56 protein-coding genes, 2 tRNA genes, 1 other RNA gene and 1 pseudogene are annotated in these 57,671 nt (G+C 50.5%); 34 read left to right on the top strand and 26 right to left on the bottom strand.

The features are described 5' to 3' along the window. The first annotated feature begins 242 nt into the window (after window positions 1–242). Complete coding sequence (gene greA / locus P2W74_RS02490; protein ID WP_276293761.1) at window positions 243–719, top strand: transcription elongation factor GreA; 477 nt, start codon at window positions 243–245, stop codon at window positions 717–719. 155 nt (window positions 720–874) lie between these two features. Here the strand turns inward: greA and yhbY are convergent, their stop codons facing one another. After that, complete coding sequence (gene yhbY, locus P2W74_RS02495; RefSeq protein ID WP_004139797.1) at window positions 875–1,168, bottom strand: ribosome assembly RNA-binding protein YhbY; 294 nt, start codon at window positions 1,166–1,168, stop codon at window positions 875–877. 125 nt (window positions 1,169–1,293) lie between these two features. Between yhbY and rlmE the strand changes: the two genes are divergently transcribed. From rlmE to P2W74_RS02525, 6 genes are all read left to right on the top strand, one after another. After that, window positions 1,294–1,923, top strand: coding sequence for a 23S rRNA (uridine(2552)-2'-O)-methyltransferase RlmE (rlmE, locus tag P2W74_RS02500; protein ID WP_276293762.1), 630 nt, complete (start codon window positions 1,294–1,296; stop codon window positions 1,921–1,923). Between the two features lie 99 nt (window positions 1,924–2,022). Beyond that, complete coding sequence (gene ftsH / locus P2W74_RS02505; RefSeq protein ID WP_192613616.1) at window positions 2,023–3,954, top strand: ATP-dependent zinc metalloprotease FtsH; 1,932 nt, start codon at window positions 2,023–2,025, stop codon at window positions 3,952–3,954. Between the two features lie 98 nt (window positions 3,955–4,052). Next, window positions 4,053–4,901, top strand: coding sequence for a dihydropteroate synthase (folP, locus tag P2W74_RS02510; RefSeq protein ID WP_276293763.1), 849 nt, complete (start codon window positions 4,053–4,055; stop codon window positions 4,899–4,901). Further along, entirely contained in the window at window positions 4,894–6,231 is a 1,338-nt protein-coding gene (gene glmM, locus P2W74_RS02515) for a phosphoglucosamine mutase (RefSeq protein WP_203359848.1), read from the top strand. Before folP ends, glmM begins: the two co-directional genes overlap by 8 nt. 227 nt (window positions 6,232–6,458) lie before the next feature. After that, window positions 6,459–6,791 carry a preprotein translocase subunit SecG gene (gene secG, locus P2W74_RS02520; protein WP_162379368.1) on the top strand — a complete coding sequence of 111 codons (333 nt, stop codon included), beginning with the start codon at window positions 6,459–6,461 and terminating at the stop codon, window positions 6,789–6,791. A gap of 13 nt (window positions 6,792–6,804) precedes the next feature. After that, window positions 6,805–6,891 (top strand) — tRNA-Leu (locus P2W74_RS02525). Between the two features lie 225 nt (window positions 6,892–7,116). On the opposite strand, the gene argG is transcribed toward P2W74_RS02525, so the two are convergent. After that, complete coding sequence (gene argG / locus P2W74_RS02530) at window positions 7,117–8,460, bottom strand: argininosuccinate synthase (protein WP_276293764.1); 1,344 nt, start codon at window positions 8,458–8,460, stop codon at window positions 7,117–7,119. A 347-nt stretch (window positions 8,461–8,807) separates the two neighbouring features. Between argG and P2W74_RS02535 the strand changes: the two genes are divergently transcribed. From P2W74_RS02535 to mtr, 12 genes are all read left to right on the top strand, one after another. Further along, window positions 8,808–8,884 (top strand) — tRNA-Met (locus tag P2W74_RS02535). Between the two features lie 207 nt (window positions 8,885–9,091). Continuing rightward, window positions 9,092–9,544 carry a ribosome maturation factor RimP gene (gene rimP / locus P2W74_RS02540; protein ID WP_203359850.1) on the top strand — a complete coding sequence of 151 codons (453 nt, stop codon included), beginning with the start codon at window positions 9,092–9,094 and terminating at the stop codon, window positions 9,542–9,544. A gap of 28 nt (window positions 9,545–9,572) precedes the next feature. Beyond that, entirely contained in the window at window positions 9,573–11,060 is a 1,488-nt protein-coding gene (gene nusA / locus P2W74_RS02545) for a transcription termination factor NusA (protein WP_276293765.1), read from the top strand. A 24-nt stretch (window positions 11,061–11,084) separates the two neighbouring features. After that, window positions 11,085–13,781, top strand: a complete 2,697-nt coding sequence (gene infB, locus P2W74_RS02550) for a translation initiation factor IF-2 (RefSeq protein WP_276293766.1) — start codon at window positions 11,085–11,087, stop codon at window positions 13,779–13,781. A 170-nt stretch (window positions 13,782–13,951) separates the two neighbouring features. After that, on the top strand, window positions 13,952–14,353 hold the full coding sequence (gene rbfA, locus P2W74_RS02555) for a 30S ribosome-binding factor RbfA (RefSeq protein WP_049848849.1): 402 nt from the start codon (window positions 13,952–13,954) through the stop codon (window positions 14,351–14,353). After that, a complete protein-coding gene (truB, locus tag P2W74_RS02560) occupies window positions 14,353–15,297 on the top strand; it encodes a tRNA pseudouridine(55) synthase TruB (RefSeq protein ID WP_271443534.1) in 945 nt (314 codons plus the stop codon). Before rbfA ends, truB begins: the two co-directional genes overlap by 1 nt. A 151-nt stretch (window positions 15,298–15,448) precedes the next feature. Further along, entirely contained in the window at window positions 15,449–15,718 is a 270-nt protein-coding gene (gene rpsO, locus P2W74_RS02565; RefSeq protein WP_003861789.1) for a 30S ribosomal protein S15, read from the top strand. A gap of 243 nt (window positions 15,719–15,961) precedes the next feature. After that, entirely contained in the window at window positions 15,962–18,097 is a 2,136-nt protein-coding gene (pnp, locus tag P2W74_RS02570) for a polyribonucleotide nucleotidyltransferase (RefSeq protein WP_407649642.1), read from the top strand. 109 nt (window positions 18,098–18,206) lie between these two features. Next, window positions 18,207–19,091, top strand: a complete 885-nt coding sequence (nlpI, locus tag P2W74_RS02575; RefSeq protein WP_003024982.1) for a lipoprotein NlpI — start codon at window positions 18,207–18,209, stop codon at window positions 19,089–19,091. Window positions 19,092–19,197: 106 nt separating this feature from the next. After that, window positions 19,198–19,278, top strand: coding sequence for a protein YrbN (yrbN, locus tag P2W74_RS02580; protein WP_010723222.1), 81 nt, complete (start codon window positions 19,198–19,200; stop codon window positions 19,276–19,278). After that, complete coding sequence (gene deaD / locus P2W74_RS02585) at window positions 19,271–21,190, top strand: ATP-dependent RNA helicase DeaD (protein WP_276293767.1); 1,920 nt, start codon at window positions 19,271–19,273, stop codon at window positions 21,188–21,190. Before yrbN ends, deaD begins: the two co-directional genes overlap by 8 nt. A gap of 153 nt (window positions 21,191–21,343) precedes the next feature. Beyond that, entirely contained in the window at window positions 21,344–22,588 is a 1,245-nt protein-coding gene (gene mtr, locus P2W74_RS02590) for a tryptophan permease (protein WP_276293768.1), read from the top strand. Between the two features lie 84 nt (window positions 22,589–22,672). Here mtr and P2W74_RS02595 read toward each other — a convergent pair whose 3' ends face one another. The 3 genes from P2W74_RS02595 to ubiU form a co-directional block, all read right to left on the bottom strand. Next, the gene (locus P2W74_RS02595; protein WP_276293769.1) at window positions 22,673–23,680 is read right to left on the bottom strand and encodes a luciferase-like monooxygenase; all 1,008 of its coding nucleotides are present in this window, start codon (window positions 23,678–23,680) and stop codon (window positions 22,673–22,675) included. A gap of 78 nt (window positions 23,681–23,758) precedes the next feature. Next, entirely contained in the window at window positions 23,759–24,637 is an 879-nt protein-coding gene (locus P2W74_RS02600; RefSeq protein ID WP_276293770.1) for a U32 family peptidase, read from the bottom strand. Window positions 24,638–24,645: 8 nt separating this feature from the next. Continuing rightward, window positions 24,646–25,641 (bottom strand): ubiquinone anaerobic biosynthesis protein UbiU, encoded by a 996-nt coding sequence (gene ubiU, locus P2W74_RS02605; protein WP_203359859.1) that lies wholly within the window; start codon window positions 25,639–25,641, stop codon window positions 24,646–24,648. Window positions 25,642–25,861: 220 nt separating this feature from the next. Between ubiU and ubiT the strand changes: the two genes are divergently transcribed. Both ubiT and P2W74_RS02615 read left to right on the top strand, forming a co-directional pair. Beyond that, complete coding sequence (gene ubiT, locus P2W74_RS02610; protein WP_276293771.1) at window positions 25,862–26,386, top strand: ubiquinone anaerobic biosynthesis accessory factor UbiT; 525 nt, start codon at window positions 25,862–25,864, stop codon at window positions 26,384–26,386. Beyond that, on the top strand, window positions 26,380–26,883 hold the full coding sequence (locus P2W74_RS02615) for a GNAT family N-acetyltransferase (protein ID WP_203359861.1): 504 nt from the start codon (window positions 26,380–26,382) through the stop codon (window positions 26,881–26,883). Before ubiT ends, P2W74_RS02615 begins: the two co-directional genes overlap by 7 nt. Here the strand turns inward: P2W74_RS02615 and P2W74_RS02620 are convergent. Then, on the bottom strand, window positions 26,870–27,172 hold the full coding sequence (locus P2W74_RS02620) for a GIY-YIG nuclease family protein (protein WP_203359862.1): 303 nt from the start codon (window positions 27,170–27,172) through the stop codon (window positions 26,870–26,872). The genes P2W74_RS02615 and P2W74_RS02620 overlap by 14 nt on opposite strands. Before the next feature lie 50 nt (window positions 27,173–27,222). Here P2W74_RS02620 and P2W74_RS02625 point away from each other — a divergent pair, with 50 nt between their 5' ends. Beyond that, a complete protein-coding gene (locus P2W74_RS02625; RefSeq protein WP_276293772.1) occupies window positions 27,223–27,663 on the top strand; it encodes a YhbP family protein in 441 nt (146 codons plus the stop codon). Window positions 27,664–27,700: 37 nt separating this feature from the next. Then, on the top strand, window positions 27,701–28,348 hold the full coding sequence (locus P2W74_RS02630; RefSeq protein WP_276293773.1) for an NAD(P)H-binding protein: 648 nt from the start codon (window positions 27,701–27,703) through the stop codon (window positions 28,346–28,348). Between the two features lie 38 nt (window positions 28,349–28,386). On the opposite strand, the gene dolP is transcribed toward P2W74_RS02630, so the two are convergent. Genes dolP through P2W74_RS02650 form a run of 4 tightly spaced genes read right to left on the bottom strand, consistent with a single transcriptional unit; the run spans window position 28,387 to window position 31,990 of the window. Next, on the bottom strand, window positions 28,387–28,962 hold the full coding sequence (gene dolP, locus P2W74_RS02635) for a division/outer membrane stress-associated lipid-binding lipoprotein (RefSeq protein ID WP_276293774.1): 576 nt from the start codon (window positions 28,960–28,962) through the stop codon (window positions 28,387–28,389). A gap of 9 nt (window positions 28,963–28,971) precedes the next feature. Then, entirely contained in the window at window positions 28,972–29,562 is a 591-nt protein-coding gene (gene diaA, locus P2W74_RS02640; protein WP_203359866.1) for a DnaA initiator-associating protein DiaA, read from the bottom strand. Between the two features lie 20 nt (window positions 29,563–29,582). Further along, entirely contained in the window at window positions 29,583–29,978 is a 396-nt protein-coding gene (locus tag P2W74_RS02645) for a YraN family protein (RefSeq protein WP_276293775.1), read from the bottom strand. Next, window positions 29,936–31,990, bottom strand: coding sequence for a penicillin-binding protein activator (locus tag P2W74_RS02650; RefSeq protein WP_276293777.1), 2,055 nt, complete (start codon window positions 31,988–31,990; stop codon window positions 29,936–29,938). Before P2W74_RS02650 ends, P2W74_RS02645 begins: the two co-directional genes overlap by 43 nt. A gap of 62 nt (window positions 31,991–32,052) precedes the next feature. On the opposite strand from P2W74_RS02650, the gene rsmI reads away from it, so the two are divergent. Then, entirely contained in the window at window positions 32,053–32,916 is an 864-nt protein-coding gene (gene rsmI, locus P2W74_RS02655) for a 16S rRNA (cytidine(1402)-2'-O)-methyltransferase (protein WP_276293778.1), read from the top strand. Window positions 32,917–33,017: 101 nt separating this feature from the next. Here rsmI and P2W74_RS02660 read toward each other — a convergent pair whose 3' ends face one another. The 10 genes from P2W74_RS02660 to kbaZ all read right to left on the bottom strand — a co-directional run bounded on the left by P2W74_RS02660 (window position 33,018) and on the right by kbaZ (window position 41,938). After that, window positions 33,018–33,722, bottom strand: a complete 705-nt coding sequence (locus P2W74_RS02660) for a copper homeostasis protein CutC (RefSeq protein WP_276293779.1) — start codon at window positions 33,720–33,722, stop codon at window positions 33,018–33,020. Between the two features lie 96 nt (window positions 33,723–33,818). Then, the gene (locus tag P2W74_RS02665) at window positions 33,819–34,559 is read right to left on the bottom strand and encodes an SIS domain-containing protein (protein WP_276293780.1); all 741 of its coding nucleotides are present in this window, start codon (window positions 34,557–34,559) and stop codon (window positions 33,819–33,821) included. A gap of 24 nt (window positions 34,560–34,583) precedes the next feature. Beyond that, window positions 34,584–35,465 carry a PTS system mannose/fructose/sorbose family transporter subunit IID gene (locus P2W74_RS02670; RefSeq protein WP_276293781.1) on the bottom strand — a complete coding sequence of 294 codons (882 nt, stop codon included), beginning with the start codon at window positions 35,463–35,465 and terminating at the stop codon, window positions 34,584–34,586. Between the two features lies 1 nt (window position 35,466). Beyond that, window positions 35,467–36,249, bottom strand: coding sequence for a PTS mannose/fructose/sorbose/N-acetylgalactosamine transporter subunit IIC (locus P2W74_RS02675; RefSeq protein WP_276293782.1), 783 nt, complete (start codon window positions 36,247–36,249; stop codon window positions 35,467–35,469). Between the two features lie 20 nt (window positions 36,250–36,269). Then, window positions 36,270–36,761 (bottom strand): PTS system mannose/fructose/N-acetylgalactosamine-transporter subunit IIB, encoded by a 492-nt coding sequence (locus P2W74_RS02680; protein WP_276293783.1) that lies wholly within the window; start codon window positions 36,759–36,761, stop codon window positions 36,270–36,272. 59 nt (window positions 36,762–36,820) lie between these two features. After that, complete coding sequence (gene agaF, locus P2W74_RS02685) at window positions 36,821–37,243, bottom strand: PTS galactosamine/N-acetylgalactosamine transporter subunit IIA (RefSeq protein ID WP_276293784.1); 423 nt, start codon at window positions 37,241–37,243, stop codon at window positions 36,821–36,823. Window positions 37,244–37,425: 182 nt separating this feature from the next. Beyond that, window positions 37,426–38,286: a tagatose-bisphosphate aldolase subunit KbaY gene (gene kbaY / locus P2W74_RS02690; RefSeq protein WP_276293785.1), complete on the bottom strand. Its 861-nt coding sequence runs from the start codon at window positions 38,284–38,286 to the stop codon at window positions 37,426–37,428. Between the two features lies 1 nt (window position 38,287). Further along, window positions 38,288–39,451 (bottom strand): SIS domain-containing protein, encoded by a 1,164-nt coding sequence (locus P2W74_RS02695; RefSeq protein ID WP_276293786.1) that lies wholly within the window; start codon window positions 39,449–39,451, stop codon window positions 38,288–38,290. Window positions 39,452–39,493: 42 nt separating this feature from the next. Beyond that, window positions 39,494–40,627: an N-acetylglucosamine-6-phosphate deacetylase gene (gene nagA / locus P2W74_RS02700; RefSeq protein WP_276293787.1), complete on the bottom strand. Its 1,134-nt coding sequence runs from the start codon at window positions 40,625–40,627 to the stop codon at window positions 39,494–39,496. Window positions 40,628–40,660: 33 nt separating this feature from the next. Next, window positions 40,661–41,938 carry a tagatose-bisphosphate aldolase subunit KbaZ gene (gene kbaZ, locus P2W74_RS02705; RefSeq protein ID WP_276293788.1) on the bottom strand — a complete coding sequence of 426 codons (1,278 nt, stop codon included), beginning with the start codon at window positions 41,936–41,938 and terminating at the stop codon, window positions 40,661–40,663. A gap of 249 nt (window positions 41,939–42,187) precedes the next feature. On the opposite strand from kbaZ, the gene P2W74_RS02710 reads away from it, so the two are divergent. The 3 genes and pseudogenes from P2W74_RS02710 to rnpB all read left to right on the top strand — a co-directional run bounded on the left by P2W74_RS02710 (window position 42,188) and on the right by rnpB (window position 43,520). Beyond that, the gene (locus P2W74_RS02710) at window positions 42,188–42,997 is read left to right on the top strand and encodes a DeoR family transcriptional regulator (protein ID WP_276293789.1); all 810 of its coding nucleotides are present in this window, start codon (window positions 42,188–42,190) and stop codon (window positions 42,995–42,997) included. A 14-nt stretch (window positions 42,998–43,011) separates the two neighbouring features. Further along, a pseudogene (locus P2W74_RS02715) lies at window positions 43,012–43,107 on the top strand (hypothetical protein); the annotation flags it as partial. 32 nt (window positions 43,108–43,139) lie between these two features. Continuing rightward, window positions 43,140–43,520, top strand: an RNA gene (rnpB, locus tag P2W74_RS02720) — RNase P RNA component class A. 205 nt (window positions 43,521–43,725) lie between these two features. Here rnpB and P2W74_RS02725 read toward each other — a convergent pair. From P2W74_RS02725 to P2W74_RS02750, 6 genes are read right to left on the bottom strand one after another with little or no spacing between them, the layout of a single operon-like run. Continuing rightward, window positions 43,726–44,421, bottom strand: a complete 696-nt coding sequence (locus P2W74_RS02725) for a 6-phosphogluconolactonase (RefSeq protein ID WP_276293790.1) — start codon at window positions 44,419–44,421, stop codon at window positions 43,726–43,728. A gap of 3 nt (window positions 44,422–44,424) precedes the next feature. Further along, window positions 44,425–45,138 carry a GntR family transcriptional regulator gene (locus tag P2W74_RS02730; RefSeq protein WP_192613581.1) on the bottom strand — a complete coding sequence of 238 codons (714 nt, stop codon included), beginning with the start codon at window positions 45,136–45,138 and terminating at the stop codon, window positions 44,425–44,427. Beyond that, complete coding sequence (locus tag P2W74_RS02735) at window positions 45,128–45,565, bottom strand: PTS sugar transporter subunit IIA (protein WP_276293791.1); 438 nt, start codon at window positions 45,563–45,565, stop codon at window positions 45,128–45,130. Before P2W74_RS02735 ends, P2W74_RS02730 begins: the two co-directional genes overlap by 11 nt. Continuing rightward, on the bottom strand, window positions 45,565–46,377 hold the full coding sequence (locus tag P2W74_RS02740) for a PTS system mannose/fructose/sorbose family transporter subunit IID (protein WP_276293792.1): 813 nt from the start codon (window positions 46,375–46,377) through the stop codon (window positions 45,565–45,567). The genes P2W74_RS02735 and P2W74_RS02740 overlap by 1 nt, the downstream gene beginning before the upstream one ends. 1 nt (window position 46,378) lies before the next feature. Then, complete coding sequence (locus tag P2W74_RS02745) at window positions 46,379–47,158, bottom strand: PTS mannose/fructose/sorbose/N-acetylgalactosamine transporter subunit IIC (protein WP_192613578.1); 780 nt, start codon at window positions 47,156–47,158, stop codon at window positions 46,379–46,381. A 5-nt stretch (window positions 47,159–47,163) separates the two neighbouring features. Further along, window positions 47,164–47,634: a PTS system mannose/fructose/N-acetylgalactosamine-transporter subunit IIB gene (locus P2W74_RS02750; RefSeq protein WP_276293793.1), complete on the bottom strand. Its 471-nt coding sequence runs from the start codon at window positions 47,632–47,634 to the stop codon at window positions 47,164–47,166. A gap of 1,077 nt (window positions 47,635–48,711) precedes the next feature. Between P2W74_RS02750 and tdcA the strand changes: the two genes are divergently transcribed. From tdcA to tdcG, 7 genes are all read left to right on the top strand, one after another. Beyond that, entirely contained in the window at window positions 48,712–49,650 is a 939-nt protein-coding gene (tdcA, locus tag P2W74_RS02755) for a transcriptional regulator TdcA (protein WP_276293794.1), read from the top strand. Between the two features lie 95 nt (window positions 49,651–49,745). Beyond that, window positions 49,746–50,735, top strand: a complete 990-nt coding sequence (tdcB, locus tag P2W74_RS02760) for a bifunctional threonine ammonia-lyase/L-serine ammonia-lyase TdcB (protein ID WP_276293795.1) — start codon at window positions 49,746–49,748, stop codon at window positions 50,733–50,735. A gap of 20 nt (window positions 50,736–50,755) precedes the next feature. After that, window positions 50,756–52,087, top strand: coding sequence for a threonine/serine transporter TdcC (gene tdcC / locus P2W74_RS02765; protein WP_276293796.1), 1,332 nt, complete (start codon window positions 50,756–50,758; stop codon window positions 52,085–52,087). 26 nt (window positions 52,088–52,113) lie between these two features. Further along, a complete protein-coding gene (gene tdcD / locus P2W74_RS02770) occupies window positions 52,114–53,322 on the top strand; it encodes a propionate kinase (RefSeq protein WP_276293797.1) in 1,209 nt (402 codons plus the stop codon). Between the two features lie 33 nt (window positions 53,323–53,355). Then, window positions 53,356–55,650 carry a formate C-acetyltransferase gene (pflB, locus tag P2W74_RS02775; RefSeq protein WP_276293798.1) on the top strand — a complete coding sequence of 765 codons (2,295 nt, stop codon included), beginning with the start codon at window positions 53,356–53,358 and terminating at the stop codon, window positions 55,648–55,650. Between the two features lie 13 nt (window positions 55,651–55,663). Then, on the top strand, window positions 55,664–56,053 hold the full coding sequence (locus P2W74_RS02780) for an enamine/imine deaminase (protein WP_276293799.1): 390 nt from the start codon (window positions 55,664–55,666) through the stop codon (window positions 56,051–56,053). Window positions 56,054–56,147: 94 nt separating this feature from the next. Then, window positions 56,148–57,512, top strand: a complete 1,365-nt coding sequence (gene tdcG, locus P2W74_RS02785; protein ID WP_276293800.1) for an L-serine ammonia-lyase — start codon at window positions 56,148–56,150, stop codon at window positions 57,510–57,512. Window positions 57,513–57,671: the final 159 nt, after the last annotated feature.

Below are 57,671 nucleotides of genomic sequence, written 5' to 3' on the forward strand. Positions count from 1 at the left end.
CTAACAACCTGGAAACAAGCCGTCATACTACGGCGCATTGCCCTGAAAAGTAAACGATGACCCATAGGGAACTCCAGGGTAAAATGACTATCAAATAGAGAATTGTAGCTGACCTGGGACCTTGCGCCCCGGGTCGGTATTTTTTTGCTTCTGGTCCTGGTGTGGTGTCATGCCAGGGCGGGCTTAGCAGCCGGGGCAGGGTTCATCGCCCCCCCTACAGGAATGTTCAAGAGGTATAACAAATGCAAGCTATTCCGATGACCTTACGTGGTGCTGAAAAACTGCGCGAAGAGCTGGATTTTCTGAAATCTGTGCGCCGTCCTGAAATTATTGCCGCTATCGCTGATGCACGTGAACACGGCGACCTGAAAGAGAATGCTGAGTATCACGCCGCGCGTGAGCAGCAGGGTTTTTGCGAAGGGCGCATTAAAGATATCGAAGCAAAGCTGTCCAACGCGCAGGTCATCGACATCACTAAAATGCCAAACAATGGTCGCGTGATTTTTGGTTCCACCGTCACCGTTCTGAACCTCGACACTGACGAAGAGCAGACTTACCGCATCGTTGGCGATGATGAGGCGGATTTTAAACAGAACCTGATTTCCGTGAACTCACCTATCGCTCGTGGCCTGGTGGGCAAAGAGCCGGATGATGTTGTGGTGATCAAAACGCCGGGTGGCGAAGTGGAATATGAAGTGATTAAGGTAGAATACCTGTAAGAATTACCCAATACTCAGGATGTTGATGTATTGTAAAGAAAGGAAAAAGGCCGCATCGCGGCCTTTTATCAACGAACAGAGCGTGGCATTTTGCTCTCCTGCTTGCAGAAAACCCCTCGTTTTACACAGAATTCGTGTTCAACTTTAGGATATTCTTAGCGTGGCAGCGAGATTTTACGTTCTTTAGTCGGACGATACAGTACCAGCGTTTTACCGATGACCTGTACGTTACAGGCGCCGGTTTCGCGTACGATAGCTTCCACGATCAAGGTTTTGGTTTCGCGATCTTCCGAGGCGATTTTCACCTTGATAAGTTCATGGTGCTCTAACGCTTGTTCAATCTCGGCCAGTACCCCTTCGGTCAAACCATTATTGCCAAGCATAACTACAGGCTTGAGCGGATGTGCCAGACCTTTCAGGTGCTGTTTTTGTTTAGTACTCAGATTCATCGTATATTTTTGCTTAGGTTGGGATTGAAAACGGGTCATTCTACCGCCATCTCCCTTATATCACCAAATGGCCGTGTAGAAATTTACACCGTTGGTTGCGATGAACTGCCCGATGGGAAAGTGAAATGACAGGTAAGAAGCGTTCTGCCAGCTCCAGTCGCTGGCTTCAGGAACACTTTAGCGATAAATATGTTCAGCAGGCACAGAAAAAAGGGTTACGTTCTCGTGCCTGGTTTAAACTTGATGAAATACAGCAAAGTGACAAGATTTTTAAACCGGGGATGACCGTCGTCGATCTCGGTGCTGCACCCGGTGGTTGGTCTCAATATGCGGTTACGCAGATAGGGAACAGTGGTCGCATTATCGCTTGTGATCTTTTACCGATGGATCCAATCGTTGGTGTAGACTTCCTTCAGGGCGATTTTCGTGATGAATTAGTCCTGAAAGCGTTACTTGAACGTGTCGGTGACAGTAAAGTACAAGTTGTCATGTCTGATATGGCGCCAAATATGTGTGGTACACCGGCGGTCGATATTCCCCGGGCGATGTATCTGGTAGAACTGGCGCTTGGAATGGCTCGTGATGTATTAGCGCCAGGTGGTAGTTTTGTAGTGAAAGTGTTCCAGGGCGAAGGATTCGATGAGTATCTAAGAGAAATTCGCTCCCTGTTTACGAAGGTGAAAGTTCGTAAGCCGGACTCTTCTCGTGCGCGTTCACGTGAAGTGTACATTGTAGCGACCGGGCGAAAACCATAACCGGTAGATTTCAAACGAAAGTTTGAAAGACACTGGATATAGAGTATCCTGACGCTGTTTTTAACACAGTTGTAATAAGAGGTTAATCCCTTGAGTGACATGGCGAAAAACCTAATACTCTGGCTGGTCATTGCCGTCGTGCTGATGTCAGTATTCCAGAGCTTTGGGCCCAGCGAGTCTAATGGCCGTAAGGTGGATTATTCTACCTTCCTGCAAGAGGTCAACCAGGACCAGGTTCGTGAAGCGCGTATCAACGGACGTGAGATCAACGTTACCAAGAAAGATAGTAACCGTTACACGACTTACATACCGGTTAACGATCCGAAGCTGCTTGATAACCTGCTGACTAAAAACGTTAAAGTTGTTGGCGAACCACCAGAAGAGCCAAGCCTGCTGGCTTCAATCTTCATTTCCTGGTTCCCGATGCTGTTGCTAATCGGCGTCTGGATCTTTTTCATGCGTCAGATGCAGGGCGGCGGTGGCAAAGGCGCCATGTCGTTCGGTAAGAGCAAAGCGCGCATGCTGACAGAAGATCAGATCAAAACCACGTTTGCTGACGTTGCCGGTTGCGACGAAGCGAAAGAAGAAGTGGCTGAGCTGGTTGAATATCTGCGTGAACCGAGCCGTTTCCAGAAGCTGGGCGGTAAAATCCCGAAAGGCGTCCTGATGGTCGGTCCTCCGGGTACCGGTAAAACCCTGTTGGCGAAAGCCATCGCGGGTGAAGCGAAGGTTCCCTTCTTTACGATTTCCGGTTCTGATTTCGTTGAAATGTTCGTGGGTGTCGGTGCATCTCGTGTGCGTGACATGTTCGAACAGGCCAAGAAAGCAGCCCCGTGCATCATCTTCATCGATGAAATCGATGCCGTAGGCCGCCAGCGTGGCGCGGGCCTGGGCGGCGGTCACGATGAACGTGAGCAGACCCTGAACCAGATGCTGGTTGAGATGGACGGCTTCGAAGGTAACGAAGGTATCATCGTTATCGCGGCAACTAACCGTCCGGACGTTCTGGACCCGGCGCTGCTGCGTCCTGGCCGTTTTGACCGTCAGGTTGTGGTTGGCCTGCCAGATGTTCGCGGTCGTGAGCAGATCCTGAAAGTTCACATGCGTCGCGTACCGCTGGCGCCGGATATCGATGCGGCAATCATTGCCCGCGGTACCCCTGGCTTCTCCGGTGCAGACCTGGCGAACCTGGTGAATGAAGCGGCACTGTTCGCCGCCCGTGGCAACAAACGCGTTGTATCGATGGTTGAGTTCGAGAAAGCGAAAGACAAAATCATGATGGGTGCGGAACGTCGCTCCATGGTGATGACGGAAGCGCAGAAAGAATCCACCGCGTACCACGAAGCAGGCCACGCGATTATCGGTCGCCTGGTGCCAGAACACGATCCGGTACACAAAGTAACGATTATCCCGCGTGGTCGTGCGCTGGGTGTGACCTTCTTCCTGCCTGAAGGCGACGCGATCAGCGCCAGCCGTCAGAAACTGGAAAGCCAGATCTCTACGCTGTACGGCGGTCGTCTGGCGGAAGAGATCATCTACGGTGTAGAACATGTTTCTACCGGTGCGTCGAACGACATTAAAGTCGCGACTAACCTGGCGCGTAACATGGTGACACAGTGGGGCTTCTCTGAAAAACTGGGTCCGTTGCTGTACGCGGAAGAAGAAGGCGAAGTGTTCCTGGGACGTTCTGTTGCGAAAGCAAAACACATGTCCGATGAAACCGCGCGCATTATCGATCAGGAAGTTAAATTGCTGATTGAACGTAACTATGACCGCGCTCGTCGTCTTCTGAACGATAACCTGGACATTCTGCACTCGATGAAAGATGCGCTCATGAAATATGAGACCATCGATGCGCCACAGATTGATGACCTGATGGCTCGTCGCGATGTGCGCCCGCCTGCGGGTTGGGAAGAGTCCGGTACTTCTAACAACTCTGGCAACAATGGCACCCCGAGTGCGCCGCGTCCGACTGAAGAGCCGCGTACGCCGAACCCGGGCAACATGTCAGAGCAGTTAGGCGACAAATAAGTTCGCGTTGTAGATGACTGCGTTTTTATTGAAAACCCTGGGGCTTGCTCCGGGGTTTTTCTTATCTGCTTAACCCATTTTATACCAGGGATAACACCATGAAACTCTTTGCCCAGGGGACGTCGCTGGATCTCAGCCATCCTCACGTCATGGGGATTTTAAATGTCACGCCGGACTCTTTCTCAGATGGTGGAACGCACAACACGCTGATTGAGGCTGTGAAACATGCGAATCTGATGATTAATGCCGGAGCGACTATTATTGATGTTGGCGGCGAATCAACGCGACCCGGTGCAGCTGATGTCAGTGTGGAAGAGGAACTGGAACGCGTGATCCCGGTCGTTGAAGCGATTGCTCAACGGTTTGAAGTCTGGATTTCAGTCGATACCTCTAAGCCGGAAGTGATCCGCGAGTCTGCCCGGGTGGGGGCGCACATTATTAACGATATCCGTTCGCTGAGTGAACCCGGCGCGCTGGAAGCTGCGGCGGAAACTGGGCTACCGGTATCGCTGATGCATATGCAGGGCAACCCTAAAACGATGCAGGATGCGCCGAAGTATGATGACGTCTTTGCAGAGGTTAATCGCTACTTTGTCGAGCAGATCGCACGTTGTGAACAGGCGGGGATATCAAAAGATAAATTGTTGCTCGACCCGGGGTTCGGTTTCGGTAAAAATCTCTCTCATAATTATGCTTTACTGGCTCGCCTGTCAGAGTTTCATCATTTTGGGCTACCGCTGTTTGTGGGCATGTCGCGGAAATCGATGATTGGTCAGCTGCTAAACGTGGGGCCGTCAGAGCGCCTTAGCGGTAGTCTGGCGTGTGCGGTAATTGCAGCCATGCAGGGCGCGCACATTGTTCGCGTCCACGATGTAAAAGAAACTGTTGAAGCGATGCGCGTGGTTGAGGCCACCCTGTCTGCGAAGGGAAATAAACGTTATGAGTAATCGCAAGTATTTTGGTACCGATGGGATCCGTGGTCGCGTAGGCGATGCGCCGATTACCCCTGATTTTGTACTTAAGCTGGGTTGGGCCGCAGGGAAGGTACTGGCGCGCCATGGCTCCCGTAAAATTATTATCGGTAAAGATACGCGTATTTCTGGCTACATGCTGGAGTCTGCGTTAGAGGCGGGCCTTGCGGCGGCAGGTTTATCCGCTTCCTTCACTGGGCCAATGCCAACCCCTGCGGTGGCTTATCTGACGCGTACGTTCCGTGCAGAAGCCGGGATTGTTATTTCTGCTTCACACAACCCATTCTACGACAACGGTATTAAATTCTTCTCCATCGACGGAACCAAGCTGCCAGATGCGGTTGAGGAAGCCATCGAAGCGGAGATGGAAAAAGAGATCACCTGTGTGGACTCTGCGGAGCTGGGAAAAGCCAGCCGTATCGTGGATGCTGCCGGGCGTTACATCGAATTCTGTAAAGGGACCTTCCCGAACGAATTGAGCCTCAATGAGCTCAAGATCGTGGTGGATTGCGCTAACGGCGCGACGTATCACATCGCTCCCAATGTATTACGTGAGCTGGGCGCGAATGTCATCACGATTGGTTGCGAGCCAAATGGCGTCAATATCAACGAAGAAGTGGGCGCCACAGATGTCCGGGCGCTGCAGGCTCGTGTGCTCGCGGAAAAAGCCGATATCGGTATTGCGCTGGACGGCGACGGCGATCGTGTGATCATGGTTGACCACGAAGGCAACAAAGTCGACGGCGATCAAATCATGTATATCATCGCCCGTGAAGGTTTGCGTCAGGGTCAGTTGCGCGGTGGTGCGGTGGGCACGCTGATGAGCAACATGGGCCTGGAGCTGGCGTTAAAACAGCTTGGCATTCCGTTTGCCCGCGCTAAAGTGGGTGACCGCTATGTGCTGGAGAAACTGCAGGAAAAAGGCTGGCGTATCGGTGCGGAAAACTCCGGTCATGTGATCCTGCTGGACAAAACCACCACCGGTGACGGTATTGTGGCCGGTTTGCAGGTTCTTGCTGCGATGGTACGTAATCATATGAGTCTGCACGATTTGTGCAGCGGTATGAAAATGTTCCCGCAAATTCTGGTGAATGTGCGCTACACCGCGGGCAGCGGCGATCCGCTGGAAAACGAAACGGTTAAGGCTGTTATGGCGGAAGTAGAAACTGCACTGGGCAACCGTGGCCGCGTGCTGCTGCGTAAGTCAGGTACTGAGCCGTTAATCCGAGTCATGGTTGAAGGCGAAGATGAAGCCCAGGTTACCGAATTTGCCCACCGTATTGCTGATGCGGTAAAAGCGGCGTAATACCGGTGTTAAGTGACTAAAAAGGCGGCAGTTGCCGCCCTTTTAGTTGCGGAAAGAGACAGTTTTGCTGTTTTTTTCCGCAGTTGATACAATGTGCTTAAATTGCCCTTGCGAAGGTCATTCGCTTTGGTTAGTATTCACACCCGCTTCAGTGGGAAACAGTAAATGGTCCCGCTTTATTGGTTGAAGCATTGGTACGCGGCAACTCCGCAAGGAACAGGTTGATTATGTACGAAGCTCTTTTAGGTATTTTCCTTGTCGTAGCAATTGTATTGGTTGGTTTGATCATGCTGCAGCAGGGTAAAGGCGCTGATATGGGTGCTTCCTTTGGAGCAGGCGCTTCCGGTACGCTGTTTGGTTCAAGTGGTTCTGGTAACTTCATGACCCGAATGACAGCGCTGTTTGGAACCTTGTTTTTCGTTATCAGTCTGGTGCTGGGTAATATCAACAGCAACAAAACCAATAAAGGAAGTGAGTGGGAAAATCTGAGTGCTCCAGCGAAAACTGAGCAAACTCAGCCAGCTGCTCCGGCTAAGCCGACCAGCGATATCCCGCACTAATAGTAGTATCCGTGCTGAGGTGGTGGAATTGGTAGACACGCTACCTTGAGGTGGTAGTGCCCTAACGGGCTTGTGGGTTCGAGTCCCATCCTCAGTACCAATATTCCGAAAAAAAGACGCTGAAAAGCGTCTTTTTTTTCGTCTGTAGCGTAGGATATAGGCCTAATCTGTTGGCTTGTAGGTCGGATAAGGCGCTTGTGCCGCCATCCGACATTTAGCAGAGAGTGCAATGACTGATGGCGCTATGTTTATCAGGCCTGTGTCCCCAGCTGCACAGCATAAAAAAAGCCGCTTTCGCGGCTTTAATCCTTCCTTGAGAAAGCGATTACTTCGCTTTATTTTCCAGGCTCTCAACCTGCGGCAGACCCGTCGCCGAAGAGGCGGAAAGTAGGCCGGACTGCGCATAACCGAACAGTTTCTCGCGGGTATCCGTGATGTCCAGATTACGCATGGTCAGTTGACCAATACGATCGTCCGGAGAGAACACGGAGTCGCCTTTTTCCATCGTCAGACGTTCTGGCTTATAGGTCAGGTTGTCGGACACGGTATTCAGGATCGAGTAGTCATTACCGCGACGCAGTTCCAGAGTCACTTCGCCGGTGATCTGACTTGCCACCCAACGCTGCAGGCCATCACGCAGCATCAGTGCCTGGGAGTCGAACCAGCGACCCTGATACAGCAGACGACCCAACTGACGACCATGTGCGTGATACTGCTCGATAGTGTCTTCGTTGTGAATACCGGTCAGCAGACGTTCGTAAGCGATGTGCAGCAGCGCCATCCCCGGCGCTTCATAGATACCGCGGCTTTTTGCTTCAATAATACGGTTTTCAATCTGATCGCTCATGCCCAGACCATGACGACCACCGATGCGGTTGGCTTCCAGCATCATCTCAACGTCGTCGCTGAAGGTTTTGCCGTTCAGGGCAACCGGATGACCCTGTTCAAAACGTACGGTCACTTCTTCTGCCGGGATCTTCACGTTTTCATCCCAGAACTTCACGCCCATAATCGGGTTAACGATCTTGACGCTGGAGTTGAGGAATTCCAGATCTTTCGCTTCGTGAGTCGCGCCCAGCATGTTGGAGTCGGTGGAGTAGGCTTTCTCAACGGACATCTTGTAGTCGAAACCGCAGGCAATCATAAACTCAGACATCTCGTGGCGACCGCCCAGTTCATCAATGAAATCGGTATCCAGCCATGGTTTGTAGATCTGCAGTTCGGCATTGGTCAGCAAACCATAACGATAGAAACGCTCAATGTCGTTGCCTTTATAGGTGCTGCCGTCGCCCCAAATGTTGACGCCATCTTCTTTCATTGCTGCAACCAGCATAGTACCGGTCACGGCGCGACCTAATGGCGTCGTATTGAAATAGGTGAGTCCGCCTGTGGTGTTATGGAATGCACCACACTGGATGGCGGCAATCCCTTCCGCAACTAATTGTTTGCGGCAATCAACCAGGCGAGCGTTCTCTGCGCCATATTCCATTGCACGGCGAGGAATGGCATCGTAGTCATCCTCATCCGGCTGACCCAGATTTGCAGTATATGCATATGGGACAGCCCCTTTTTGTCGCATCCACAGCAGCGCAGCACTGGTGTCCAGACCACCGGAAAAAGCGATACCAATACGTTGACCTGCCGGGAGATGCTTGAGAATCGTCGTCATAAAATAAAATCCTGCTTGATTGACTGATGAAGAGATCGGTTTTCTGTTCTCAGTGAATTTTTATGCAAAATAAATGAGTTTTCATTTAATCATCTTTTGCGGATGACAGGAAGAGCTTCGTGATAATTTCGTTAATAAATGCCTCTGATTGTATCTCTGCGTTTATCTGGCTTCGACACTAAGGGGCGAACGCTGCTATTCATTAATGTGCATATTATTTACCTGGTTGACATAATGCGCTCTGGATCACTATAATATGCACAGATTTTACGTCCCGTCCTCGGTACCAAATCCCAGCAGTATTTGCATTTTTTACCCAAAGCGAGTAAAATTTGCCACGTTTCAGGCGCGGGGTGGAGCAGCCTGGTAGCTCGTCGGGCTCATAACCCGAAGGTCGTCGGTTCAAATCCGGCCCCCGCAACCACTTTCCCTTAGAGTTCTTTTTCAAATATACTGTGAAGACTTTGGCCTTCGTAGCTGGATTTGAAAAAAATTCTTTCGGAAGGTTCTCCAGACCGCAGTTGCGGTTATAGGGTTCAGTTATCTAAAGCCCCGATTTATCGGGGTTTTTTGTTATCTGACTACAGAATAACTGGGCTTTAGGCCCTTTTTTTATGTCTTGGGGGTGGGCTTGTCCACATTAGAGCAAAAATTAACAGAGATGATTACAGCGCCAGTTGAAGCCTTAGGTTACGAGCTGGTCGGCATCGAATTTATTCGCGGTCGCACATCCACACTGCGCATCTATATTGATAGTGAAGATGGCATCAATGTTGATGATTGTGCTGATGTGAGCCACCAGGTCAGTGCGGTAATGGACGTCGAAGATCCGATTACCGTCGCTTACAACCTGGAAGTATCCTCACCGGGCCTCGACCGTCCTATGTTCACTGCCGAACACTACGTGCGTTTCCTGGGTGAAGAAGTTGCACTGGTGCTTCGTATGGCGGTACAAAACCGTCGTAAATGGCAGGGCGTTATCAAAGCGGTGGACGGTGAAATGATCACTGTCACAGTCGAAGGTAAAGATGAAGTGTTCGCGCTGAGTAATATCCAGAAGGCGAACCTGGTTCCCCACTTTTAACAGTCTGGATTGAGGTGAAAAGCCCGCGATGAACAAAGAAATTTTGGCTGTTGTTGAAGCCGTCTCCAACGAAAAAGCGCTGCCACGCGAGAAAATTTTTGAAGCGCTGGAAAGTGCGCTGGCTACAGCAACAAAGAAAAAATATGAGCAAGAGATCGACGTTCGCGTAGAGATCGATCGTAAAAGCGGTGATTTCGATACCTTCCGCCGTTGGGTCATTGTGGAAGAAGTTACTCAGCCGACGAAAGAAATTACGCTGGAAGCGGCACGTTATGAAGACGAAAGTCTGAACGTGGGCGGTTACGTTGAAGATCAGATTGAATCTGTCACTTTTGACCGTATCACCACCCAGACGGCAAAACAGGTTATCGTACAGAAAGTACGTGAAGCCGAACGTGCGATGGTTGTTGATCAATTCCGTGAACACGAAGGCGAAATCGTCACCGGTGTAGTGAAGAAAGTAAACCGCGACAACATTTCTCTGGATCTGGGCAGCAATGCTGAAGCCGTGATCCAGCGTGAAGACATGCTGCCGCGTGAAAACTTCCGTCCGGGTGACCGCATTCGTGGCGTTTTGTACTCCGTTCGCCCTGAAGCGCGCGGTGCGCAGCTGTTTGTTACGCGTTCCAAACCGGAAATGCTGATTGAACTGTTCCGCATTGAAGTGCCAGAAATTGGCGAAGAAGTGATTGAAATTAAAGCGGCGGCTCGCGATCCGGGTTCTCGTGCGAAAATCGCGGTGAAAACCAACGATAAGCGTATCGATCCGGTCGGTGCTTGTGTAGGTATGCGCGGTGCGCGTGTTCAGGCGGTTTCTACCGAACTGGGCGGCGAGCGTATCGATATCGTCCTGTGGGATGATAATCCGGCACAGTTCGTTATCAACGCAATGGCGCCAGCAGACGTCGCTTCTATCGTGGTGGATGAAGATAAACACACCATGGATATCGCGGTTGAAGCCGGTAATCTGGCTCAGGCGATTGGACGTAACGGTCAGAACGTCCGCCTGGCTTCACAACTGAGCGGTTGGGACCTCAACGTGATGACCGTTGATGACCTGCAGGCTAAACATCAGGCTGAAGCGCATGCAGCCATTGATACCTTCACCAAATATCTCGATATCGATGAAGATTTCGCGACCGTTCTGGTGGAAGAAGGTTTTGCTACGCTGGAAGAACTGGCCTATGTGCCAATGAAAGAACTGCTGGCAATCGACGGCCTTGATGAGCAGACCGTTGAAGCGCTGCGCGAGCGTGCTAAAAACGCACTGACCACTCTGGCACTGGCCCAGGAAGAAAGCCTCGGTGATAACAAACCGGCTGACGATCTACTGAATCTGGAAGGATTAGATCGCGAAATGGCGTTCAAACTGGCTGCCCGTGGTGTTTGTACGCTGGAAGATCTCGCTGAACAGGGCATTGATGATCTGGCTGATATCGAAGGGTTGACCGACGAAAAAGCCGGTGAGCTGATTATGGCTGCCCGTAATATTTGCTGGTTCGGCGACGAAGCGTAATAAACTGTAGCAGGAAGGAACAGTATGACAGATGTAACCGTAAAAACACTGGCTGCAGAGATACAGACCTCCGTGGATCGCCTGGTACAGCAATTTGCTGATGCAGGTATCCCGAAGTCTGCTGATGACTCTGTGTCCGCACAAGAGAAACAGACCTTACTGGCGCATCTGAACCGTGAAAACGGCTCTGCCCCAGATAAGTTGACATTGCAGCGCAAAACGCGCAGTACTCTCAATATTCCAGGTACCGGTGGAAAAAGTAAATCGGTACAAATCGAAGTCCGCAAGACACGCACCTTTGTAAAACGCGATCCGCAAGAGGCTGAACGCCTTGCCGCGGAAGAGCAGGCGCAGCGTGAAGCGGAAGAGCAAGCCCGTCGTGAAGCTGAAGAAACAGCTAAACGCGAGGCGCAACAAAAAGCTGAACGTGAGGCCGCAGAACAAGCTAAGCGTGAAGCCGCTGAAAAAGCGAAACGTGAAGCTGCGGAAAAAGACAAAGTGAGCAATCAACAGACCGACGATATGACCAAAACCGCCCAGGCAGAAAAAGCCCGCCGTGAAAATGAAGCCGCTGAGCTGAAGCGCAAAGCGGAAGAAGAAGCACGCCGTAAGCTTGAAGAAGAAGCCCGCCGAGTGGCTGAAGACGCTCGCCGTATGGCTGAAGAAAATGCCGGTGTTTGGGCTGAACAAGAGAAAGAGAAAGTGGAAGAAGATAAGAGCGATTATCATGTCACCACTTCTCAGCACGCACGTCAGGCTGAAGACGAAAACGATCGTGAAGTCGAAGGCGGTCGTGGCCGTACTCGCACCACGAAAGCGGTACGTCCGGCTAAAAAAGGCAACAAACACGCTGAATCGAAAGCTGACCGTGAAGAAGCGCGTGCAGCGGTTCGTGGCGGTAAAGGTGGCAAGCAGCGTAAAGGTTCTTCTCTGCAGCAGGGCTTCCAGAAGCCGGCTCAGGCGGTTAACCGTGACGTTGTGATTGGCGAAACCATCACCGTTGGCGACTTAGCTAACAAGATGGCGGTTAAAGGCTCTCAGGTCATCAAAGCGATGATGAAACTGGGCGCAATGGCCACCATTAACCAGGTCATCGATCAGGAAACCGCACAGCTGGTTGCTGAAGAGATGGGCCACAAAGTTATTCTGCGTCGTGAAAACGAGCTGGAAGAAGCGGTAATGAGTGACCGTGACACTGGCGCTGCGGCTGAACCGCGTGCACCGGTTGTGACCATCATGGGTCACGTTGACCACGGTAAAACCTCTCTGCTGGACTACATTCGTTCTACGAAAGTGGCCTCTGGCGAAGCGGGCGGCATTACCCAGCACATCGGTGCGTACCACGTTGAAACCGACAACGGTATGATCACCTTCCTGGATACCCCGGGCCACGCCGCGTTTACCTCTATGCGTGCTCGTGGTGCGCAGGCAACGGATATCGTTGTTCTGGTTGTTGCAGCAGATGACGGCGTGATGCCGCAGACTATCGAAGCTATCCAGCATGCGAAAGCAGCGCAGGTACCGATGGTTGTTGCAGTGAACAAAATCGATAAGCCAGAAGCCGATATGGATCGCGTTAAGAACGAACTGTCTCAGTACGGTGTTATGCCGGAAGAGTGGGGCGGCGAATCACAGTTCATCCCAGTTTCTGCGAAAGCGGGTACCGGTATTGATGACCTGCTGAATGCTATCCTACTGCAGGCTGAAGTTCTGGAGCTGAAAGCGATTCGTAAAGGTATGGCGAGCGGTGCGGTAATCGAATCCTTCCTGGACAAAGGTCGTGGCCCAGTGGCTACCGTCCTGGTGCGTGAAGGTACCCTGAACAAGGGTGATATCGTGCTGTGTGGCTTCGAATATGGCCGTGTTCGTGCAATGCGTAACGAACTGGGTCAGGAAGTGCTGGAAGCAGGTCCGTCTATTCCGGTCGAAATCCTGGGTCTTTCCGGTGTTCCGGCTGCGGGTGACGAAGTGACCGTGGTACGTGACGAGAAGAAAGCCCGTGAAGTTGCGCTGTACCGTCAGGGCAAATTCCGTGAAGTTAAACTGGCTCGTCAGCAGAAATCCAAACTCGAGAACATGTTCGCTAACATGACCGAAGGCGAAGTTCACGAAGTGAACGTCGTTCTGAAGGCCGACGTTCAGGGTTCTGTGGAAGCGATCTCCGACTCCTTGCTGAAACTGTCTACTGACGAAGTTAAAGTGAAGATCATCGGTTCCGGCGTAGGTGGTATCACCGAAACCGACGCAACCCTGGCTGCAGCATCCAACGCCATCCTGGTTGGCTTCAACGTACGTGCTGATGCCTCTGCGCGTAAAGTGATTGAATCCGAAAACCTGGATCTGCGCTACTACTCCGTCATCTATCACCTGATTGACGAAGTGAAAGCGGCGATGAGCGGCATGCTGTCTCCGGAACTGAAACAGCAGATCATCGGTCTGGCTGAAGTGCGTGACGTGTTCAAATCACCGAAATTTGGTGCGATCGCGGGCTGTATGGTTACCGAAGGTACGATTAAACGCCACAACCCGATCCGCGTTCTGCGTGACAACGTGGTTATCTATGAAGGCGAGCTGGAATCCCTGCGCCGCTTCAAAGATGACGTTAACGAAGTCCGTAACGGCATGGAATGTGGTATCGGCGTTAAGAACTACAACGACGTTCGCGTTGGCGATATGATCGAAGTGTTCGAGATCATCGAGATCCAACGTACTATTGCATAATCGTCGTAATGCCCGGTGGTACTGTGTATACCGGGCCTACGATACTGGATGTTGGCCGGGTTGTAGGCCTGATAAGCGGTAGCGCCATCAGGCTTGAGAGCGCCACCCGGCATGAAATTTTAAAAAGGGGCTTTTGGCCCCTTTTTTGTCTTTTTTCTGGAGAATTTGTTATGGCGAAAGAATTTGGTCGCCCACAGCGCGTCGCTCAGGAGATGCAAAAAGAGATTGCTATCATCCTGCAGCGCGAAATTAAAGATCCTCGTCTGGGCATGATGACCACGGTTTCCGGTGTTGAAATGTCACGTGATCTGGCCTATGCCAAAGTGTTTGTCACCTTCCTGAACGACAAAGATGAAGCCGCAGTAAAAGCGGGCATCAAAGCGTTGCAGGAAGCTTCTGGCTTTATCCGCAGCCTGCTGGGGAAAGCGATGCGTTTACGTATCGTGCCGGAACTGACTTTCTTCTACGATAACTCGTTGGTAGAAGGGATGCGGATGTCAAACCTGGTGACCAACGTGGTGAAGCATGACGAAGAACGTCGTGTGAACCCGGATGACAGCAAGGAGGACTAATGAGTCGTCCTCGTCGTCGTGGTCGCGACATTCACGGTGTCCTGTTGCTGGACAAGCCGCAGGGCATGTCCAGCAATGACGTGCTGCAAAAAGTAAAACGTCTTTACAACGCCAATCGCGCCGGTCATACCGGTGCATTGGATCCGTTGGCGACAGGTATGCTGCCGATTTGTCTCGGTGAAGCGACTAAGTTTTCCCAGTATCTGCTTGATTCGGATAAGCGTTATCGCGTCATTGCCCGGCTGGGACAGCGGACCGACACCTCGGATGCCGACGGTCAAATCGTACAGGAACGTCCCGTGACGTTTACCCCGGAACAACTGGCGGCTGCGCTGGAAACGTTCAGAGGTGATATCGAACAGATACCGTCGATGTACTCGGCGCTGAAATACCAGGGTAAAAAGCTGTACGAATATGCACGCCAGGGTATTGAGGTTCCGCGAGAAGCCCGACCGATTACCGTCTATGAACTGCTCTTTATTCGCCACGAAGGTAACGAACTGGAGCTGGAAGTTCACTGTTCTAAAGGCACCTATATTCGGACCATTATTGATGATCTGGGTGAGAAGCTGGGATGCGGCGCGCACGTCACTTTCCTGCGCCGTCTGGCGGTCAGTAAATACCCGGTTGATCGGATGGTCACCCTGGAGCATTTACGCGATCTTATCGAACAGGCCGAACAGCAGGGGATCCCGGCTGCCCAACTGCTTGATCCGCTGCTGATGCCCATGGACAGTCCGGCTTCGGACTACCCCATCGTTAATCTTCCTTTAACCTCGTCGGTTTACTTTAAAAATGGTAATCCGGTTCGTACGACAGGCGCGCCGCTGGAAGGACTGGTTCGCGTGACGGAAGGCGATGACGGTAAGTTTATTGGGATGGGCGAAATGGATGATGAAGGCCGCGTAGCGCCTCGTCGTCTGGTCGTGGAGTATCCGGCGTAACTCTGCTCAGTCTTGCGATAACAGGGCGCTGCGAGTAGAATACTGCCGCTTAACGCCGTGTAAATTTTTTAACAGTTTATGCGACGTTTACATGGGGTTGCTGAATTAGAGATTGGCACCCTTTCATTCTTTATTATTTTTGGAGTTCATCATGTCTCTAAGCGTTGAAGCTAAAGCTAAAATCGTTTCTGAGTTTGGTCGTGGTACTAACGACAGCGGTTCTACCGAAGTTCAGGTTGCTCTGCTGACTGCACAGATCAACCACCTGCAGGGTCACTTTGCAGAGCACAAAAAAGATCACCACAGCCGTCGTGGTCTGCTGCGTATGGTTTCTCAGCGTCGTAAACTGCTCGACTACCTGAAACGTAAAGATGTTGCACGCTACACCGCGCTGATCGAGCGTCTGGGCCTGCGTCGCTAATTCTTGCGAGTTTCAGAAAGAGGGGGCCTTCATGGCCCCTTTTTTCAAGCTGATGGCAGCAATTCACTGGAAACTAATGTATTGTTGCTAAGTATGATCTTCTGTTGCAGAGGTTCGCGCGGCTAATGAGAGGCTTTACCCGCTGACGGGTTAGGGTTGTCATTAGTCGCGAGGATGCGCTGAAGATCGGGTATTAACGATGGCGCCGGTGGTGCTATCAAAAATTAGAGAAAGGATAGAATTTTGCTTAATCCGATCGTTCGTAAATTCCAGTACGGCCAACACACCGTAACGCTGGAAACCGGCATGATGGCGCGTCAGGCGACTGCTGCTGTTATGGTTAGCATGGATGACACTGCGGTATTCGTTACCGTTGTAGGTCAGAAGAAAGCGAAGCCAGGCCAGGACTTTTTCCCGCTGACTGTTAACTATCAGGAGCGTACCTACGCTGCTGGTCGTATCCCAGGCAGCTTCTTCCGTCGTGAAGGCCGTCCAAGCGAAGGCGAAACCCTGATTGCGCGTCTGATTGACCGCCCGGTTCGCCCGCTGTTCCCGGAAGGCTTCGTCAACGAAGTTCAGGTTATCGCGACCGTTGTGTCCGTAAACCCACAGGTTAACCCGGACATCGTGGCAATGATCGGTGCTTCCGCAGCACTGTCTCTGTCCGGTATCCCGTTCAACGGCCCAATCGGCTCTGCACGTGTTGGTTATATCAATGACCAGTACGTACTGAACCCGACTCAGGACGAGCTGAAAGAAAGTAAGCTGGACCTGGTTGTTGCCGGTACTGAAGCCGCTGTACTGATGGTTGAATCTGAAGCAGAACTGCTGAGCGAAGATGTCATGCTGGGTGCCGTTGTCTTCGGTCACGAGCAGCAGCAGACTGTTATTCAGGCTATCAACGAGCTGGTTAAAGAAGCTGGCAAACCGCGTTGGGACTGGCAGCCGGAAGCGGCAAACGACGCACTGAACGCGCGCGTTGCAGCCCTGGCAGAATCCCGCCTGAGCGATGCTTACCGCATCACCGACAAGCAGGAACGTTATGCTCAGGTTGATGTGATCAAATCTGAAGTGATCGCGACGCTGGTTGCAGAAGACGAAACCCTGGACGCTAACGAACTGGGTGAAATCCTGCACGCAATCGAGAAAAACGTTGTTCGTAGCCGTGTACTGGCAGGCGAACCGCGTATCGATGGTCGTGAAAAAGACATGATCCGTGGCCTGGATGTGCGCACTGGCGTTCTGCCGCGTACCCATGGTTCCGCACTGTTCACCCGTGGTGAAACTCAGGCGCTGGTTACCGCGACTCTGGGCACAACGCGTGATGCGCAGAACCTCGACGAGCTGATGGGTGAGCGTACTGACAACTTCCTGTTCCACTATAACTTCCCTCCGTACTGCGTAGGTGAAACTGGCATGGTCGGTTCTCCGAAACGTCGTGAAATTGGTCACGGTCGTCTGGCGAAACGCGGCGTGCTGGCAGTAATGCCGGAACTGGACAAATTCCCGTACACCGTACGTGTTGTGTCTGAAATCACCGAATCCAACGGTTCTTCTTCAATGGCTTCCGTGTGTGGTGCTTCTCTGGCGCTGATGGACGCAGGTGTGCCGATCAAAGCTGCCGTTGCGGGTATCGCAATGGGTCTGGTGAAAGAAGGCGATAACTTTGTTGTTCTGTCTGACATTCTGGGTGACGAAGATCACCTGGGCGACATGGACTTCAAAGTGGCGGGTTCCCGCGATGGTATCTCTGCACTGCAGATGGATATCAAAATCGAAGGTATCACCAAAGAGATCATGCAGGTTGCTCTGAACCAGGCTAAAGGTGCGCGTCTGCACATCCTGGGTGTGATGGAACAGGCGATCAACGCGCCGCGCGGCGACATTTCTCAGTTCGCTCCGCGTATCCATACCATTAAGATCAGCCCGGACAAGATCAAAGACGTTATCGGTAAAGGCGGTTCTGTTATCCGTGCGCTGACCGAAGAAACCGGCACCACTATCGAAATCGAAGATGACGGTACTGTTAAGATCGCGGCGACCGACGGTGAGAAAGCAAAATATGCTATCCGTCGCATCGAAGAGATTACGGCAGAAATTGAAGTGGGTCGCATCTACACTGGTAAAGTAACCCGTATCGTTGACTTTGGCGCATTCGTTGCCATCGGTGGCGGTAAAGAAGGTCTGGTTCACATCTCTCAGATCGCTGACAAGCGTGTTGAGAAAGTGACTGATTACCTGCAGATGGGTCAGGAAGTACCGGTGAAAGTTCTGGAAGTTGATCGCCAGGGCCGTGTACGTCTGAGCATTAAAGAAGCAACTGAGCAGTCTCAGCCAGCTGCTGCGCCGGAAGTACCGGCAGCAGAACAGGGCGAGTAAGGTTGCCATTTGCCCTCCGCCATTGCGGAGGGCCTCTGACCCGGCAGGACGCCTTGTTAGCAACCGGGGAACAGGACGTTCATTCAATCGTTGTCTTCGGGAGTGGGAAATGAAGCCTTTTTTGCGCTGGTGTTTCGTTGCGACAGCACTCACGCTGGCAGGATGCAGCAACTCTGCCTGGCGTAAGAGTGAAGTCCTCGCAGTGCCATTGCAACCGACTTTGCAGCAGGAAGTGATTCTGGCACGCATGGAACAAATTCTTGCCAGTCGGGCTTTAACCGATGACGAACGCGCACAGCTTTTATATGAGCGCGGAGTGTTGTATGATAGTCTCGGTCTGAGGGCATTAGCGCGAAATGATTTTTCACAAGCGCTGGCAATCCGACCAGATATGCCTGAAGTATTCAATTACTTAGGCATTTATTTAACGCAGGCAGGCAATTTTGATGCTGCCTATGAAGCGTTTGATTCTGTACTTGAGCTTGATCCAACTTACAACTACGCGCACTTAAATCGTGGTATCGCATTGTATTACGGCGGTCGCGACAAGTTAGCGCAAGATGATCTGCTGGCGTTTTATCAAGACGATCCCAATGATCCTTTCCGCAGTCTGTGGCTTTATCTCGCTGAGCAGAAGCTCGATGAGAAGCAGGCTAAAGAAGCGTTAAAGCAACGTTTCGAGAAATCGGATAAAGAGCAATGGGGATGGAACATTGTCGAGTTCTACCTGGGCAACATTAGCGAAGCAACGTTGATGGAAAGGCTCAAGGCAGACGCAACGGATAACACCTCGCTCGCTGAGCATCTCAGTGAAACCAACTTCTATTTAGGTAAGTACTACCTAAGTCTGGGGGATTTGGACAACGCTACGGCATTGTTCAAACTGGCGGTGGCTAACAACGTTCATAACTTTGTTGAGCACCGATACGCATTGTTGGAATTATCGCTCCTGGGCCAGGACCAAGATGACCTGGCAGAATCGGACCAGCAATAGCTGACGTACACATCAGCCCGTAATCTTTTTTGATTGCCATCACCTTCGCGGGTGAGGGCGTTGTTGTTCGTTAATACACCTACTTTGAGCCGGTTCACACTTTTCAATGAAAATTGCAGATCAATTTCATGATGAGTTATGTAGACTGGCCGCCATTAATTTTGAGGCACACGTACTACATGGCTGAATTCGAAACCACTTTTGCAGATCTGGGCCTGAAGGCTCCTATCCTTGAAGCCCTTACCGATCTGGGTTACGAAAAACCATCTCCAATCCAGGCAGAGTGCATTCCGCATCTGCTGGGCGGCCGCGATGTTCTGGGTATGGCCCAGACGGGTAGCGGCAAAACTGCAGCGTTCTCTTTACCGCTGCTCAACAATCTTGATCCTGAGCTGAAAGCACCTCAAATTCTGGTGCTGGCACCGACCCGCGAACTGGCGGTTCAGGTTGCTGAAGCTATGGCGGATTTCTCTAAACACATGCGCGGCGTGAACGTGGTTGCCCTGTACGGCGGCCAGCGTTATGACGTGCAATTACGTGCCCTGCGTCAGGGGCCGCAGATCGTTGTCGGTACGCCGGGTCGTCTGCTGGATCACCTGAAGCGCGGTACGCTGGATCTCTCTAAACTGAGTGGTCTGGTACTGGACGAAGCTGATGAAATGCTGCGTATGGGCTTCATCGAAGACGTCGAAACCATTATGGCGCAGATCCCGGAAGGTCATCAGACCGCTCTGTTCTCTGCCACCATGCCGGAAGCGATTCGTCGTATTACCCGCCGCTTTATGAAAGAGCCGCAGGAAGTGCGTATCCAGTCCAGCGTTACCACACGCCCGGACATCAGCCAGAGCTACTGGACTGTCTGGGGTATGCGTAAAAATGAAGCGCTGGTACGTTTCCTCGAAGCAGAAGATTTTGATGCGGCGATTATCTTCGTTCGTACCAAAAATGCGACCCTGGAAGTGGCTGAAGCGCTGGAGCGTAGCGGTTATAACAGCGCAGCGCTGAACGGCGACATGAACCAGGCGCTGCGTGAGCAGACTCTGGAGCGTCTGAAAGACGGCCGTCTGGATATCCTGATTGCAACCGACGTTGCAGCGCGTGGTCTGGACGTTGAGCGTATCAGCCTTGTTGTGAACTACGACATCCCGATGGACTCCGAGTCTTACGTTCACCGTATCGGCCGTACCGGTCGTGCTGGTCGTGCTGGCCGTGCTCTGCTGTTCGTTGAGAACCGTGAGCGTCGTCTGCTGCGTAACATCGAACGCACCATGAAACTGACCATTCCGGAAGTGGAACTGCCGAACGCAGAACTGCTGGGCAAACGCCGTCTGGAGAAATTCGCCGCTAAAGTTCAGCAGCAGCTGGAAAGCAGCGATCTGGATCAATACCGCGCGCTGCTGGAAAAAATCCAGCCGACGGTAGAAGGTGAAGAGCTGGATCTCGAAACTCTGGCCGCAGCACTGCTGAAAATGGCACAGGGCGAACGTACTCTGATTGTTCCTGCAGATGCGCCAATGCGTCCTAAGCGTGAATTCCGTGACCGTGATGAACGTGCTCCGCGTGGCGATCGTAACGATCGTGGTCCGCGTGGCGACCGTCCAGAACGTGGTGCTGAAGACCGTCCGCGTCGTGAACGTCGTGACGTTGGCGATATGCAACTGTACCGCATTGAAGTGGGCCGTGATGACGGTGTTGAAGTACGTCATATCGTTGGCGCGATCGCTAACGAAGGTGACATCAGCAGCCGTTACATCGGTAACATCAAGCTGTTTGCTTCCCACTCTACCATCGAACTGCCGAAAGGTATGCCGGGCGACGTGCTGCAGCACTTTACCCGTACTCGCATCCTGAACAAGCCGATGAACATGCAGCTGGTTGGCGATGCAGTTCCGCATGCCGGTGGTGAGCGTCGTGGCGGTGGTCGTTTCAGCGGCGAGCGTCGTGAAGGCGGTCGTGGCGAAAACCGTGGCAACAGTACTGAACGTCGTGAAGGTGGCCGTGGTGATGGTCGTCGTTTCAGCGGCGAACGTCGTGAAAGTAGCCGTGCTCCACGCCGTGATGATTCCGCAGGCCGTCGTCGTTTCGGTGGTGATGCGTAATTCACGCTGATCTTCGGTTTCGCACCGTAAAGTAAAATATACAGCCCCGATCTAAACAATCGGGGCTTTTTTTATTTCATTTGTACTCGTGTACTGGTACAGTGCAACACATTAAAATGTAGTCACAATATAATTCACTGGAGAGATGGCTGAATGGCAACACTAACCACCACCCAAACGTCACCTTCGCTGCTCGGCGGCGTAGTGATCATCGGCGGTACCATTATTGGCGCAGGAATGTTTTCCCTGCCGGTGGTGATGGCGGGTAGTTGGTTCTTTTGGTCTATGGCGGCGCTGGTCTTTACCTGGTTCTGTATGCTGCACTCGGGGTTGATGATCCTGGAGGCTAACCTCAACTACCGGATTGGCTCGAGCTTTGACACCATCACCAAAGACCTGCTGGGTAAAGGCTGGAACGTGGTTAACGGTATTTCCATCGCCTTTGTGCTGTACATCCTGACCTATGCCTATATCTCTGCGAGTGGTTCGATTCTGCATCACACCTTTGCCGAAATGTCATTGAACGTTCCGGCGCGCGCGGCAGGCTTTGCGTTTGCGCTGTTGGTGGCGTTTGTGGTGTGGCTGAGTACCAAAGCCGTCAGCCGGATGACCGCGATCGTGCTGGGCGCGAAGGTCATTACGTTCTTCCTGACCTTCGGGAGTCTGCTGGGACACGTGACACCAACAACACTGTTTAACGTAACGGAAAGTCATGCATCGTACACACCTTATCTACTGATGACCCTGCCGTTCTGTCTGGCTTCGTTTGGTTATCACGGTAATGTACCGAGCCTGATGAAGTATTACGGCAAAGATCCGCGCACTATCGTTAAGTGCCTGGTCTACGGAACGCTACTGGCGCTGGTGTTGTACACCGTCTGGTTGCTGGGGACGATGGGCAATATTCCACGTCCGGAATTTATCGGCATCGCACAGAAGGGTGGCAATATTGATGTGTTGGTGCAGGCGCTGAGTGGCGTACTGAACAGCCGTAGCCTGGATCTGCTGCTGGTGGTGTTCTCCAACTTTGCGGTAGCAAGCTCTTTCCTCGGCGTCACGCTGGGTTTGTTTGACTATCTGGCGGATCTGTTTGGTTTTGACGACTCGGCATTGGGCCGCTTTAAAACGGCTTTGCTGACCTTCGTTCCGCCAGTTATCGGTGGCCTGCTGTGGCCGAACGGTTTCCTGTACGCTATCGGCTATGCAGGACTGGCGGCGACCATCTGGGCGGCAATTGTTCCGGCACTGCTGGCGCGTGAGTCACGTAAGCGCTTTGGCAGCCCGAAATTCCGCGTCTGGGGTGGCAAGCCGATGATTGCGTTGATTCTGGTCTTTGGTGTCGGCAACGCGCTGGTGCATCTTCTGTCGAGCTTTAATCTGTTGCCGGTTTATCAGTAAAACCGTTTGCCGGATGGCGGCTTCGCCTTATCCGGCCTACAGATCTCGTAGGCCCGGTAAGGCGTAGCCGCCACCGGGCAAAAGTTACCCCAATAGTTCCTCTTTTACATCCATCGCCAGCCCAAACGAGTGCAGCCGTGCCTGGTGATCGAAGATCTGTCCATTGACCATGATCTCATCCGCCAGGGTTTCACGCAGGATGGATTGCAGACCGTGACGCACTTTCGCTTTATCCCCCACTAACGACATGCTCAACGCCTGCTGCACGCCATACTGCTCGGAGGCGGACCACAGCTGATGCATATTTTCTACCGGCGGCGGCAGTTGCCCTGTTTCGCCACGGCGTAATTTTACGAACGCCTGCTGCATAGACGTAAACAAGAACTCGGCATCACGGTTGCTGTCGGCGGCGATAATGTTGATGCACACCATGGCATAGGGCTTCTCAAGGCGCTCAGACGGCTTAAACTGGGTGCGGTAGAGATGCAGCGCCTGGAACAGCATATCTGGTGCGAAGTGAGAGGCAAACGCAAACGGCAGACCGAGTTGTGCGGCCAACTGAGCACCATACAGGCTGGATCCGAGCAGCCACACTGGGATTTTCTCGCCGTAGCCGGGCACCGGGCGTACCTGTGGTTTAGGATCGCGGGCGTCGAACCAGTCGACCAGTTCGGTCACGTCGCGCGGGAAGTTATCGATATCGCTGCTCATATGGCGACGCAGCGCGCGCATGGTCGGTTGATCGCTGCCCGGCGCGCGACCTAGCCCTAAGTCGATCCGCCCCGGATAGAGCGTGTTGAGCGTACCAAACTGCTCGGCAATCACCAGTGGGGAATGGTTTGGCAACATGACGCCGCCGGACCCCAGGTGCAGGGTTGTGGTGTTCGCCGCCAGGTAGCCAATCAGCACCGAGGTTGCCGCACTGGCAATTCCGGTCATATTGTGATGCTCTGCCAGCCAGTAGCGATGATAGCCACGCTTTTCTGCCAGCCGGGCGAGATCCAGAGAGTGCGAGAAAGCTTCTTTGGCGCAGGAGCCTTCGGGGATCGGTGCCAGGTCCAGCACCGAAAAGGGAATAGTGTTGTCTGTCATAACGGCTCACTTTGTCGACGGTGAATCATTTAATACTGCATTAAAATTTGATTACCGTTGTTAACAAAGTGAGCTTTTTTACGCCTGTAGCTCCAGACCGGCGAGACGTTTCCAGTAACCGTTGCAGTCGCTGTGAGCCGTAAGAGGCAGCGGCGAGAGGCCGTTTTCGTTGGCGCGGAAGGCGTCGAGCATGGCGAACGTCTCAGTGCCAAGCGGTGACAAGCGTACGATATCGACCAATCCCTGCATGGAGTTCAGTTCATTTCCGAGGTTGTAGACGTAGCCACTCATCGTCTGAATCCCGTTCAGCACGAACACCTGCTGATTCTCCTGAGACAGTACATTGCGACCGTTCGGATAGTGGATACAGCAGGTTTCACACTCATCCTTCGGACGGTCTTCCGAGCGGGCGGTAAAGCAGCGGGCCGAATAGGCCAGCGGCAGATGACCGTAGCTCAACACTTCCACTTCAAACTGCTGGCGAATGCCCAGTTCATCACACTGGTTAAGCAGATTCACCAGCCAGTCGCGCGAAAGCTCCACCGGCATACACCAACGCACCATCCCCTGTTTGAGCAGCAGGCGCAGCGTCACGGCGTTGTAGCAGTTGAGAGCATGCCCGGCGACAAACGGCAGTTTGCGTTCAGCGCACATGTTCACTACGCCGAGATCGCTGGCTTCCAGCAGGAAATCGCCATTTTCGACATAACGTTTCAGTTCGCCCAGTTCGGACGATGCCTGAACCAGCGCCAGCGTTGAAAGCACTATCTGCTTGCCGCTTCCGGCGAGCGATTTCGCCATATCCAGCCAGTCACCGACTTTGGTCGCGCGACGCTTACTACAGACTGCCTCTCCGAGATAAATCACGTCGGCATGACTGGTGGCGGCTTGCTGGTAAAACGCTTCCAGCGTCTCTTTCGGCCAGTAGTAGAGCACCGGCCCTAAGGAATATTTCATTGCTTTTCTCACTGCCATTTACGGTGATATGCGCCAAGCGTTGTTTGCGTGCCTTCGGACATCGAACCGAGTGTTTCCATCCAGGCGCGTTGCGGGACAAAGTTTTGTGGGTCAGCTTTACAGCGATCGATCGCCTGACGCCATACTTTCGCCACCTGGCTAACGTAGGCTGGGCTACGCTGGCGGCCTTCGATTTTCACGGAGGCGATATTGGCGGCCAGCAGTTCCGGCAACAGCTCTAACGTGTTGAGACTGGTCGGTTCTTCCAGCGCATGATAGCGCTCGCCATCCACCAGATAGCGGCCTTTGCACAGTGTTGGGTAACCGGCATTCTCGCCGTCCTGATAGCGGTCAATCAGCACTTCATTCAGACGGGATTCCAGACCCTGCGGCGTTTGCTGCCAGCGTACAAATCGGGCAGGGGAACACGCGCCTACCGTATTTGGCGACTCTCCTGTCAGATAAGAAGAGAGATAGCAACGCCCCTCCGCCATGATGCACAGGCTACCGAAAGCAAACACTTCCAGCGGTACAGGCGTTGAGCGCGCAAGCTGTTTGACCTGATGAATCGACAGCACGCGTGGAAGTACAACGCGTGCGACGTCGAAATTGCGATGATAAAAGTTCACCGCCTCCTCATTGGTCGCAGATGCCTGAACAGAGACATGGCGCTCAATATGAGGGTAACGTTCTGCGGCATACTCAAGCATGGCAAGGTCGGCCAGAATCAGCGCATCCGCACCGAGTTGTGCCGCCATATCCACAGCGCGCTGCCAGCGGGCGTAACCGTCCGGGTGTGCAAACGTGTTTATCGCGATGTGCAGCTTACGGCGATGTTGATGGACAAAGCTCACCGCTTCCTGCAATTTTTTCTCGGTAAAGTTAAGGCCGGCGAAGTGACGGGCGTTGGTGTCATCTTTCAGCCCGATATAAACGGCATCAGCGCCGTTCTCAATGGCCGCCTTAAGCGCCGGGAGATTTCCGGCAGGGCAGAGCAGCTCCATAATTTATCCTGAAGGTTGCGCCGCCTGGGACGCATAATTGTTAACGAACAGGGATTTTAGTTAACCTTGCTGCGACAATTTTTGATTTAAGGCAGTTAAAGTCGTATTGGTAACACCAATAACGGGATAGCAATTTCACACGTAATTGTTGATTTACGCCGCTACGTTGTTTATCTGATATGGCAAAATAGCAGGATTAATGAAACAGGGAGTAAAGCTCGTGTTGGATAAACTGCGTTCACGCTTAGTACATGTTGGTCCTTCTCTGATGAGTGTACCGGTTAAACTGACGCCCTTTGCGTTGAAGCGCCAGGTTCTGGAACAGGTCCTGAGCTGGCAATTCCGTCAGGCGCTGGCAGAGGGGGAGCTGGAGTTCCTCGAAGGCCGTTGGTTAAGTATTCATGTTCGTGATATTGATCTCAGATGGTATACCTCTGTTGAGAATGACAAACTTATCGTCAGCCAGAATGCCGAAGCCGACGTGAGTTTTAGTGCCGACGCCAGTGATTTGCTGATGATCGCGGCACGTAAACAGGATCCGGATACGCTGTTCTTTCAGCGCCGACTGGTGATCGAAGGTGATACCGAGTTAGGGCTGTATGTGAAAAACCTGATGGATGCGATCGAACTGGAGCAGATGCCAAAAGCGTTACGCGTTATGCTGATGCAACTGGCAGATTTTGTTGAGGCGGGCATGAAACACTCGCCGGAAACCAAACAGACATCGGTAGGTGAACCATGCTGATTCGAGTAGAAATTCCCATTGATGCCCCTGGTATTGATGCCCTGTTACGCCGTTCGTTCGAAAGCGATGCGGAAGCGAAACTGGTCCATGACCTGCGTGAGGATGGTTTTCTGACGTTGGGCCTGGTTGCCACTGACGATGAAGGTCAGGTGATTGGTTACGTTGCATTCAGTCCTGTCGATGTGCAGGGCGAGGATCTGCAATGGGTGGGGATGGCGCCGTTGGCGGTAGATGAAAACTACCGTGGACAGGGGCTGGCCCGTCAACTGGTCTACGAAGGACTGGATTCGCTTAATGAGTTCGGCTATGCCGCCGTGGTCACGTTAGGCGATGCGGCATTATACAGCCGCTTTGGCTTCGAACTGGCAGCGCATTACGATCTGCATTGCCGCTGGCCGGGGACGGAAAGCGCCTTCCAGGTGCACCGACTGGCAGAAGACGCGCTAAACGGCGTCACGGGTCTGGTGGAATACCACGACCATTTCAATCGTTTTTAAGTGAAGGGGTTTGCAGGCTGGCTAACAGCGCCTCAAACCCTTCCCCTTTCGCCACCAGACGCTCTTTCTGGGGTTTTGTCAGCTGCTTGACCCGATATTCCATGCGCAGGGCGAGAGAGCGGTCGCCGACCGGTGCCGCAAAAGCCAGCGTTAATTCCCCTTTCCCCCGTAACGCTTTCGCCCCTTTTCCACTTTGATGCTGTCGGTAACGGCGATCCACATCGGTGGTGATCCCGGTGTAGAGAGCGTTGTCTGCGGTGCGGATGAGATAAAGATACCAGGGTGTCATTGAATGATCATATGTTAATGTTCAGGCGCTCAGTATAAGAGAGAACAGAGATGGAAACACTGACTGCTATATCGCGCTGGTTGGCGAAACAACACGTTGTGACCTGGTGTGTACACCATGAAGGCGAACTGTGGTGCGCCAATGCTTTTTACCTGTTTGATGCTCAGAAGATGGCATTTTATGTGCTGACGGAAGAGAAAACCCGCCACGCCCAGATGTCCGGACCGCGAGCCCCCGTCGCCGGGACGGTGAATGGTCAGCCTAAAACCGTCGCCCTGATCCGCGGCGTCCAGTTTAAAGGGGAAATCCGGCGTCTTGAAGGTGAAGAAAGTGACTCAGCGCGCAGGCTCTACAACCGCCGTTTCCCCGTTGCCAGAGTACTGCCTGCACCGGTTTGGGAAATTCGCCTGGATGAAATCAAGTTCACTGACAACACAATGGGTTTTGGCAAAAAAATGCACTGGTTACGTGAGCAAGCCAGTGTTCTATAGTTAGAAGGCGTATTGATGCCAGAAACCAGGAGATGCGATGAGCCAGGTGTTAATCACGGGAGCAACAGGGCTGGTGGGCGGCCATCTACTGCGAATGTTGCTGAACGAACCGAAGATTCATTCAATCGCCGCGCCTACACGTCGTCCTCTCCCGGATACGCCAGGTATCTATAACCCGCACGATCCACAACTTACTGATGCGCTGGCGCAGGTCACCGATCCGATTGATATTGTCTTTTGCTGTCTGGGAACGACCCGGCGCGAGGCGGGAAGTAAAGAAGCGTTTATCCATGCGGACTATACGCTGGTGGTGGACACCGCTCTGACGGGAAAACGTCTGGGGGCGCAACATATGCTGGTGGTTAGCGCGATAGGGGCAAATGCCCATTCGCCTTTTTTCTACAATCGGGTAAAAGGCGAGATGGAAGAGGTGCTGATGGCGCAAAATTGGCCAAGATTGACCATTGTGCGTCCTTCCATGCTGCTCGGCGAGAGATCGAAGCAACGCATGAATGAAACGATCTTTGCGCCGTTGTTTCGGTTCCTGCCAGGAAACTGGAAATCGATTGAAGCGCGAGATGTGGCAAGCGCGATGCTGGCACAAGCTTTGTCACCGGATCATGAAGGGGTGACTATTCTGAGCTCATCACAGCTTCGTGAAAGAGCGGCGTGGAAGGTGTCGTGAACATGCCCGGTGAAGCGTCACCGGGCAATGGATGACGGCTACTTAATAAAAGTAAAGGCGGTAGTGACGCGTTTCACACCGCTGACGCGACTGGCCATATCTGCCGCCGCTTTCGCTTCACGGTCGGTCACCAGCCCCATCAGGAAGACTTCTCCATTTTCGGTGGTTACTTTCACGTTAGACGATTTTACCTGGTCGCTGGTGAGCAACTGGGAGCGTACTTTGGTCGTAATCCAGGTGTCGTTAGAGGCTTCACTCAGACTGATTGGCTGGCCCTGGCGGACCTCGTTAAACACCTCGGTTGTTCCTTCCACGCCCATCGCAATTTGTTTTGCTCGCGAGGAAAGCTCAGTATTCGGCGTCTGGCCGACGAGCAGAACCTTACCTTGATACGCTGTTACGTTGATGCGCGCTTCTTTCTTGATTTGCGCGTCTTTAGACAGCGCACTGTTCACGCGTAACTCCAGGGTACTGTCGTCTACCTGGGTCCCTACGCTACGTGGGTCAGTGACGGCTTTTGTTCCAACGGCTGCAGTACCGACAACGGCAGCAGCGACGCAACCTTGCAACAGCAACGCAGAAATAAGGACTGCGAGCGGCGAAAGTGCCTTCATGTGTACTCCTTAATCATCCTGGTGAGGGAAAAGCGTGTTATCGATCAGATCGCACAGGCAGTTTACCGTCAGCATATGCATTTCCTGAATGCGCGCGCTATGGTGTGAAGGGATACGAATCTCAACATCCTGCGGGCCTAACAAACCGGCCAGTTCGCCTCCGTCATAACCGGTTAGCGCCACAATGGTCATGTCACGTGTGACGGCAGCTTCTACGGCTTTTACAATATCGCGGCTATTGCCACGCGTTGAAATTGCCAACAGGACATCTCCCGCGTGTCCCAGCGCGCGGACCTGTTTGGCATAGATTTCATCATGCAGACGATCGTTTGCAATCGCTGTTAAGACCACATTATCAGTATTAAGTGCAATGGCAGGTAAACTGGGGCGTTCTGTTTCAAAACGGTTGATCATATTGGCAGCAAAATGCTGTGCGTTGGCAGCGGAGGTACCATTACCACAACAGAGAATTTTGTTACCATTGAGCAGGGAGTGAACCAGCGTCATGGCGGCACGGGAGATAGCATCCGGGAGCGCTTCTGCCGCAGCAATTTGAGTTTGAATGCTTTCTGTAAAGCAAACTTTGATTCTTTCTAGCACGCTAATCCTTAAATCTTCAATTACGAGCGATCGTTAAACGCATCCTGAATCCACTCAACATCATTTCCGGTGAAGGCTAACACATCGAACCGGCAATCCACAGTATCAAAACTTCCGTTATGGCGCGCGAGCCACACGCGGGCGGTCTGTAATAATTTGTATTGTTTGCTCCGGGTCACACTGGCTGCCGCTCCACCAAATAAGGCGGAGCGGCGGTAACGGACTTCAACAAAAACCGTGGTATTGCCTTCACGCATGATCAGATCTATCTCGCCACCGCGCTCATGCACGTTGGCGGCAATAAAATGCAGTCCTTTGCACTCCAGCCATTGACGCGCGGCGGCTTCCCACGCGTCTCCGGTCTGTTTACGCGTTAACTGGCGGGAACAACCTGTCCTTGCTGGTATTTGAGCCATGATAACTTCCTGTTAATCACACAATCCGGCGTGGCAGTTAATGCGCCGGTATTTCCGTTAAGCTCAAAACCTTGCATCTGGCGCATCTGCGAGAAATGGTTGGCCAGAGACCAGGCGTCAACGCCCATGGCATACATACGGGCGAGAGAGTAGTCGTTACCCACCGCGCTGAGCGCTTGCTGCATCAACGGGGCATTGTTGCCCGCCAGCATGGGAATTTCACTGTATTGCAGGCCTTCCATTTCCAGACGGAAGTCTGGGCCTGCTGTCCCTTGTGCGCTGCGCGAGCTGGCGTACAGCGTCGCACCGCTCTGGCTACCGTTACGCATGGCGATCATCGGCTTAATAAAGGCGATTTCTTCTGGGGTTGCCAGAATATAGACCGCATCCACTCGACCACCGCTGCCTGTGATTTGCGCGTCTGTCGGTGGGGCTGGAATCGTCAGATCGCCAATTGTAACGCCAGGTTGTGACGCGGCTCCGGTGGTGACAGGGCTTCCGCTCAGCGCGATACCTGCACCGCCGTTGACGCCCATTCGCAGCTCAGCGGTTGAGCCAAACTTCTGCTGCAACACGGTGCCGCCGCCCAATTTCTGCCATTCCTGAGCAAACGCGTTTGTCACACGATCGCCCAGACCACTACGCGGAACCAGCAACAGTGGCGCTTGTTTCCCCTGCTCACGGATGTGGCGCGCCGCATCGCGAGCTTCATCTTCCGGCGAAAGGGCAAAGTAACAAATATTGGCGTGATTCTGTACCGCTTCTGGCTGATTCAACGCCAGCACATTCAGCGGCGTGTTGCTCTTCATCAGCTCTTCGACGTTATTTTTCAACAGCGGACCGACGACAATGCTGGCGCCATCTTGCTGAGCCTGGACCAGAATTTGGCTCAGCGGCTGGGAGCTGGTGTCATAGACTTTCAGTTCCGCCGAAGGGTTTGCTGGGGCGCTTGCCGTTACCGGTTGAGCCGATGCGGCTTGCACCGCGCTGACCGGCGCGTCGGGTTGCGTCTGCTGATCGTTCGTCAGGTCGCTGACGGAGGCCTGAGAAGGGCTGGCGACGCCGTCGGTTGTTTGCGGTTGACTCTCCGCTACGGCAGGTTCCGCCGCGGGGGCGGGTGTTGCTGCCGGTTGTGAGGCTACCGGCTGAGTCCCCATATTTTTTGCCGCTTCAAAGCCTTTCTGGATAGTGCGACCAAAGACGGCCGCCTGGCCGTTCAACGGCAGCAGAAGGGCTATTTTACTGGTGGAGGCGGGTTTAAAGCTCTGAACGTTAGTCAGCTGCGTTGGCAACAGTTTCGCCCCCGGGTTTTGCGGGTAGCGTTTTTGCCAGTCAGCAATGCCAGCCTTCATCATGTTCGGATCGTTACGGTTATCAAACCAGACACGCTGCAGATCCAGCCATCCTTGCAGGACATTTTCATCCGCGTTGATGACCAGCGCCTGAGCTTGCTCCTGCGTCATGGACGAAAGCGCCTGCCAGGTAGCATCGATATTCTTCTGCTTGTCTTTAGCGGCCAGTAACGGCTCCTGAGCGATTAAGGCACGCAGCAAAGAGAGGGAAGGCTGTCCCTGGCTGGCATCAATTTGCGCTTGCCAGTAACGCGCCTGTTGATTTTGATCGAAATCAGCAGGGGTCAGCTTATCCAGCAACGCCTGCGCGCCAGCCACATCTTTTTGTGCCAGCTTGACTTCTACCGCCAGCAGAGACTGTTCGCGGCGTTGGCTTTCGTTCAGATTTTGCGGCAACTGGTTAAACAATTCGACCGCCTGCTGACTTTTACCTTCCTTCAGCAGTGCACGAATGGCGAGTAATTGCCAGTTGGTCTTGCTATCATCTGAACTTTGCTGCATCTGTTGCAGATAAAAGCCGGAATCAGCCTGTGCAGTGCCCTGCATATGGGCTGCACTCTGATCGGGCGCCTGGGTGCCACAACCGGCGAACATCAAGGCTGCCAGGATAACGGGCAGACAGCGCGCGGCTTTCAAACGACAAAATGTTGAGGGTACCATACTGTATCCAGTGATATTTTTTACGCAATGCTCAATATTAAATCGGCAATACGGACGACACAATGAAACAACACGAATCGGCGGATAATTCTCAAGGCCAGCTCTTTATTGTACCTACTCCTATCGGGAATTTGGCTGATATTACCCAACGAGCGCTCGAAGTTTTACAAGCCGTTGATTTAATTGCTGCTGAAGACACTCGCCACACGGGTTTATTGTTACAACACTTTGCGATTAACGCTCGCCTGTTTGCGCTGCATGACCATAACGAGCAGCAAAAGGCCGAAACGCTGGTGGCGAAACTCAAAGAAGGGCAGAACATTGCGCTGGTTTCCGATGCGGGAACGCCGCTCATCAACGATCCTGGCTACCACCTGGTGCGTACCTGCCGCGAAGCAGGGATCCGCGTGGTGCCATTGCCGGGGCCGTGCGCCGCGATTGCGGCCTTAAGTGCAGCCGGACTGCCGTCGGACCGTTTTTGCTACGAAGGATTTCTGCCGGCAAAATCCAAAGGGCGTCGCGATGCGATGAAAGCTATCGAAGCAGAACCGCGTACGCTGATTTTCTATGAGTCCACCCACCGTTTATTAGACAGTCTGGAAGATATGGTCTCCGTGTGGGGAGAGTCCCGCTATGTGGTTCTGGCACGTGAGCTGACAAAAACCTGGGAAACGATCCATGGCGCGCCGGTGGGTGAATTGCTTGCGTGGGTTAAAGAGGACGAAAACCGCCGCAAAGGTGAGATGGTACTGATTGTCGAAGGGCACAAAGCGCAGGACGACGATCTTCCTGCCGATGCGCTACGTACGCTGGCACTATTACAGGCGGAACTGCCGCTGAAAAAGGCCGCCGCGTTGGCCGCCGAAATCCACGGCGTGAAAAAGAATGCACTGTATAAGTATGCGCTGGAGCAGCAGGGCGAATAAACGTCCGGGATGTTAATAGCCTCGGTACTGACTGGGCAGGCATCGCACTGCCCGGCAGATTTACGTTATTCATATCTTGCACTAGCACTTTCAGGCATTTTTTAGACGATATCATGTGCTTGATTTTTATCTAATATCTTAACCAGTCGAGTGAGTTTCTCTGGATCAATATTTTCATCCCAACGCCCATTTACTCTAACCGCTGAACCCACATGAAATGCTTTAACCGCAGAGTTTTGGTGTAAGAAATCTAATGTCTCTTCATTAATACCGCCCCCGAGAACTGTTGTGATACCCAGTTGCTCAGTGCTGTTTATCAGTGAGTTTAGTTTATCAAGTTCACCATGAAAATCCTTAATCCTATAATTAGTTAGTATACGTCTAATTATAGGATATGAACTAAGTTTTTCTATTGATGTTAATATTTCAGGTGTCTGTTCAATTGCGCGATGAAAAACGAAGTTACAAGAGGAACTTGCTTTTAATAACTCTTCGAGTTTTTGTTTTGCAATATCACCATTTTTCTCTAACACCCCCGACACGATGGACTCAACACCCAACATTGAAAATTGATAAATATCTCTGGCCATGGCTTGGATTTCCTCATCGTCATAGAAAAAGTGATGAGGATGTGGTCGTATCATTATGGCTAACGGTAAATTAACCGCCTGGCTGATTTCGCGCACTAATTCCATGTCTGGCGTCAATCCCCCACACTCTGGATGAGATACAATTTCCAGACGGTCCGCACCACATTTTTGTGCAATTAAAGCATCATTCAGCGATGTAGCAATAACTTCTAACATACAATATCCTGGTGATAAGTGTGATTAGATGTGGATGGTGTTTATGTCGGGAATATTTCTCTGTGATGAAATATTCCCGAAAAAATTAGATGTGTATTATAAATAAGGAATGCGGTTTCGATACTGAAGATAATGCTGCTCGTTATGTGCATCGCCATTATCAAGGTTACCACTCATCCAGACAGGAGGGGTGAATCCTCTGCTCACGCAAATATTAATTGTCGTTGCGACGATAGATTCGATGATGGCAATTGAAAGGATGGAAGAGGTTCCAGCCACTTTGGTACTCATTCCTTCGATGTTAATGACTGCGTCACCAAGCTCGCAATGGTTATCAATGATAACATCAGCAAAATCTTTGACGAATTTGCCTGATGGATGGCGTGAGGATACTCCGGCCATAAATGCACCCGATGCTATTGTAATAATACTTACACCAGCAGCTTTAGCTGATTCAGCCAGGTCCACAGGCATCGGGTTTCTGCCGGAATGAGAAACTATAATTAAAGTGTCTTTGGACGTCATGCCAGATTTTTTAAAGATTACTTTTCCAATATCAGGCACTCTTTCGTATTCAGATGTTTTAGTTCCAGTGTACATCGCAACAGATGCTTCCAGCATTGGATGTACCGGAACCAGTCCGCCAGCTCTGTAAAACATTTCCAGACTAAACATTTGAGAATGACCGGTGCCAAAAATATATATCAACCCATCTTTCTCTAATGTGTCGCTGATAATGCTGGCTGCATCTTCTATATTTTTACTTTCATGTTCTTCTATTTTATTTAACTGTTGATTAACGATGCTTAAATATTCTTTGGTTTTATTGAAGTTCATTTTTGTTTTCCTGAAAAGAAATGTTTATTTTACAATTCCTAATGCACCGAGAGTGGTGAATATCAGGAAGAGGAAACCTATTATTTTGACCGGACTTAATTTCCAGACCTTTAATAAATAATATACAAACGCCACAGTGAGAACAGGAAATAGTTTTGGCAATAACGTATCAAGTACAGCCTGTAGCTCGAATTTATAATCGCCGAAGTTCCAGGCCAATGGAGTAGATAAATTAATTATTGAGCCTATTAACGAACCGACCACGATTAACCCAAGAATCCCCGCGCCAAATGTGAAACGCTCCAGAACTCCGGATGATTGGGTGGCAAGACTACTCCCCTGGGAATATCCAAGATTAAGGAGTCGCCATTTTAAAAACAAATTAAATACAATAAATAGTACCTGCGTTATTGCCAGTGCAATATAAGCTCCATGAATATTTTTTGCTAACGCCATTGATGCAGGTATAGAAAAGAGAAGTGGGCCAAGAATAGCAAACATCATTGTGTCGCCAACACCCGCTAACGGCCCCATCATTCCTGTTTTCACCCCGCGAATAAGGTCGGGATCAGCTCTCTTTTCTTCCAACGCTGTGACGATACCCAAAATAGGAGGGGTACCATAGTTAGGGCATGTATTGAAAAAGTCCATGTGCCTGACCAGACTTTCATTTAACTTCTCAGGCTCATTTTTGTAGATCTTCTTCAGAATAGGGGACATGCATATTGCAAACCCAAGCCCCTGCATTCGCTCATAAGACCACGATGCCTGTACCGTAAAATTACGGAGATAGACCTTAAATAGATCCTTTTTAGTGATGGTAATTTCCTGCCCAGACTCTTTTTCTTCATTGCTACTGAATGATTTATCATTATTTGAGATGTAATCTGTCTCTGATATGCTCATATTAAAACTCCCCCCCAATTTGTTCTTCACTTCCTTTGCTATTTACACTTTCTCTCATATATAGCTGAGTATATACAATAGCAACTATCGCAGCTAAGATGCCAACTGCAATCATAGGAAGTTTTAAATAAGCAACTAAAACAAATCCTAAAACTGCAAAGTAGGCTTTTTTATTGAATGGTAGATAATTTAATAAAATTGCAATACCCAGGGCTGGCATTGCGTGACCAACAGCAGTTAAACCATTCATTAGCCACTGAGGAACATGTTCGATAAATTGTCTTGCCACTGTGTCGCCAAAATAACCACCGATAAAGACAGGAATAGCTCTCGATAATCCCCATGGGACAGAACCAAACAGATGCCATCGCCACATGCCTGCTATATTCCCTGATGCGGCGTGCTTGTCTCCTTTATGCGCACATATCGCTGTTGACATTCTTGCCATTACATCAAGATAAGCACCTAATAATGCGATAGGAATACCAATAGTTGTTCCCAGGGATATGTCGTTAGTAAGGTACCCAAACACAACGCCAAGAATCGAACCCGTGGTATAATCTGGTACTACAGCGCCACCATAAGAATGTACACCCAATGAGACCATCTCAAGGGTGGCTCCAATTACGATACCTGTAGTGAGATCGCCGAGGATAATACCTGCACCAACGCCTGCGATTAATGGACGTTGCCACAGTCCAAGATAAGTAAAAAGCAACTCATTGATACAGAGAAATGCCCATAGCGAGAGCAATATAACTTGCCATAGCTGTAAACTTTCCATTTTTAAATTCCTCTACTTATTTATAATAAGCCGTTTTTCTGTAGCAGCAGTTTCATATCCTGCTTGCTGTCATTTGGCAGCACTTGAAAATAACAATTTACATCTTTACTGATAATTGATTGTAATGCGGATAATTCGTTATCTGAAACAAATAACCGATCATTTAGTTTTCTTGAGTTTGTCTTATGTACCATGTTACCAATGTTTAATTCACGATACATAAAATCATCATCGAAAAATTTACTTGCATCAATAACATTCTGAACTAACAAAAAAACATTCTCATTTTCCTGAAGTCCTCTCTTGATGTAAGATTTAACTCTTTCAATCTCAACCATAGACAGGCGTACTTGTTTTGGTGCCGCCAGTTTTAAAACGGCTTGCTGAGTCACGTCTTTTGCCACAGTATCATTTGCAACGATAATATGATTAGGGTTGGTCATTTTTGACCAGGCTAAAGCCACCTGGCCATGGATAAGACGTGAGTCCACCCGAAAATGGATAATTGGCATAATTTTACCTTTTTGGTGTAGCGTTGCTTATAGGGTTTTATTAATAATGCAGTAATACACTAAAAATCCGTGTTATTATCTTCAGTGCTCAATTCGTGCCAGAGGCTCGTTATTCCATCTTTACCACAAATAACAGCAGCATTGCGAAACTCAGCAGCTGTTAATTCTTCCCTTTCAAGCAGCATTTCTGCGGCGATCTGCATATTAGTTCCAGAAATTACTTCATAGTTATTTTTGGTTAGTGCAATTTGCGATGCCTGACGGAATGGTGAACCTCCAAGCAAGTCACAAAGTAAGACGATACCATCGCCATTATCACAGGCATTACAGGCATCTTCCAGTTGGCTGGCCAGTTCCTCGGTAGATATCCCTTCCGGAAAATCAATGGCTTTACATTGTGTCTGCGAGCCAATCACTTGCTCAACTGCAGATAATAATCCTGTGGCAAACTTTCCATGTCCTGTTATAACAATGCCTAACATAGTGAATCTCCTGACTATTAATATAAAGTTTATTATTTTGTATTGCTGATATATTGTTGTATTTTAAATATTACCTCATTTATGTGATTCTATAGTAACGGGAGAATATTTAAATTGATCACTTTCTCATTATTAAATAATGGCTGAGGTTTCTTTTTAATACATTGATGTTGCATATGTATTTAAATTGCAATTTTCCCGGCAGAGCCGCAAACATTGATTTTTTTGCGTACGACTTCTTTCATTGCTTCCATACCGATACGCATATAACTACGAGGATCATTTCCATCTGGATTCTCGTTAAACCATTTTTTGAGTGCTCCAGAAAAAGCAATTTTCAGTTCTGTGGCAACATTAACCTTACAAATTCCTGACTTGATAGCACGTTGAATATACTCGTCTGGTACATCACTGGCTCCATGCAGCACCAGGGGAATCGCCACAACTTTACGGATCTCCGCCAGTCTCTCAAAATCAATTTTCGGTCTGTGCGTATAGAGTCCATGGGCAGTGCCGATAGCGACAGCCAGGCTGTCTATGCCAGTCAACTGAACAAAACGACGAGCTTCCTGCGGATCTGTCATAAATGTACTCTCCATATCTACATTTATGTCATCTTCTACTCCACCCAGGCGGCCGAGTTCTGCTTCTACGCTACAGTCGTAGCGATGACAGAAATCAACCACTGATTTTACGATTTGCACGTTTTCTTCAAAAGGTAAATGGCTTCCATCGATCATTGCACTGCGTACACCGGCATTAATCTTGCTGCGAATATCATCCAGTGATTCATGATGATCAAGATGCAACGCCAGAGGCATTTTGTAACGTTCGGAATAAGCCTCACACAAAGCGTAGATTTCCTCAAAAGCGATGTGTTTATACGTACCTGGTGTCCCGGCGAGAATAACAGGAGAATGCATTTCTTTGCATACCTCAAGGATCGCCTGGATAGTTTCAGCGTTATGGATATTAAATGCAGGGACGGCATATTCATTTAATTGTGCATCCTGCAGCAAGTATTTAGTCGAAATGATGCCCATATTATGCCTCTGCTTTAATCCAGGGATGAATGATGACACCTTTTACGACTCGGTTTACCGTACCACTTGCAGATGGAGTATCGGGTGTGATTCCTGCTTTAAGTGATTCGCTAAGCGCAAAGATCTGTGCATAGATCAGAAAACAGAAAGCCTGTTCTATATCGAGAAAGTCACGGGAGGGTGGCAATAAAATATGCGGACCGGCGATGACTTCAGGATCTGGAGATGCAGAGATGGCGATCACGCGTAGCGCCTGTTTGTCACGACGCAATTCGGTGAGTAAGTCGAGATCGTACAAACGTGTATAGGGATCACTGGAGATGAACATCACGACCAGAGTATTGTTATCTACCAGTGATTTAGGACCATGCCGGAAGCCTGTAGGTGAATCGTAAAACGCAGCGAGTTTTCCTGCGGTTAATTCCAGTACTTTTAGGGCTGACTCGCGGGCAACGCCCTGCAATCCGCCGCAGCCGAGGTAAACAATGCGTTTAAAGGACATATCTCCAAAAACGGCGTCTGTGAAGTCCCCACATGCAGCGATGATTTTTTCGCAACGTTCTGCGACATCGTGGAATGATGTGCCGTTGATGACATCCGGAGAAAATACAGCCAGACAGCTAGCCATCATGGTCGTGATGCTGCTGGTCATTGCAAATCCGCGATCATGCGTTTCAGCAGGCATTAACAGTGCGTATGCTTTGTCGCTTGCCGTCGCGTTTTGGTATAACGCGCCTGCTTCATTGCAGGTGATGACCAGATGATGGCAATTTTTCACTTGTTGACTGGCGAGGTTGACTGCTGCAACGCTCTCTGGACTGTTGCCGGAACGCGCAAATGAGACCAGGAGCGTGGGCTGTTCTTCATGCAGATAATCTGCTGGGTTCGTCACCAGATCGGTTGTAGGAACAGATACAAAATTTTTACCTGTCTGGCACGAAAGCCAGGGGCTGATAATATCGCCGATAAATGCGGAGGTTCCGGCTCCAGTCAGAATGATCTTTAGCCCTCGGTTGGAAAAAACCGACGACAGGAATTTATCCAGATCTTCGCGCTGACGATCAATGTTTTTTAGTGATTTAAGCCAACTTTCAGGCTGCTGGCGGATCTCCTGTGCGGTCCAGGTTTGTGTTCCGGTTATACACTCAGAAAAGTCGTCGTTCATAACGTTGTCCTTATGCGTTTTCACATTAGTCAGATAAAAGAGCTACAGAGTAATTGGCTGGCCGTTAACCCAGATTTGTTGCAACTGCAACTGACCATTCAGGTCATTCATGCTGGCGCGTTTGCCAACAGCCAGAGAACCCCGTTGACTTTCCATACCCAACATCTTTGCTGGGTGCAGCGAAGCCATATGAATCGCCTGTGCATCGGGGATTTGCGCAAATTTCACCATGTTGCGCACTGCAGCATCCAGCGACAGGGTACTTCCTGCCAACCCACCGGATGCCGTGCGCACGACACCGCCATGCATTTCGACATTGTGTCCGCAGATTTCATATTTACCGTCAGGCATACCTGCTGCGCGCATGGCATCGGTAATCAGTAATATTCTGTCTGCCGCGGTATTGCAGCACAGCTGCATCATTGCCGGATGGACATGGTGTCCGTCAGTAATCAGCTCTAGCCAGGAGCGTTTATCAAGCAGCCCCGCACCTACCATGCCTGGTTCTCTGTGGTGCAAACCCGTCATGCCATTGAAGCAATGCACCAGGCCGTCAGCACCTTCGTCAAAAGCATCGATTGTCTGTGCATAATTCGCTGCGCTATGGCCTAACATGACCCGTATGCCTCGCGCTTTCAGATATCGGATAGCGTCCAGTGCCCCGGGTTTTTCTGGGGCCAGTGCCACAATTCGTAGTGTTTGACGCGATATTGCGACTAACTCATCCAGCTCGCCCAGGTTAAGCTCGCGAAAAAGTTCTGCCGGATGTGCTCCTTTATTCTGAGGAGTGAAATACGGGCCTTCCAGATAGCTGCCCAGAACTTCTGCTCCTGGCCCACCAGTTTCGCAGCGAAGCGCAATACGTTGCAGTGAACGGTGGATAGCATCGAGCGGCGCGGTAACGGTCGTAGGCAACCAGGCTCCAACACCTTCTTGCGCTTTATAGATCGACAGCTTGTGCAGCGCATCCGGGTCGTCATCCATAACATCTATGCCGTTGCCGCCATGAACATGAGTATCAATGTACGAAGGGCAGAGTAATTCCGCATCGCGCTGACTGATTCCCGTAGGAATAGGTTCAATGGCGGTGATAACGCCGTCTTCAATACGCAGTTGGTGGTCATCGAGCCAGCCCTCTTCAGTGAGCAGGCGTCTTGCGCGCAGTAGCATGGCCATATTTTTTCCTAATCCTCTGTCTGTGACGGGATGCTATTCCTGACAGGCTGCATGGTACTGTCGCAGGATGTCCTGGATATGGTCGATGATGAGGTCTCGTGGAGCAGCCTTGAGAGCCCCCTCGCGGACTTTGACGTACTGCAGCGGTAAATATTGGCTAATGAGCGGCAGTGGAATTGGTTCGTCAGCCAGGTTGCGCACCAGACGGGCAAAAGCGTCATCAATGTGTTGATCCGGCCAGTAATAGCGGATGCGGTCGGAATAGCTGTAGCCGCGAGCAAACCGACGCGCATTGCCATCGCCGTGGTAGTGGCTTTGCCAGTACTCAGGGCGGTCAATCATCACGCTCTCAAGGACCTGACGTAGTCCGGAGCCTGCTTTTGCAGGGAGTAATTCTTCTTCAATGGCCGCCAGCGAGAAGAGAGCCTCGCGCAAAGCGAAGGTGAGAGCCGGTCCTACTTTCAGGATCGCAAAATGATCTTTCACCAACTGGCGCAGCGACTGAGGTGTTTGATAGTCCGTTGAATGCGCTTCAAAGATCAGCGTGTCATACGCTTCTACCATCGCGCTGAGTGCTTCTGCTTTTTGCGACTGGTAGTCAATAACATGCGTGTGATCGAACTCGACGCCGGGTTGTACCACCAGCCCAATGATGCGGGGCCAGATGGAATTTAACCCTTGTTTTTCAAATGCGTGGCGATGGGCTTCCAGTGTTGCGCGTGCCGCATCTGGTGTCGTGACTTCAAGTTCAGTGAGTGTCTCATGAGCGCCGCCGGGGACGGGGACTTCAGTACCGATGACATAAACCAGATCGGCTTCGCCAAAATGTTCGCGGCAGGTTTCTTCCGCGATCCTGGCGAGGCGTGCGGCGCGCTCCGCGACAATCTCGTCAGTCAACGGAACAGGATCGTTGGCACATGACATACTGCAATCAAGGTGGATCTTTTTGAATCCTGCGGCAACATAGCTTTTGATCAGCACATCTGCATTATCCATGGCCTGATCGGCGGGGAGGTTTTGCCAGCGATTAGGGCCGAGATGATCGCCTCCCAGGATGAGCTGCGACTGTGGGAAGCCAAGTGAGTCGGCAAGCCGGCAAATAAAACCGCGAAAATCGGCGGGCGTCATCCCGGTGTAGCCACCGAACTGATCAACCTGGTTCGACGTAGCCTCTACCAACAACGGCGTCAGGTGTTGGTGGGCATAGCGTATTGCGGCTTCAAGCACCAGTGGATGTGCGGAACAAACGGCATAAATCCCGTTTGTTTTTCCCCGTTTATGCTGTTCCACCATTTCTGTCAGATGTTTCACTTCCCTCTCCCGGTCAGATATCTATGACATTAATCTTTCGTTTTGTTTCGATTGATACTGCTTTATGGTGTCGTAAAAATAAAACGAAAGATATTGGTTTTTCGATCTGTTTCACAAAAGAAACATAATGAAAGGTTTCAGCGGTGTGTTGACGGGGGCATGGCAGGCTTATGGGACTTGCATTCCGCTAAAGGAAAGGCGTTAATAAGAAAAACGAAATGAAACGAAAGATTTACTAAAGGATTTTTTATGAGTAATACCGACGCTTCTGCAGATAAGCGGGTAACGGGTACCAGCGAAAGGCGTGAGCAGATTATTCAGCGGTTGCGGCAGCAGGGAAGTGTGCAGGTAAACGATCTTTCAGCATTGTTCGGGGTTTCCACGGTCACAATCCGCAACGATCTGGCGTTTCTGGAAAAACAGGGAATTGCCGTTCGAGCTTACGGCGGCGCGCTGATTTGCGATAGTAATATGCCTGCCGCGGAACCTTCTGTTGAAGATAAAAGTTCGCTTAATACGGCGGTGAAACGCAGTATTGCCAGAGCGGCCGCGGAACTGATCAAACCCGGGCATCGCGTGATCCTTGACTCCGGTACTACCACCTGTGAAATTGCCCGCATGCTACGCCAGCATACCGATGTGATAGCGATGACCAACGGTATGAACGTTGCCAATGCGTTACTCGAAGCAGATGGGGTTGAACTGCTGATGACGGGCGGGCATTTGCGTCGTCAGTCGCTGTCGTTTTACGGCGATCAGGCGGAACAGTCGTTGCAAAATTACCACTTTGATATGCTGTTTCTCGGCGTCGATGCGATCGATTTAGATCGCGGTGTCAGCACGCACAACGAAGATGAGGCCAGACTTAATCGCCGAATGAGTGAAGTGGCGGAACGGATTATCGTCGTCACAGACTCCAGCAAATTTAACCGTTCCAGCCTGCACAAAATTATTGATATGCAGCGTATTGATATGATTATTGTTGATGAAGGTATTCCCGTTGAGTGTCTGGAAGCATTACGGAAGATGGGTATTGATGTGATTCTGGTTGAGAATTAAAACTCCCTCTTGCACTGGAAGAGGCCTTTCGGGGCGCATTTGACAATATTTATCGTACCTCGCGCAACATTGTGGCCACGCTGGCAGTCGGAATGCACAGTGCGGGGTGACAAGGGCACGCAAACCCTCTATACTTCGCGCCGAAGCTGACCAGACAGTCGCCGCTTCGTCGTCGTCCTCTTCGGGGGAGACGGGCGGAGGGGAGGAAAGTCCGGGCTCCATAGGGCAAGGTGCCAGGTAACGCCTGGGGGGTGTAACAGCCCACGACCAGTGCAACAGAGAGCAAACCGCCGATGGCCCGCGCAAGCGGGATCAGGTAAGGGTGAAAGGGTGCGGTAAGAGCGCACCGCGCGGCTGGTAACAGTCCGTGGCACGGTAAACTCCACCCGGAGCAAGGCCAAATAGGGGTTCATAAGGTACGGCCCGTACTGAACCCGGGTAGGCTGCTTGAGCCAGTGAGTGATTGCTGGCCTAGATGAATGACTGTCCACGACAGAACCCGGCTTATCGGTCAGTTTCACCTCTTAAAGAACCCCGCTTCGGCGGGGTTTTTGCTTTTACGGGGCAGGAAAGATGAATGACTGCTCACGACGCTATACCCAAAAGAAAGCGGCTTATCGGCCAGTGTCACCTCATTATGTAAAAACCCGCTTCGGCGGGTTTTTACTTTTACAGGGCAGAGAGGATGAATGACTGCCTACGACGCTATACCAATAGGGGCGTTGAAATCAAATTACATCTTCGGAATACACGATTTCAGCATTAGGATGTATTTTCACCAGCGATGCTGGCAGGGACGTCGTCACGTTACTTTTAAGTAACTTGTCAAAGATCTCCTTTTTATGCTCGCCAGTCACCATCAAAATGACTTTTTTGGCTGACATAATTTCCTGCAATCCTAACGATATACCAAATTCAATATTATTCTTACCCGATACCATAGGATGTGCTTTTGAAGCCGAGTGCAGCGTAACTTTACTGACGTTTACTGGCAAGCCGTCGTTAGGTTCGATAAAACCAATATGCCCGTTCATACCCAGACCAATAATACATAAGTCAGGATTCTTCATGGAGTCCATTACTTCCTGAATACGTTCAACTTCGGTTTCCGGTAATTCACCGCCATCGAACGCGATGTAGTTTTCTGGTTGAATACCCCATGGCTTAACAACATGTTCAGTTAAATAGTGCTCACACGAGTCTTTATCCGAATTACTGAGACCCACCCATTCATCTAACTTAATGATTTTTGCTTTGCTGGCAGGACTGGACAGCATTGACGGTACCATATCAAATGCTTTAGTCGGTGTTCCACCTGAAGCAAGAATAAATGAAGCGTCTTCTTTTCTCGCGATAGTGTCGGCAATCTGTTGTGCTACATGGGCCGCAACATCTTCCTGGGTCGTTAATTTAACCAATTGCATCAGTTAACCTCTTTTCATATTTCGTGTAAATTCAAGAATGCCTGAATCAGTGATTGAGACGGTGTATTCAAATACACCATTCTCATTTGAACCGATGCGAATAACGCTCATCATGGGGGTGGGTTCATTCACCTCAAAAATTTTGCACTGCTCTTCATTGAGAATAATGGGCGTGAGCTTTTCTTTAATGCTCATTTCGCCGCTCTTGCCGATATCATCAAGGGCCCGGTACAAGCCAACCTGTTCAACATGTTCAATATTAAGCAAGTTAAATGTTGATTGCAGAAGATAGGTATCTTCAAGAACAGCCAGAGAGTCGTTGACATAACGACGACGGGATATGACTGCAAAACATTCATCTGCGGCAACACCAAAAATATTTGCGACAAACGCAGACTTTAGAAAATCAACTTTCTCAATAATGGTTTTATGTTTCAGGCCTTTTTTATCCACATCCTGAGTAAAGCTCAACTCAGGTTCGACCTCCTCACGGAGCATCGGAATAGTCACAATATTACCAATGCCCTGTTTCGAGACGAGGTAGCCACGCTCAATCAGGTAAGCAATAGCGCTACGTATGGTTGAGCGGCTGCATTGATATTTTTCTTTTAGCATCAATTCTGACGTTAATTTATCACCTTCCTGTAAACCGCGAATCTCTTCTAAAATCAGTTCAGAAATCTGCAGATACTTCGGCAATAAATGTTTAGATTCCATCGTCTTCTTCCTCAATGGATATCTGCGTATCTTCTATAACAAACGCAGATATTGATTCTTTCCCCTGCTCTAACACTATTTCAACCAGTTCAGGCATGGTATCGACGTCATCGCGAGCTTCGATAGCGGCCACCACCATATTGAAATTTGTACCGGTTAGAACCTCAATGTCATAACCTTTTAGTTTTAACTCTACTGACTTATTAAATGGGGTACCACCCTTCATGTCAGTAAGAACTAAAAATGCAGAGTTCTGTTCCTGAGATGTCACCAGACATTCCAGTTGTTCCATGAACACGACTGAAGACATATCGTAGGCATAGGGAACGGCATAAAAATTGTCTACATCGCCCAGTACGCCTTTAATCAGACTCTGTAACCCTTGAGAGAATTCTCCGTGGCCGCTAATGATCACTACAACGTTCATTACACAATCCCCGCAGCGGCGCCAATGATTGAAAGTGCTGTGATGGCGCCAATCATGACCAGCGGTTTGACTTTTTTGATCTTAACGGCGTAGAACACTGCGATGGCGACCAGCGCAGGCAGTAAGTTAGGCATCACGGCATCAAGCAGATCGCTTTGCAGTTTAACCACCATGTCTCCGGCATCGAGCGTTAGCGGTGTCGATATTGAAATATAGGATGCCATCAGGCCGCCTATCACCGTCATCCCAAGAATGGTGGCGGTACGTGAAAGCTGTGCGGAAACCGTCTTGATGTTGGCAAAGGCCTTTGTGCCATTTTTGTAGGCAAAGTGCATCAGGCCAAAACGGATCGAAAACTGAATCACGAAGAAGCTGATCAGATAAAAGAACGGCGCGAACACGTTACCGTGGCTTGCCAGACTCGCGGCAATACCGGCAATGATGGGGATCGCCGTCGCCCACAGTAACGAGTCACCTAAACCTGCCATTGGCGCCATCGCGCTGATTTTAATGCTACGGATAACGTCAGGCGCCGCTTTCTTACGTTCGGCGGCCAACGCCAGGCCAAAAGCAAATGTGGGCACAAAGGTGTTGGTGTTGAAAAACTCACTGTGCAAATTCAACGACTTTTTAAGATCGTCAGGATTGGTGTGGATCTTCTTCAATGCGGGCAGCATTGAGTAAATGACACCGCCTGCCTGCATACGCTCGTAGTTAAAACTGGTATTCAACAGCATTGAGCGCCAGCACACCTTATTTAAGTCTGCTTTGGTTAATTCAGGCGCTTCAGTTTGGTCGATAAAATCGCTCATCTTAGATCCCTTCTTCTTCGGCTTCTGGCGCCGTTTTAGTCATAGTCTGCTGACGATGTTGATTAGAAAAGAAATCGTAAGCGGCGAAACAACCCCCAAAGATAGCCAGCGCGAGGATCGGCATCTTCAGGTAACTCACTGCGGCGAAACCGGCAATCAGGAACAGGATATGCTGGCGTTGCCACATCATTTTAAGCAGCATGGCGAAACCAACGGCAGGCAGGATCCCACCTGCGACGCTCAGACCGTGGATGACAAACTCAGGTAACGATTTGATGAAGCCGGAGGCTTGTTCGGCGCCAAAGTAAATCGGAATAAAAGCGACAACAAAGTACAAGATGAAGGCGAGGCTAAGACCCGTCCATTGAGTACGGGCAAAACCAGAGAAATTCATGGTTTCGATATAGCGATCGTTTTTATGCATGTACACCGCAAGGAAAGTACAAAATGCGGTCATGATCGCCTGCATCAGGATGGCGAATGGCACCGCCAGAGCAACAGATACCTTTGGATCGAGCCCGCTCACAATCGTGAACGTTACGCCGATAACGGTACCGATCACCATGTTAGGGGGTTGGGCGCCGCCAAATGCCGCAGTCTGACCCAGAAAGACCAATTCCAGAATCGCACCGACCATCAAACCTGTTTTGACGTCACCCAGCACCAGACCAATCAAAAAGCCAACCACCACCGGGCGATAGGTTTGAAACTGCTCAGCAAACGAATCCGCACCGGTAAATGCGGCAACAAGCGCAATGAGCAAAACTGTTGTTAATTCCATGAAATTTAACCTTTGTAGACTTGTTTGCTGTCATTAGGCGTCAGTGCGTAGTACACATTAATTCCCTTGCTGACCAACGCATCCAGGGCCGCTTTCTCTTCAAGGTTTACGTGATAGGACTTGTAAACTTTGATGTCGTGCTCGGTGGAATAAGCGCGATTCCCCAGGTTGATCTCTTTGATCGGCACGCCGTTTTCAACAAGCTTTAACGCATCCAGCGGGTTATCAGCCAGCAGCAGAATGTGTTGTTTCTGTGATGCCTGGTGAATGACATCGATCGTTTTTTGGACTGAAAAATAGCGAACCCCAACCCCTTCTGGCGCGGCAATGGATATCAACTGTTTTCTCATTTCATCTTCGGCTACAGCGTCATTGCAGATAACAACCAGATTTGACTGTGTATGCGGAATCCATCCCGTCGCAACCTGACCGTGAATGTAGCGGTCATCTAAGCGGGTGTGCACGATATTCACCATGGTTCATTCTCCAGACCGTTGAGTGATTATTTGTCCGGATGTCCGGACAAGTGCAATTATCAACCATAACCCAGGATAAAAATGAGAAAGCGGTCAAAAAATAGAACAAAATGAAAATCCATTTCAGAACAGAACGGTGATCGCTGAAAACATCGGTGGCGGGGCGCGAGGGACTGAGAGCGCGAGATCTCGTTGAATTGTGTCTCTCTGGCTACCTTCTCTGAGGCTCTTTGTAGCGTAAGGGCAACGGAAAATCGGCCAGAATTCCCGCTCATTTTGCGGTTTCGTGGTGAACGAAAATGGTCAAGGATGAGGGACGTTCTTACCTCGGGAAACCAGCATTGTGTCCGTTCAGATCTTGTTTAGCGGATAATGTACTCGTTGATGGCATGAATTTAGCGCTCTCTGAGCGTAGTAAACGGGGGGACACCGGGTAATAAATCGGCATATTTGAAATAGCGCGGACAGTATTCATCTGGAGAGATTTCTTGTTTTGTGACGATTAACACAAAACGCTACCACTGCGTATTTTTGCCAGACAAAAGAAATGCTGATGATCAAAATCACAAAATTACACGCTGCTAAAATTGACAAATAAAGTGTTAAAATATTGTTTGAAATGATAATAAAGAGTGTTGAATGGTTTAACAAATGATAAATATAATATTTTTTTACAAACAAACCAGGTAAAAAAATGTGATGTGCCACAATTTTTAACGGCAATCTTGTCCTGCTTATACGGATAGTTGATAAATTACTTTATAAATTTAAATGTAAATTTGCGTGATAATTACGCTGTAATTGCTTGAATTATCGTCGGTGTGGTCTTTTGAAAATAACCTCTGAAACGCAGGTGTTATCGCCATAAAATATCGTTATCCCCTGCGTTTTTTCTTGATAAAAGTCCTGTCAAAGTCGCACTAGTCTTGTCTATCATGATGATTTGTAAGTGTTTATTTTGAAAAATATAGGTCTGATAAATGTAAGGTAAGGTAATTTGTGAGTGGTCGCACATAACCACATAACTTTTATTTGGTACACTTCCTGCCGTCAATAAAGTAATTAATGCAGGCCGATATGAATACTATTCTTCTCCCTAAAACACAGCACTTAGTGGTCTTTCAGGAAGTCATTAGAAGCGGTTCTATCGGCTCGGCTGCAAAAGAATTAGGATTAACTCAGCCAGCGGTCAGCAAAATTGTCAGTGATGTTGAAGCCTATTTTGGTGTTGAGTTAGTCGTTCGTAAAAATACGGGCGTGACATTGACGAGTGCGGGTCAGGTATTGTTGTCCTGGTCCGAAACAATCACCCGTGAAATGAAAAACATGGTGAATGAGATGAACAGCATGACCTGCAATACGGTCGTCGACGTCTCGTTTGGTTTTCCTTCGCTGATTGGCTTTACTTTCATGTCAGACATGATTCACAAGTTTAAAGAGGTGTTCCCGAAAGCGCAGGTTTCTATGTACGAAGCGCAGCTTTCCTCTTTTCTACCTGCGATTCGTGATGGCCGACTGGACTTCGCTATCGGTACGCTGAGTGATGAGATGAAACTGCAAGATCTGCATGTGGAGCCGCTCTTTGAATCCGAGTTTGTGTTGGTTGCCAGCAAGTCCCGAACATGCACCGGCACCACTACGCTGGAATCGTTGAAGAACGAACAGTGGGTGTTGCCGCAAACGAATATGGGCTACTACAGCGAACTCCTCACCACGTTACAAAGAAATGGCATCAACAGCGAAAACATCGTTAAAACAGACTCTGTTGTCACCATTTATAATCTTGTTCTCAATGCTGATTTTCTGACCGTCATTCCCTGCGATATGACCACACCTTTTGGTTCAAATCAGTTTATTACTATTCCTGTTGAGGAGACTTTACCGGTTGCGCGTTATGCCGCGGTATGGTCTAAGAATTATCGAATTAAAAAGGCAGCATCGGTTTTGGTTGAATTAGCCAAAGAATATTCATCATATAATGGTTGCAGACGAAAGCAATTAATCGAAATTAACTGAATTTAGTTTTAATCCGTAATTGACGCCATGTGTCTGAATATCAGACATTGGTAACAGCTATTCATATTAGTTTAATACCCAGGTAAGAGGTTTTCATGCACATTACATACGATCTCCCGGTTGCTATTGAAGATGTCATCGAAGCGAAAAAAAGACTTGCGGGCAAAATCTATAAAACGGGGATGCCTCGCTCCAACTATTTGAGTGAACGTTGCAAAGGTGAAATATTCCTGAAGTTTGAAAATATGCAACGTACAGGCTCATTTAAAATCCGTGGCGCATTTAATAAACTCAGCTCTTTAACGGAAGCGGAAAGACGCAAAGGTGTTGTGGCCTGTTCTGCGGGTAACCACGCGCAAGGTGTTTCTCTCTCCTGTGCCATGCTCGGAATTGACGGCAAGGTTGTCATGCCTAAAGGCGCGCCGAAGTCTAAAGTCGCGGCCACCTGTGACTATTCTGCAGAAGTAATCCTGCACGGCGACAACTTCAACGACACGATTGCCAAAGTCAGCGAAATTGTTGAAACCGAAGGGCGTATTTTTATTCCACCGTATGATGATCCGAAAGTGATTGCCGGTCAGGGTACAATTGGCCTGGAAATCATGGAAGATTTATATGATGTCGATAACGTGATTGTCCCAATTGGCGGCGGCGGATTAATTGCAGGTGTTGCGATTGCAATTAAATCCATCAACCCGACCATTAAAATTATCGGCGTACAGTCTGAAAACGTACACGGTATGGCGGCATCTTACCATGCCGGTGAAATAACCACGCATCGAACGACCGGCACCCTGGCGGATGGTTGTGATGTCTCTCGCCCGGGTAATTTGACCTATGAAATTGTTCGTGAATTAGTTGACGACATCGTACTGGTCAGCGAGGACGAAATTCGCAGCAGTATGATTGCGTTAATACAGCGTAATAAAGTTGTCACCGAAGGCGCTGGTGCTCTGGCTTGTGCAGCATTATTAAGCGGGAAATTAGATAGCTATATCCAGAACAGAAAAACAGTCTGCATTATTTCTGGCGGTAATATCGATCTTTCTCGTGTATCTCAAATTACTGGTTTAGTTGACGCTTAATATTTCGTTGAGGATAGGATATGAGTACTACTGATAGCATTGTATCCAGCCAGACAAAACAGTCGTCCTGGCGCAAATCGGACACCACCTGGACACTGGGTTTATTTGGTACAGCCATCGGCGCAGGGGTGCTGTTCTTCCCTATCCGCGCAGGTTTTGGCGGACTGATCCCCATTCTGTTGATGCTGGTGTTAGCGTACCCCATCGCGTTCTATTGCCACCGTGCGCTGGCGCGTCTGTGCCTTTCCGGTTCTAACCCTTCCGGAAACATCACAGAAACGGTTGAAGAGCACTTTGGTAAGACGGGCGGCGTGGTCATCACGTTCCTGTATTTCTTCGCGATTTGTCCGCTGCTGTGGATTTATGGCGTCACCATTACCAACACCTTTATGACCTTCTGGGAAAACCAGTTGCAGATGCCAGCGCTTAACCGTGGCTTCGTGGCACTGTTCCTGCTGCTGCTGATGGCATTCGTCATCTACTTCGGTAAGGATCTGATGGTTAAAGTGATGAGCTTCCTGGTATGGCCGTTCATTGCCAGCCTGGTGCTGATCTCTCTGTCGCTGATCCCTTACTGGAACTCTGCAGTTATCGATCAGGTGGATCTCAGTAATATCGCGTTGACCGGGCATGACGGCATTCTGGTTACCGTATGGCTGGGTATTTCCATCATGGTGTTCTCTTTCAACTTCTCGCCGATTGTTTCTTCCTTCGTGGTCTCTAAACGCGAAGAGTATGAGAAAGATTTCGGTCGTGAGTTTACTGAGCAGAAATGTTCCAAGATCATCTCCCGCGCCAGTATGCTGATGGTTGCCGTGGTTATGTTCTTCGCTTTCAGCTGCCTGTTCACGCTCTCTCCGCAAAACATGGCGGAAGCTAAAGCGCAGAACATTCCGGTACTTTCTTACCTGGCGAACCACTTTTCTTCACTGTCTGGCACGAAATCGACGTTCGCGACCATTCTGGAGTACGGTGCTTCTATTATCGCACTGGTTGCCATCTTCAAATCCTTCTTCGGCCACTATCTGGGCACCCTGGAAGGTCTGAACGGTCTGGTACTGAAGTTTGGTTATAAAGGCGATAAAACCAAAGTATCACTGGGCAAACTCAACACCATCAGCATGATCTTCATCATGGGTTCCACCTGGGTTGTGGCCTACGCCAACCCGAACATTCTGGACCTGATTGAAGCCATGGGTGCGCCGATCATTGCATCGCTGCTCTGCCTGCTGCCGATGTACGCCATCCGTAAAGCGCCGTCTCTGGCGAAGTACCGTGGTCGTCTGGATAACGTGTTTGTTACCGTCATTGGTCTGCTGACCATTCTGAACATCGTGTACAAACTGTTTTAATCCTTAAACGCAGGATGAGTAGTGAAATGAATGAATTCCCGGTAGTTTTGGTTATTAACTGTGGATCATCTTCAATTAAGTTTTCAGTGCTGGATGCAACCCATTGTGATGTTTTGATGGCGGGTATTGCGGACGGGATTAATTCTGAAAATGCTTTTTTGGTCGTGAATGGGGGAGAGCCAGCGCAGCTGGCTCACCACAGCTACGAAGGTGCATTCCAGGCGATAGCCGTTGAACTGGAAAAACGTAATTTAATCGATAGCGTGGCCTTAATTGGCCACCGTATCGCCCACGGCGGAAATATCTTTACTGAGTCAGCCATTATCACTGATGAGGTTATTGAAAATATTCGCCGGGTTTCTCCTTTAGCACCATTACACAATTACGCGAATTTAAGCGGAATTGAATCGGCAAAGCAGCTGTTCCCTGGTGTTCAGCAGGTGGCCGTTTTTGATACCAGCTTCCATCAAACGCTGGCGCCTGAAGCTTACCTGTACGGTTTACCGTGGAAGTATTTTGAAGAGCTGGGTGTGCGCCGTTATGGATTTCATGGCACATCGCATCGCTACGTTTCGCAACGTGCGCACGATCTCCTCGAACTTCAGGAGCAGGATTCCGGTCTGGTGGTTGCCCATCTCGGCAATGGCGCGTCAATCTGCGCGGTCCGTAATGGACAGAGCGTCGATACCTCGATGGGGATGACGCCTCTGGAAGGGCTGATGATGGGCACTCGCAGCGGCGACGTGGACTTTGGCGCAATGGCGTGGATAGCCAGCGAAACCAACCAGACGCTGAGCGACCTTGAGCGTGTGGTCAACAAAGAGTCCGGCTTACTGGGTATTTCGGGTCTGTCTTCTGATTTACGCGTGTTGGAAAAAGCCTGGAATGAAGGCCATGAACGCGCACAGCTGGCGATCAAAACGTTTGTGCATCGCATTGCGCGACATATTGCTGGCCATGCTGCGTCGTTACATCGTCTGGACGGCATTATTTTCACCGGCGGCATCGGTGAGAACTCTGTCTTAATTCGCCGCCTGGTGATTGAACATCTGGCCGTACTGGGCGTGAGTGTAGACAGCGATATGAACAGTCTGCCTAATTCCCATGGCGAAAGAATTATCTCAGGCAAAGAGGCCCGTGTTATTTGCGCTGTCATTCCCACGAATGAAGAAAAAATGATTGCACTCGATGCGATTCATTTAGGCAAAGTTAACGCCCCCGTGGAATTTGCATAACTTATTTGTTGTTCTGTAGAGAGATTATTTTTCATGAAGGTAAATATCGATACCAGCGATATGCTGTATGCCGACGCCTGGCTTGGCTTTAAAGGTACGGACTGGAAAGAAGAAATTAATGTCCGTGATTTTATTCAGCACAACTATACGCCATATGAAGGGGATGAATCTTTCCTTGCAGAAGCGACCCCGGCAACCACAGCACTGTGGGAAAAAGTCATGGCGGGAATTCGTATTGAAAACTCAACCCATGCCCCGGTTGATTTCGATACCAATATAGCGACAACGATCACCGCGCATGATGCGGGATATATTGAACAAGAGCTGGAAAAGATCGTCGGTCTGCAAACGGATAAACCGCTGAAGCGTGCCCTGCACCCATTTGGCGGCATCAATATGATCAAAAGCTCGTTTGATGCTTATGGTCGTGAGATGGATGCCGATTTTGAGTACCAATATACTGAACTGCGTAAAACCCATAACCAGGGCGTGTTCGACGCCTACTCTCCGGATATGCTGCGCTGCCGTAAGTCCGGCGTATTAACCGGTCTGCCAGACGGCTATGGTCGTGGTCGTATTATTGGCGATTACCGTCGCGTTGCGCTGTACGGTATCCGCTATCTGGTGCGTGAGCGTGAACAGCAATTTGCCGATCTCCAGTCGAATCTGGAGTGGGGGCAGAATCTTGAGGCGACGATTCGCCTGCGTGAAGAGCTGTCTGAACACCGTCGTGCACTGCTGCAAATGCAGGAAATGGCCGCCAAATACGGTTGCGACATCTCCCGTCCGGCGCGTAATGCGCAGGAAGCCGTACAGTGGGTTTACTTCGCCTATCTGGCTGCGGTGAAATCGCAGAACGGCGGTGCAATGTCACTGGGCCGTACCGCGTCGTTCCTTGATATCTACATCGAACGCGACTTTAAAGCCGGCGTCCTGACGGAGCAGCAGGCACAGGAACTGATCGACCACTTCATCATGAAGATCCGTATGGTGCGCTTCCTGCGTACGCCGGAATTCGACACCCTGTTCTCCGGCGACCCTATCTGGGCGACCGAAGTGATCGGCGGGATGGGGCTGGACGGTCGCACGCTGGTGACCAAAAACTCCTACCGTTACCTGCATACGCTGCACACCATGGGGCCAGCGCCAGAACCAAACCTGACCGTGTTGTGGTCAGAAGCGCTGCCGATTGCGTTTAAAAAGTATGCTGCACAAGTCTCTATCGTCACCTCATCATTGCAGTATGAAAACGACGATCTGATGCGTGCTGATTTCGACAGCGACGATTATGCCATTGCCTGCTGCGTGAGCCCGATGGTGATCGGCAAGCAAATGCAGTTCTTTGGCGCCCGAGCCAACCTCGCGAAAACGCTGCTGTACGCAATCAACGGCGGTGTCGATGAGAAGCTGAAAATCCAGGTTGGGCCGAAAACGGCGCCATTGATGGATGACGTGCTGGATTACGACACGGTGATGGAAAGCCTGGACCACTTTATGGACTGGCTGGCGGTGCAGTACATCAGCGCCCTGAACATCATCCACTACATGCATGACAAGTACAGCTACGAAGCTTCACTGATGGCGCTGCACGATCGCGATGTTTATCGGACGATGGCGTGCGGAATGGCAGGCTTGTCCGTCGCAGCGGATTCCCTCTCTGCAATCAAATATGCACGAGTGAAACCGATTCGTGATGAAAACGGACTGGCTGTCGACTTTGAAATTGAAGGCGACTACCCGCAGTACGGGAATAACGACGAACGTGTGGACAGCATTGCCTGCGATCTGGTTGAACGCTTTATGAAGAAAATTAAAGTGTTGCCAACCTACCGTAACGCAGTGCCGACGCAGTCCATCCTGACCATCACCTCCAACGTGGTGTATGGCCAGAAAACCGGGAACACCCCGGATGGTCGTCGCGCCGGTACGCCGTTCGCACCAGGGGCTAACCCGATGCATGGCCGTGACCGTAAAGGGGCAGTAGCGTCGCTGACATCGGTAGCAAAACTACCGTTCACCTACGCCAAAGACGGTATTTCGTACACCTTCTCCATTGTGCCGGCGGCGCTGGGTAAAGATGACGGCGTACGCAAAACCAACCTGGTTGGCCTGTTGGACGGTTACTTCCATCATGAAGCGCACGTTGAAGGTGGACAGCACCTGAACGTGAACGTGATGAACCGTGAAATGCTGCTGGATGCCATTGAGCACCCGGAAAACTATCCAAACCTGACAATCCGTGTCTCCGGTTACGCTGTGCGCTTCAATGCGCTGACCCGCGAGCAGCAACAGGATGTCATTTCGCGTACTTTCACCCAGGCGATTTAACGCCGGAGGCGATATGAGAAAGAGTATTGAGACCCAACGTGCTCCGGGGGCCATCGGCCCCTACGTACAGGGCGTCGATTTAGGCAGTATGGTGCTGACGTCGGGTCAGATCCCGGTTTGCCCACAAACGGGCGCGGTCGCAGAAAACGTGGCCGATCAGGCACGTCAGAGCCTTGAGAACGTGAAGGCAATCGTGGTTGCAGCCGGGTTAGAGGTGGGCAGCATCGTGAAAACAACCGTCTTCATTACCGATATGAATGACTTTTCCACTATCAATCAGGTTTACCAGCAGTTCTTTGACGAACATCAGGCTATCTATCCCGCGCGCAGCTGCGTTCAGGTTGCCCGTCTGCCGAAGGACGTGAAACTGGAGATTGAAGCCATCGCGGTGCGCAGCGCGTAAGTCATCCCCTGCGGGGCGATCGTCAGGATCGCCCCGATCCCAATAATGAGTGTGAAACCTGGTCTTCACTGAACGGCAATCCGAGGGTGTGGATATGATTAGCGCATTCGAAATTTTTAAGATTGGCATTGGACCTTCCAGCTCGCATACCGTAGGGCCAATGAATGCTGGAAAATGTTTTATTGATCAACTGACCCATTCTGGAACGCTACTGCAGACGACGCGTATGGTGGTCGATCTGTATGGATCGTTATCACTAACCGGAAAAGGGCATGCGACCGATGTCGCCATCATGATGGGACTGGCGGGAAATAGTCCACAGGATGTTGATATTGATGGTATTCCTGCGTTTATTCAGGAAGCGACCCGTACCGGACGCCTGCCCGTGGCGGACGGCGCTCACGTGGTCGATTTTCCCATCGCAGACAGTATTCTCTTTCATGAAGAAACGCTCCCGCGCCATGAAAATGGGATGCGCATCACTGCGTGGAACGGGCAGGAAAAACTGTTAAGCAAAACCTATTACTCCGTTGGCGGCGGCTTTATCGTCGAAGAGGAGCGTTTTGGTCAGGCGCATGACGTTGAAACGTCGGTACCTTATGGCTTTAACTCCGCCAGCGAACTCCTGAAACTGTGTGAAAGAAATGGCCTCTCCGTCTCTGGCTTGATGATGCAAAATGAGCTGGCGATGCGCAGTAAAGACGAAGTGGATGCGGGATTTGCGCGTATCTGGGAGGTGATGCATGCCGGGATAGAACATGGCATGAACACCGAAGGCGTGTTGCCAGGGCCGCTTAATGTGCCGCGTCGCGCGGTCGCGCTGCGTCGGTTACTGGTTTCCAGCGACAGCCTGTCGAGCGATCCGATGAATGTTATCGACTGGATCAACATGTTCGCCTTAGCCGTGAGTGAAGAGAATGCGGCGGGAGGACGGGTTGTGACCGCGCCAACGAACGGGGCGTGTGGCATTATCCCTGCCGTACTGGCCTATTATGACAAGTTCCGTCGTCCGGTGAATGCAAACTCAATCGCTCGCTATTTACTGGCCGCTGGGGCCATCGGCGCATTGTACAAGATGAATGCTTCCATCTCCGGGGCCGAAGTCGGCTGCCAGGGCGAGATTGGCGTCGCCTGTTCGATGGCGGCGGCAGGGCTTACGGAATTGCTGGGCGGTAGCCCGGCGCAGGTCTGTATTGCGGCGGAAATCGCGATGGAGCACAACCTGGGATTAACCTGCGATCCGGTGGCGGGGCAGGTACAAATTCCGTGTATTGAACGTAACGCGATCAATGCTGTAAAAGCGGTGAACGCGGCGCGCATGGCGTTGCGCCGGACATCTGAACCACGGGTTTCTCTCGATAAAGTCATCGAGACGATGTATGAGACCGGTAAAGATATGAACGACAAATACCGTGAAACCTCACGTGGTGGTCTGGCAATTAAAGTCGTTTGTACCTGACAGACCCCTTCTTCTCTTCCCCCTTTAGGCGCATCCTGGTGCGCCTTTTTTTATGTTGTGATCCCCTTCAAATTTTATGTTGTGATCTCGTTCAAATAGAGAAAATGTACGCAGTTATTGTTTTTAAAATAGAAAATATTTCTTAACTTTTAGAAATTG

The organism is Citrobacter enshiensis (assembly GCF_029338175.1).
In the GTDB taxonomy this organism is placed as follows: Bacteria; Pseudomonadota; Gammaproteobacteria; order Enterobacterales; family Enterobacteriaceae; genus Citrobacter_D; species Citrobacter_D enshiensis.

Bases quoted from the DNA above. Each gene is read 5' to 3' on its own strand.
- truB (WP_271443534.1), top strand. From the start codon at position 14,353: ATGAGTCGTCCTCGTCGTCGTGGTCGCGACATTCACGGTGTCCTGTTG.
- P2W74_RS02675 (WP_276293782.1), bottom strand. From the start codon at position 36,249: ATGGAAAGTTTACAGCTATGGCAAGTTATATTGCTCTCGCTATGGGCA.
- tdcC (WP_276293796.1), top strand. From the start codon at position 50,756: ATGAGTACTACTGATAGCATTGTATCCAGCCAGACAAAACAGTCGTCC.
- deaD (WP_276293767.1), top strand. From the start codon at position 19,271: ATGGCTGAATTCGAAACCACTTTTGCAGATCTGGGCCTGAAGGCTCCT.
- rpsO (WP_003861789.1), top strand. From the start codon at position 15,449: ATGTCTCTAAGCGTTGAAGCTAAAGCTAAAATCGTTTCTGAGTTTGGT.
- rlmE (WP_276293762.1), top strand. From the start codon at position 1,294: ATGACAGGTAAGAAGCGTTCTGCCAGCTCCAGTCGCTGGCTTCAGGAA.
- P2W74_RS02735 (WP_276293791.1), bottom strand. From the start codon at position 45,565: ATGAACGTTGTAGTGATCATTAGCGGCCACGGAGAATTCTCTCAAGGG.
- P2W74_RS02660 (WP_276293779.1), bottom strand. From the start codon at position 33,722: ATGTTAGAAGTTATTGCTACATCGCTGAATGATGCTTTAATTGCACAA.
- rbfA (WP_049848849.1), top strand. From the start codon at position 13,952: ATGGCGAAAGAATTTGGTCGCCCACAGCGCGTCGCTCAGGAGATGCAA.
- P2W74_RS02710 (WP_276293789.1), top strand. From the start codon at position 42,188: ATGAGTAATACCGACGCTTCTGCAGATAAGCGGGTAACGGGTACCAGC.
- nusA (WP_276293765.1), top strand. From the start codon at position 9,573: ATGAACAAAGAAATTTTGGCTGTTGTTGAAGCCGTCTCCAACGAAAAA.
- P2W74_RS02620 (WP_203359862.1), bottom strand. From the start codon at position 27,172: ATGACACCCTGGTATCTTTATCTCATCCGCACCGCAGACAACGCTCTC.
- argG (WP_276293764.1), bottom strand. From the start codon at position 8,460: ATGACGACGATTCTCAAGCATCTCCCGGCAGGTCAACGTATTGGTATC.
- greA (WP_276293761.1), top strand. From the start codon at position 243: ATGCAAGCTATTCCGATGACCTTACGTGGTGCTGAAAAACTGCGCGAA.
- P2W74_RS02780 (WP_276293799.1), top strand. From the start codon at position 55,664: ATGAGAAAGAGTATTGAGACCCAACGTGCTCCGGGGGCCATCGGCCCC.
- P2W74_RS02645 (WP_276293775.1), bottom strand. From the start codon at position 29,978: ATGGCTCAAATACCAGCAAGGACAGGTTGTTCCCGCCAGTTAACGCGT.
- P2W74_RS02600 (WP_276293770.1), bottom strand. From the start codon at position 24,637: ATGAAATATTCCTTAGGGCCGGTGCTCTACTACTGGCCGAAAGAGACG.
- P2W74_RS02750 (WP_276293793.1), bottom strand. From the start codon at position 47,634: ATGGTGAATATCGTGCACACCCGCTTAGATGACCGCTACATTCACGGT.
- dolP (WP_276293774.1), bottom strand. From the start codon at position 28,962: ATGAAGGCACTTTCGCCGCTCGCAGTCCTTATTTCTGCGTTGCTGTTG.
- P2W74_RS02680 (WP_276293783.1), bottom strand. From the start codon at position 36,761: ATGCCAATTATCCATTTTCGGGTGGACTCACGTCTTATCCATGGCCAG.
- tdcA (WP_276293794.1), top strand. From the start codon at position 48,712: ATGAATACTATTCTTCTCCCTAAAACACAGCACTTAGTGGTCTTTCAG.
- P2W74_RS02730 (WP_192613581.1), bottom strand. From the start codon at position 45,138: ATGGAATCTAAACATTTATTGCCGAAGTATCTGCAGATTTCTGAACTG.
- P2W74_RS02630 (WP_276293773.1), top strand. From the start codon at position 27,701: ATGAGCCAGGTGTTAATCACGGGAGCAACAGGGCTGGTGGGCGGCCAT.
- folP (WP_276293763.1), top strand. From the start codon at position 4,053: ATGAAACTCTTTGCCCAGGGGACGTCGCTGGATCTCAGCCATCCTCAC.
- P2W74_RS02670 (WP_276293781.1), bottom strand. From the start codon at position 35,465: ATGAGCATATCAGAGACAGATTACATCTCAAATAATGATAAATCATTC.
- infB (WP_276293766.1), top strand. From the start codon at position 11,085: ATGACAGATGTAACCGTAAAAACACTGGCTGCAGAGATACAGACCTCC.
- agaF (WP_276293784.1), bottom strand. From the start codon at position 37,243: ATGTTAGGCATTGTTATAACAGGACATGGAAAGTTTGCCACAGGATTA.
- ubiU (WP_203359859.1), bottom strand. From the start codon at position 25,641: ATGGAGCTGCTCTGCCCTGCCGGAAATCTCCCGGCGCTTAAGGCGGCC.
- P2W74_RS02740 (WP_276293792.1), bottom strand. From the start codon at position 46,377: ATGAGCGATTTTATCGACCAAACTGAAGCGCCTGAATTAACCAAAGCA.
- kbaY (WP_276293785.1), bottom strand. From the start codon at position 38,286: ATGGGCATCATTTCGACTAAATACTTGCTGCAGGATGCACAATTAAAT.
- P2W74_RS02615 (WP_203359861.1), top strand. From the start codon at position 26,380: ATGCTGATTCGAGTAGAAATTCCCATTGATGCCCCTGGTATTGATGCC.
- P2W74_RS02695 (WP_276293786.1), bottom strand. From the start codon at position 39,451: ATGAACGACGACTTTTCTGAGTGTATAACCGGAACACAAACCTGGACC.
- P2W74_RS02625 (WP_276293772.1), top strand. From the start codon at position 27,223: ATGGAAACACTGACTGCTATATCGCGCTGGTTGGCGAAACAACACGTT.
- tdcG (WP_276293800.1), top strand. From the start codon at position 56,148: ATGATTAGCGCATTCGAAATTTTTAAGATTGGCATTGGACCTTCCAGC.
- nagA (WP_276293787.1), bottom strand. From the start codon at position 40,627: ATGGCCATGCTACTGCGCGCAAGACGCCTGCTCACTGAAGAGGGCTGG.
- P2W74_RS02745 (WP_192613578.1), bottom strand. From the start codon at position 47,158: ATGGAATTAACAACAGTTTTGCTCATTGCGCTTGTTGCCGCATTTACC.
- secG (WP_162379368.1), top strand. From the start codon at position 6,459: ATGTACGAAGCTCTTTTAGGTATTTTCCTTGTCGTAGCAATTGTATTG.
- nlpI (WP_003024982.1), top strand. From the start codon at position 18,207: ATGAAGCCTTTTTTGCGCTGGTGTTTCGTTGCGACAGCACTCACGCTG.
- P2W74_RS02595 (WP_276293769.1), bottom strand. From the start codon at position 23,680: ATGACAGACAACACTATTCCCTTTTCGGTGCTGGACCTGGCACCGATC.
- yhbY (WP_004139797.1), bottom strand. From the start codon at position 1,168: ATGAATCTGAGTACTAAACAAAAACAGCACCTGAAAGGTCTGGCACAT.
- P2W74_RS02665 (WP_276293780.1), bottom strand. From the start codon at position 34,559: ATGAACTTCAATAAAACCAAAGAATATTTAAGCATCGTTAATCAACAG.
- yrbN (WP_010723222.1), top strand. From the start codon at position 19,198: ATGAAAATTGCAGATCAATTTCATGATGAGTTATGTAGACTGGCCGCC.
- P2W74_RS02725 (WP_276293790.1), bottom strand. From the start codon at position 44,421: ATGCAATTGGTTAAATTAACGACCCAGGAAGATGTTGCGGCCCATGTA.
- P2W74_RS02650 (WP_276293777.1), bottom strand. From the start codon at position 31,990: ATGGTACCCTCAACATTTTGTCGTTTGAAAGCCGCGCGCTGTCTGCCC.
- tdcB (WP_276293795.1), top strand. From the start codon at position 49,746: ATGCACATTACATACGATCTCCCGGTTGCTATTGAAGATGTCATCGAA.
- tdcD (WP_276293797.1), top strand. From the start codon at position 52,114: ATGAATGAATTCCCGGTAGTTTTGGTTATTAACTGTGGATCATCTTCA.
- glmM (WP_203359848.1), top strand. From the start codon at position 4,894: ATGAGTAATCGCAAGTATTTTGGTACCGATGGGATCCGTGGTCGCGTA.
- rsmI (WP_276293778.1), top strand. From the start codon at position 32,053: ATGAAACAACACGAATCGGCGGATAATTCTCAAGGCCAGCTCTTTATT.
- mtr (WP_276293768.1), top strand. From the start codon at position 21,344: ATGGCAACACTAACCACCACCCAAACGTCACCTTCGCTGCTCGGCGGC.
- ftsH (WP_192613616.1), top strand. From the start codon at position 2,023: ATGGCGAAAAACCTAATACTCTGGCTGGTCATTGCCGTCGTGCTGATG.
- pflB (WP_276293798.1), top strand. From the start codon at position 53,356: ATGAAGGTAAATATCGATACCAGCGATATGCTGTATGCCGACGCCTGG.